General features: G+C 36.3%; 35 protein-coding genes, 1 pseudogene and 1 riboswitch (1 of these 37 cut by a window edge). Of the genes and pseudogenes, 13 read left to right on the top strand and 23 right to left on the bottom strand.

What is annotated here, in order from left to right; all coding sequences use genetic code 11:
* Positions 1 to 101: 101 nt before the first annotated feature.
* Together JOD14_RS02225 and JOD14_RS02220 are read right to left on the bottom strand one after the other, a co-directional pair.
* Positions 102 to 467 carry a PTS sugar transporter subunit IIA gene (locus tag JOD14_RS02225; protein WP_204653059.1) on the bottom strand — a complete coding sequence of 122 codons (366 nt, stop codon included), beginning with the start codon at positions 465 to 467 and terminating at the stop codon, positions 102 to 104.
* Between the two features lie 258 nt (positions 468 to 725).
* A pseudogene (locus JOD14_RS02220) lies at positions 726 to 1,127 on the bottom strand (MFS transporter); the annotation flags it as partial.
* A 42-nt stretch (positions 1,128 to 1,169) separates the two neighbouring features.
* Between JOD14_RS02220 and JOD14_RS02215 the strand changes: the two are divergent.
* Positions 1,170 to 1,757 carry a DeoR/GlpR family DNA-binding transcription regulator gene (locus JOD14_RS02215; RefSeq protein ID WP_204653065.1) on the top strand — a complete coding sequence of 196 codons (588 nt, stop codon included), beginning with the start codon at positions 1,170 to 1,172 and terminating at the stop codon, positions 1,755 to 1,757.
* A 67-nt stretch (positions 1,758 to 1,824) separates the two neighbouring features.
* Here the strand turns inward: JOD14_RS02215 and JOD14_RS02210 are convergent, their stop codons facing one another.
* Positions 1,825 to 2,403 carry a uracil-DNA glycosylase family protein gene (locus JOD14_RS02210; protein WP_204653058.1) on the bottom strand — a complete coding sequence of 193 codons (579 nt, stop codon included), beginning with the start codon at positions 2,401 to 2,403 and terminating at the stop codon, positions 1,825 to 1,827.
* A 101-nt stretch (positions 2,404 to 2,504) separates the two neighbouring features.
* Complete coding sequence (locus JOD14_RS02205; RefSeq protein WP_204653057.1) at positions 2,505 to 4,457, bottom strand: sucrose-specific PTS transporter subunit IIBC; 1,953 nt, start codon at positions 4,455 to 4,457, stop codon at positions 2,505 to 2,507.
* Between the two features lie 249 nt (positions 4,458 to 4,706).
* Here JOD14_RS02205 and JOD14_RS02200 point away from each other — a divergent pair, with 249 nt between their 5' ends.
* Positions 4,707 to 6,185 carry a sucrose-6-phosphate hydrolase gene (locus JOD14_RS02200; RefSeq protein WP_204653056.1) on the top strand — a complete coding sequence of 493 codons (1,479 nt, stop codon included), beginning with the start codon at positions 4,707 to 4,709 and terminating at the stop codon, positions 6,183 to 6,185.
* Between the two features lie 13 nt (positions 6,186 to 6,198).
* Positions 6,199 to 7,182 carry a LacI family DNA-binding transcriptional regulator gene (locus JOD14_RS02195; RefSeq protein WP_204653055.1) on the top strand — a complete coding sequence of 328 codons (984 nt, stop codon included), beginning with the start codon at positions 6,199 to 6,201 and terminating at the stop codon, positions 7,180 to 7,182.
* Between the two features lie 78 nt (positions 7,183 to 7,260).
* Here the strand turns inward: JOD14_RS02195 and JOD14_RS02190 are convergent, their stop codons facing one another.
* The 4 genes from JOD14_RS02190 to JOD14_RS02175 form a co-directional block, all read right to left on the bottom strand.
* Positions 7,261 to 7,602: a P-II family nitrogen regulator gene (locus tag JOD14_RS02190; RefSeq protein WP_204653054.1), complete on the bottom strand. Its 342-nt coding sequence runs from the start codon at positions 7,600 to 7,602 to the stop codon at positions 7,261 to 7,263.
* A gap of 17 nt (positions 7,603 to 7,619) precedes the next feature.
* Positions 7,620 to 8,837 (bottom strand): ammonium transporter, encoded by a 1,218-nt coding sequence (locus JOD14_RS02185; protein ID WP_204653053.1) that lies wholly within the window; start codon positions 8,835 to 8,837, stop codon positions 7,620 to 7,622.
* A gap of 343 nt (positions 8,838 to 9,180) precedes the next feature.
* Entirely contained in the window at positions 9,181 to 10,278 is a 1,098-nt protein-coding gene (locus JOD14_RS02180; RefSeq protein ID WP_204653052.1) for a glycerol dehydrogenase, read from the bottom strand.
* Positions 10,279 to 10,383: 105 nt separating this feature from the next.
* A complete protein-coding gene (locus tag JOD14_RS02175; RefSeq protein WP_204653051.1) occupies positions 10,384 to 11,571 on the bottom strand; it encodes an MFS transporter in 1,188 nt (395 codons plus the stop codon).
* Between the two features lie 390 nt (positions 11,572 to 11,961).
* On the opposite strand from JOD14_RS02175, the gene JOD14_RS02170 reads away from it, so the two are divergent.
* From JOD14_RS02170 to yaaA, 5 genes are all read left to right on the top strand, one after another.
* Positions 11,962 to 12,447, top strand: coding sequence for a class Ib ribonucleoside-diphosphate reductase assembly flavoprotein NrdI (locus tag JOD14_RS02170; RefSeq protein WP_204653050.1), 486 nt, complete (start codon positions 11,962 to 11,964; stop codon positions 12,445 to 12,447).
* A 1-nt stretch (position 12,448) separates the two neighbouring features.
* Complete coding sequence (gene nrdE / locus JOD14_RS02165) at positions 12,449 to 14,605, top strand: class 1b ribonucleoside-diphosphate reductase subunit alpha (protein WP_204653049.1); 2,157 nt, start codon at positions 12,449 to 12,451, stop codon at positions 14,603 to 14,605.
* 24 nt (positions 14,606 to 14,629) lie between these two features.
* A complete protein-coding gene (locus JOD14_RS02160; RefSeq protein WP_204653048.1) occupies positions 14,630 to 15,565 on the top strand; it encodes a ribonucleotide-diphosphate reductase subunit beta in 936 nt (311 codons plus the stop codon).
* Between the two features lie 17 nt (positions 15,566 to 15,582).
* Complete coding sequence (gene nrdF, locus JOD14_RS02155) at positions 15,583 to 16,527, top strand: class 1b ribonucleoside-diphosphate reductase subunit beta (protein ID WP_204653047.1); 945 nt, start codon at positions 15,583 to 15,585, stop codon at positions 16,525 to 16,527.
* A gap of 81 nt (positions 16,528 to 16,608) precedes the next feature.
* Positions 16,609 to 17,355, top strand: coding sequence for a peroxide stress protein YaaA (gene yaaA, locus JOD14_RS02150; RefSeq protein ID WP_204653046.1), 747 nt, complete (start codon positions 16,609 to 16,611; stop codon positions 17,353 to 17,355).
* Positions 17,356 to 17,404: 49 nt separating this feature from the next.
* On the opposite strand, the gene JOD14_RS02145 is transcribed toward yaaA, so the two are convergent.
* Positions 17,405 to 18,781, bottom strand: a complete 1,377-nt coding sequence (locus JOD14_RS02145; protein WP_204653045.1) for an NCS2 family permease — start codon at positions 18,779 to 18,781, stop codon at positions 17,405 to 17,407.
* A gap of 46 nt (positions 18,782 to 18,827) precedes the next feature.
* A riboswitch (purine riboswitch) is annotated at positions 18,828 to 18,929 on the bottom strand.
* A gap of 381 nt (positions 18,930 to 19,310) precedes the next feature.
* Here JOD14_RS02145 and JOD14_RS02140 point away from each other — a divergent pair.
* Positions 19,311 to 19,703 carry a hypothetical protein gene (locus JOD14_RS02140; RefSeq protein ID WP_204653044.1) on the top strand — a complete coding sequence of 131 codons (393 nt, stop codon included), beginning with the start codon at positions 19,311 to 19,313 and terminating at the stop codon, positions 19,701 to 19,703.
* A 112-nt stretch (positions 19,704 to 19,815) separates the two neighbouring features.
* Complete coding sequence (locus JOD14_RS02135) at positions 19,816 to 20,568, top strand: AAC(3) family N-acetyltransferase (protein ID WP_204653043.1); 753 nt, start codon at positions 19,816 to 19,818, stop codon at positions 20,566 to 20,568.
* A 48-nt stretch (positions 20,569 to 20,616) separates the two neighbouring features.
* Here JOD14_RS02135 and JOD14_RS02130 read toward each other — a convergent pair whose 3' ends face one another.
* The 4 genes from JOD14_RS02130 to JOD14_RS02115 form a co-directional block, all read right to left on the bottom strand.
* On the bottom strand, positions 20,617 to 21,573 hold the full coding sequence (locus tag JOD14_RS02130; RefSeq protein WP_204653042.1) for a glutathione S-transferase family protein: 957 nt from the start codon (positions 21,571 to 21,573) through the stop codon (positions 20,617 to 20,619).
* 143 nt (positions 21,574 to 21,716) lie between these two features.
* Positions 21,717 to 22,553, bottom strand: a complete 837-nt coding sequence (locus tag JOD14_RS02125) for a carbohydrate ABC transporter permease (protein ID WP_338031662.1) — start codon at positions 22,551 to 22,553, stop codon at positions 21,717 to 21,719.
* 3 nt (positions 22,554 to 22,556) lie between these two features.
* Positions 22,557 to 23,507: a carbohydrate ABC transporter permease gene (locus JOD14_RS02120; RefSeq protein ID WP_204653041.1), complete on the bottom strand. Its 951-nt coding sequence runs from the start codon at positions 23,505 to 23,507 to the stop codon at positions 22,557 to 22,559.
* A complete protein-coding gene (locus JOD14_RS02115; RefSeq protein WP_204653040.1) occupies positions 23,491 to 24,810 on the bottom strand; it encodes an ABC transporter substrate-binding protein in 1,320 nt (439 codons plus the stop codon). The genes JOD14_RS02120 and JOD14_RS02115 overlap by 17 nt, the downstream gene beginning before the upstream one ends.
* A gap of 184 nt (positions 24,811 to 24,994) precedes the next feature.
* Here JOD14_RS02115 and JOD14_RS02110 point away from each other — a divergent pair, with 184 nt between their 5' ends.
* The 3 genes from JOD14_RS02110 to JOD14_RS02100 are packed head-to-tail and all read left to right on the top strand — an operon-like array spanning position 24,995 to position 28,795.
* Complete coding sequence (locus JOD14_RS02110; protein WP_204653039.1) at positions 24,995 to 25,609, top strand: DUF624 domain-containing protein; 615 nt, start codon at positions 24,995 to 24,997, stop codon at positions 25,607 to 25,609.
* Between the two features lie 7 nt (positions 25,610 to 25,616).
* The gene (locus JOD14_RS02105) at positions 25,617 to 27,350 is read left to right on the top strand and encodes a sensor histidine kinase (RefSeq protein WP_204653038.1); all 1,734 of its coding nucleotides are present in this window, start codon (positions 25,617 to 25,619) and stop codon (positions 27,348 to 27,350) included.
* A 2-nt stretch (positions 27,351 to 27,352) separates the two neighbouring features.
* Positions 27,353 to 28,795: a response regulator gene (locus JOD14_RS02100; RefSeq protein WP_204653037.1), complete on the top strand. Its 1,443-nt coding sequence runs from the start codon at positions 27,353 to 27,355 to the stop codon at positions 28,793 to 28,795.
* A gap of 71 nt (positions 28,796 to 28,866) precedes the next feature.
* Here the strand turns inward: JOD14_RS02100 and JOD14_RS02095 are convergent, their stop codons facing one another.
* From JOD14_RS02095 to JOD14_RS02050, 10 genes are all read right to left on the bottom strand, one after another.
* On the bottom strand, positions 28,867 to 30,153 hold the full coding sequence (locus JOD14_RS02095) for a Gfo/Idh/MocA family oxidoreductase (protein WP_204653036.1): 1,287 nt from the start codon (positions 30,151 to 30,153) through the stop codon (positions 28,867 to 28,869).
* An 18-nt stretch (positions 30,154 to 30,171) separates the two neighbouring features.
* On the bottom strand, positions 30,172 to 30,996 hold the full coding sequence (locus JOD14_RS02090; protein WP_204653035.1) for a polysaccharide deacetylase family protein: 825 nt from the start codon (positions 30,994 to 30,996) through the stop codon (positions 30,172 to 30,174).
* Between the two features lie 14 nt (positions 30,997 to 31,010).
* Positions 31,011 to 33,320 carry a glycosyl hydrolase gene (locus JOD14_RS02085; RefSeq protein WP_204653034.1) on the bottom strand — a complete coding sequence of 770 codons (2,310 nt, stop codon included), beginning with the start codon at positions 33,318 to 33,320 and terminating at the stop codon, positions 31,011 to 31,013.
* On the bottom strand, positions 33,307 to 35,415 hold the full coding sequence (locus JOD14_RS02080; RefSeq protein ID WP_204653033.1) for a glycoside hydrolase family 88 protein: 2,109 nt from the start codon (positions 35,413 to 35,415) through the stop codon (positions 33,307 to 33,309). Before JOD14_RS02080 ends, JOD14_RS02085 begins: the two co-directional genes overlap by 14 nt.
* A gap of 113 nt (positions 35,416 to 35,528) precedes the next feature.
* Positions 35,529 to 36,407 carry a carbohydrate ABC transporter permease gene (locus JOD14_RS02075; RefSeq protein ID WP_204653032.1) on the bottom strand — a complete coding sequence of 293 codons (879 nt, stop codon included), beginning with the start codon at positions 36,405 to 36,407 and terminating at the stop codon, positions 35,529 to 35,531.
* Between the two features lie 17 nt (positions 36,408 to 36,424).
* On the bottom strand, positions 36,425 to 37,405 hold the full coding sequence (locus JOD14_RS02070; RefSeq protein WP_239576044.1) for an ABC transporter permease: 981 nt from the start codon (positions 37,403 to 37,405) through the stop codon (positions 36,425 to 36,427).
* A gap of 58 nt (positions 37,406 to 37,463) precedes the next feature.
* Positions 37,464 to 38,993: an extracellular solute-binding protein gene (locus JOD14_RS02065; protein ID WP_204653031.1), complete on the bottom strand. Its 1,530-nt coding sequence runs from the start codon at positions 38,991 to 38,993 to the stop codon at positions 37,464 to 37,466.
* Complete coding sequence (locus JOD14_RS02060) at positions 38,990 to 41,524, bottom strand: exo-rhamnogalacturonan lyase family protein (RefSeq protein WP_204653030.1); 2,535 nt, start codon at positions 41,522 to 41,524, stop codon at positions 38,990 to 38,992. Before JOD14_RS02060 ends, JOD14_RS02065 begins: the two co-directional genes overlap by 4 nt.
* Positions 41,481 to 42,152, bottom strand: a complete 672-nt coding sequence (locus JOD14_RS02055; RefSeq protein ID WP_204653029.1) for a DUF624 domain-containing protein — start codon at positions 42,150 to 42,152, stop codon at positions 41,481 to 41,483. The genes JOD14_RS02060 and JOD14_RS02055 overlap by 44 nt, the downstream gene beginning before the upstream one ends.
* A gap of 1 nt (position 42,153) precedes the next feature.
* On the bottom strand, positions 42,154 to 42,267 hold the end of the coding sequence (locus JOD14_RS02050; RefSeq protein ID WP_204653028.1) for a DUF1961 family protein. It continues 564 nt past the right edge of the window; the window shows 114 of its 678 coding nt (coding positions 565-678); the start codon falls outside the window, past its right edge; it ends in the stop codon at positions 42,154 to 42,156.

Genomic DNA, 42,267 nt, shown 5'->3' with positions numbered 1-42,267 from the left:
AATTTTCTGGAAAAAGGTCATCCTCTGCGCGAGCACTCTTCGTTTTTAACATTTTTTTGAAAAGTAAATTATCTGAATATTCTTATTTTATTTACGCACCATTAGTGAATTAAGATAACATCATTTTCATAACCACTCTCTTTTATTTTTTGGTGCGCCATCTGAACTAAAGGCTCGCCCATTTTCACTTTTTGTCCTTGAGTCACCACGCAGTTAAAGTGTTGCCCTTCTAATTCTACTGTATCAACACCCAAATGAAGCAACAACTCGATGCCTTCTTCTGTTTTCAAACCAAGTGCATGACCGGTTGGAAAAACCGCCATGACTTCACCATCAACTGGAGACACAATCCATTCTTCTTCTGGTACAATCGCGATGCCGTCTCCCATCATTTTTTGTGAAAAGACCTCATCGTTTACTTCTTCAATTTTTTTGGTCATGCCTGCCGCTGGACTATAAATCTTCATTTTATTTCATTTCTCCTTTTATTTTAATTTAAAAAACAAAAAATGACCAATTCACACAAAGCCCCCTTGGGTTTTGGTAAATTGGTCATGCTTAGCCGAACTAATCACATTCCTTAATTACAGCTTTAGATTAGCAGGGTTTCGTTTTTTTGTAAACCCTTTCTCTAAAAAAGTTATTTCTTTTTAGACGATTACGTAATTCTGATATCAATTAAACAATCTTTTTTCAGTGACTAAAATCGATTTAGAGTTTTATTTTTATTGTTGATGGTTATCTTCACTATGATCACGAATCAATTTTTTCATTTCAATAATGTCTGCACGATGTTTTTCAACGGGATTGAATCGCAAAGCAATTAATAACACAATTCCGGTTAAAGCTGGAGCACCAAAACGCAAGAAATTGATTGCTAGCATCGTACTTTCAGGTTGATTACCAATGTCACCTGCTCGGTATCCCGCCCAAGCAAGTACCGCTAAAATACCAGCATTTGTGACTGTATTTCCGCATTTTTGAGCAAAACCTTTAATGGATGAAATGACAGCATTTGCGGCAACTCCGTCTTTAAATTGAACGTAATCAATCGCGTCATTTACTAAAACATTCACTAGCGCATTTGACATTGAGGCAAACGAAGTAGCAATAAACGTAATAATAAATAATAAACTTAAACTTTTATTACCTGAGTTTCTTTTGGTAAAATTGAATTACCTGAAACGGAGATTTCTAACTTCGATGCGACAGATACGTTAGAAAACATCAAATACCTTCTTGCTCAAAAAGCAGCGCAATATATTTCCAGTCGTGAAACGATTTTTATCAACACGAGTAGTACCGCTTTAAAAACTCTTGCATTCCTAAAAGATATACCTATTAACGTAATGACTAACAATACAAAAATTATCAACATGGAGCACCATCCACAATCAACAATTATTTTAACTGGTGGTGAAATTCGGTATCCAAAAGGAACATTGTCTGGTGACATCGCAATTGAATCTTTTAGTCACGCTCGATCGGATGTGACCATTATTGGTTGTAGTGGGATTGATATTGAAACAGGCATCTCCACTTCTCTTATCCATGAAGCTAGGATCAACCGGAAAATGATTGAAAATTCAGGGAAGTTAATTGTTGTCGCAGATTATCGAAAGATTGGAAATTCTTCAAATTTTACAATTGGTGAAATCTCGAATATTGATATTTTAATTACAGATTCATATGCCGATGAAAAGGTGCTCGATGAGATCGAAAAACAAGGAGTCCAAGTAGTGCAAGTGACTTGTTAATTCATGAATATACAAAAAAAAGCAAACGATTCGTCAGATCGTTTGCTTTTTTTAAGTAGCAACTTGCTTATTCTAAAGCTGCTTTCACTATCGCCTGCAACTCTGGCACCATCTCTGCTTCAAAATAAGGGTTATTTTTAAACCAACGGATATTTAACGGGGATGGGTGCGGCAACGGAAAATATTCTGGTAAATATTCTTTGTAAGCTTGAACGGTGGCGGTTAACGTTTTTTTCGCCCGTTCTTGCAAGTAGAATTTTTGCGCATACAGACCAATTAAAATAGTTAATTTGACTTGTGGCATTTGCTCTAGCAGTAATGGGTGCCATTTCTCTGCAAAATCCAAGCGTGGCGGTAAGTCCCCCGTTTTTGCTTTACCGGGAAAATAAAAATCAAGCGGTAAAACGGAAATTTTCTTTGAGTCATAAAAGGTTTCTTCGCTAACATTCAGCCATTGACGTAATTTCTTGCCACTTTGATCACGAAAAACATCTTCTTTTAATTGGGTTTTGATTCCTGGTGCCTGTCCGATTAATAATATTTTTGTTTCAGGGTAAGCAGTGAAAATCGGTTGCCAGCCTTGAGCCGTCATCGCTTGGTTCGCAGGATCTTGCATGATGGCTTGTTTAATTTCTGCAATGGTCATTTTCCTGGACTCCTCTCACATTCATCGTAAGTCAAGCGTACCGAATTTCTTCAAATAATTCAAAAAAAACGACTACCTTTCGCTAAAAAGGTAGTCGTTTTTTATTTTGTTACTTTTAATAATTGATCGGTGTGTCCGACTTGCCCTTGGGCCACGGTTTCTACACCCAAGTTATCAGTCGCAGAGTTCGTAATCACCATCATCGTTACTGGTGCATAGTCGGCTGCTTTGATTGTCTCAATTTCAAAGGTACCTAAAATCTCCCCTTTTTTCACTTGGTCACCGACTTTTTTGGTACTTGAAAAACCTTTTCCTTCCATTTGAACCGTATCAATTCCTACATGGATTAAAATTTCAGCGCCATCGGTTGTTTTCAAACCATACGCATGATTGGTTGGGAAGACAACCGTTAATTCACCATCTGCTGGCGCATATACAATGCCTTCAGTCGGTTCAATGGCAATTCCTTTCCCCATCATTTCAGAAGAGAAAACTGGATCTGGCACTTCATTTAAAGCAACGACTTGCCCTTTGATTGGTGAAAATAGCATTTCCGTTTTTTCTGTTGTTGGTGCGCTTGGTTCGACTACCTCGCTTGCAACCACAACGGTTTCTTCTGCTGCTTCTTCACCTAAAATCAAGCCGATATTCTTTTTACCGTAAATATAAGTCAATGTAAAACCTAAAACTAAACTAATCGCGATACCGATCATGAAGTACGTAATTGATTTTGGCGCAATTGAAATGAAACCAATCACACTCGCTGGTCCCATCGCTACCGATACAACATGGAAAAAGCCAATAAAAGCACTTGAAATCCCCGCTGCAATCATTCCACAAATGAACGGGAATTTTAGTTTTAAGTTCACCCCAAAAATCGCGGGTTCCGTAATTCCTAATAGCGCAGACACACTGGCAGAAGTTGCTAAACTCTTTTGTTTTTCATTTTTTGTTAAGAATAAAATAGCTAAAGTTGCCGCTCCTTGCGCCACGTTGGCCATGGATGCAACTGGGAAAATAAATGACCCACCCGTTTTAGCAATGTCTGCGAGTAAAGTGGTCTCAATTGCTGGGAAGCTTTGGTGTAAACCAGTAATGACGATTGGTGAATAGAATAAACCAAACACACCTAAACCAAAGGCGCCCGTTGTACTATATAACCAAACAAGACCGTTCGTAATGCCATCTGCGACCCCACGCATCACTGGACCCACTACCGTAAAGGTTAGAAAACCAGTAATGATAATCGCTAACATTGGGGTAAAAGTATAATCAAAAGCACTTGGAATTCTTTTATGGAAGAATTTTTCTAAATTCGCTAAAATCCATGCAACGACTAAAACAGGTAAAACCGAACCTTGGTAACCCGCTTGGGCAATTTCTAACCCAAAGACGTTCCAATAAGGCATTGTTCCTTCTGCAATGGCATTGGCTACACCATAACCGTTCACCAAATCGGGCATGACCATGACCATTCCCATAGCTGCTCCTAAATAAGGATTTCCGCCAAAGCGACGTGTTGCCGAGAAACCAATTAAAATAGGTAAGAAAGCAAATGGTGCGGCAGCTAATAAATTAATAATGGCAGCTAAATCCGTTAATTTCGGGAACATTTCAACAACAGACAATGGACCAAATAAATCTTGAGCGGTTAAGAGGTTGTTAATCGCCATTAACAAACCACCGGCAACTAAGGCTGGCACGATTGGCACAAAAATGTCTGAAAGGACTTTAATTAGGTCCATTACTGGATTTGATTTTTTACCTTCTGCAGCCACTTTTTTCAAATCGTCCGTCGATGCTTCTTTGACACCAGTTAATTGAACGAGTTCTGCATAAACTTTATTGACGTCCCCTGCACCAATAATGATTTGGTATTGGCCGTTTACTTCAAACGTCCCCTTAACTCCCTCATTATTATCGAGTGCTTTTTGATCAATTTTACTTGTATCCTTTAGCACTAGTCGTAGCCTCGTCGCACAGTGTGCTGCTGCTTGAATGTTGCCCTCACCGAGTGCTTTGACAATTTCCTTTGCCACTTTTTTATGATCCATGATAACTCCTCCTTGGATAGTTTCTTTTTTTAACGTTGCGAAAAATGTAATCGCTTTACAATTTCAGATTATGCCACAGGTTTTTTAAATTGTCAAACGTTTAACAATTATTTTTTTAATATTTATTTTGACTATAAAGATAATCAGTTTGTTTCATTGTTATATTTATGTTATAAATGATAAACGTTTGACAATTTAGCGAATTTGCTTTATGCTTGGCTTAAGAATACGCTTACGAGGAGATTGAACATGGAATTAAAAAAAGATTGGACCACACAAGACCTCTATCGTCCCTATCAAGATTGGGCGCCAGACTACTTGGAAAACTTAACAAAGACGGTCAAAAATTCCCCTTGGCGCTTTGGTTACCACATTCAGCCACCTACCGGCTTACTAAATGATCCGAACGGTTTTGCTTATTATAATGGGAAATGGCAATTGTTTTATCAAGCTTATCCGATGGGGCCGGTTCACGGCGTAAAATCTTGGGCCCACGTCACTTCTGACAACTTAGTCGATTGGCAAGAAGAAGGATTAAAACTACTACCTGATTCGTCTTATGATAGCCACGGTGTTTACTCTGGGACAGCCATGCCGATGGGCGACCAATTATTTTTAGCTTACACTGGGAATGTTCGGGATGAAAATTGGGAACGTTACACTTATCAAATGGGTGCTTTTATGAATCCATCTGGCGAAATCACTAAAATCCCTACCCCTTTAATTGCCGAACCACCAAAAGGATATACCACGCATTTTCGTGATCCACAAGTTTTTCCTTTTGAAGATGGTTATTTAATGGTCATTGGTGCACAAAATGAACAAGAAGAAGGCGAAGTGTTAACTTACTTTAGTCACGACTGTCTCAATTGGGAACAGTTAGGAAAACTCAATTTTACGAATGAGCAAATGGGGTTTATGGCGGAATGCCCGAATTTACTATTAACCGACGAGCACGCCCTATTAATCTTTTGTCCCCAAGGGCTAGATCCAGCGATTTGTGCGTATCAAAATATTTATCCCAATATGTATGTGACTGCTGCCAGCTATGACAAAGAAAAAAATGCACTGATCAGCCCTAGCGCTTTAAAAAACCTTGACGAAGGCTTTGATGTTTATGCCACGCAAGCTTTTAAAGCACCTGATGGCCGTTTACTATCAGTCAGTTGGGTTGGTTTACCTGAAATTGCTTATCCAACTGACAAATACGGTTGGGCCCACGGTTTAAGTATCGTAAAAGAATTGAGCTTTAAAGAAGACGTGCTTTATCAAACGCCCGTGAAAGAAATGCGCGAACTACGCCAAGAAAATGCAACGACTTATACAGATGAAAAATTAGTAACCTTTGATGCCAAGTCCAACCAATACGAACTACAAATTGATTTTGAAACTTTGGCAAGTGGCACTTTTACACTACTAGCCGATGAAGAACAAAATCATGGGATGACGATTACTTTTGATGCGTCTCATGGTAAAATGAAAATTGATCGTAGCCAGGCCGGCGAAGTTTTTGGAGAAGATTTTGGAACAAGTCGTGCATTCGAGATTGCCAATGAACCGCTGTCTTTACAAATTTTTGTGGACCAATCCATCATTGAAATCTTTATTAATGGCGGAAAAGAAGTCGCAACCTTACGTGCTTTCCCAACAGAAAAGCAAACACAGGTTCATTTACAAGCAGATGCGCCATTTACGACGCACTTCTGGCCCCTACGAAAAATGAAATAAAGGGTGAAAAATCTTGACGATTAAATTGACCGATGTCGCAAAAAGAGCCGGTGTTTCTCCAACGACCGTTTCACGTGTCATTAATAATTATGGTTCTTTAAGTCAAAAAACAATTGATAAAGTTCACCAAGCAATGGAAGAACTCAATTACCAACCCAATTCGCTTGCTCGTTCACTCCAAGGGAAAAATACGCAATTAATCGGCCTCATTTTTCCAACCGTTGCAATTCCTTTTTTCGGTGAACTCGTTGAACGTTTAGAAAGCAAACTTTTTGAATTAGGTTATCGTTCAATTTTGTGCGATAGTGCCAATAATAAAGAAAAAGAACGTGATTACCTTAAAATGTTAACCGCCAATAAAGTCGATGGCATTATTGCAGGGGCACATAATTTAGGAATCGATGAATACGAAAATATCAAGCTACCAATCATTTCCTTTGACCGTTTCTTAGCAGAAGGTATTCCGATTGTCGGCAGTGATAACTTTCAAGGTGGTTACTTAGCTACCGAAAATCTCTACTTACGTGGGGCAAGAAACATTGCTATCTTAACCGGGACGCAAAGCTCAAATTCACCAACGAATCAGCGCTACCACGGCTATCTTGCTTTTTTAAAAGAACATAATTTAGAACCAAAAGTTTTTAATATTCACTCGATTTCACGTTCGACTACTCTAAAAAATATTGATATTCGGCGTATTTTAGAAAACGAAACGCTTGATGGTGTTTTTTGTACCGATGATTTAACGGCTATTTTAGTCTATAATCAGTGCCAAGAATTAGGTATTTCGGTACCTGAAACACTAAAAATTATCGGTTATGACGGCACAGACTTTGTGCAAAACTATTTTCCACAACTGTCGACCATTGTCCAACCGATGAATGATTATGCTGAAATCATTGTTGATTTACTACTCCAACGGATTAAAAACAAAGAAAAACAATTGGATAGTCAGTACCTACTGCCGGTGAAAGTGCACCAAGGGAAGACGAGTTAAGACTTAAAGAAAAGGGCTAAAATCGCATTCAAATTTGCGATTTTAGCCCTTTTTCATTTAGCTAAAATGATTTAATTTTTAAATCGCTTGCTCCCCTTTTTCACCAGTCCGAATCCGAATGACTTCTTCAACATCCATTACAAAAATTTTACCATCCCCAACCTCACCAGTACGACACACTTCGATAATTAATTTTACCAAATTATCGACTATTTCTTCTTTAACAATCCACATTACCTGAATCTTTGGCAAAAGACTTGTTACGATTTCTTGTCCCCTAACAAATTCCGTCACCCCTTTTTGATTACCAAAACCAAGTACTTGAGTTACCGTCATTCCCGTTGCGTACCCCGTAAAGGACAGAGCTTCTTTTAAATCTTCTAATTTTTCTAAACGAATAATTGCCTCGACCTTTTTCATTGCCTTCCCTCCTCGTATTACGAATCTAAACCTAAAAAGGTTGGATAAGCTGTTTCATCATGTTCAACTTTGTCCATTCCAAAAGCTTCTTCTTTTTCAGTTACCCGAATTGGCATAAATAAGCGAATTAGATAAATAATGATAAAACTCGCGATACCAGAAAATACAATCGTAAAAAGGATACTCAATACTTGTGCGACAAACAAATCAGTCCCACCATAAATCAAACCCACACGACCATTTACTGAAGGATCTGCAAAAATCCCAGTCAATAAACCACCGAAAATCCCACCGACACCATGACATCCAAATGCATCTAAGGCATCATCAATTTTAATTTTACGTTTAATAACCGAAATGAAATAATAACACAACGGGCTTATAAGGGCTCCAATGACAAATGACGACCAAAGCGAAACAAATCCTGCCCCTGGAGTAATTGCTACTAAACCAACAACTGCTCCGGTACAAGCGCCAATAATCGTTGGCTTTCCTAACTTGATTTTTTCAATCAATAACCAAGAAAGCATTGCAGAAGCTGCTGCCGTATTCGTTGTTAGTAAAGAATGAATCGCTAAACCATCTGCTGCTAAAGCTGAACCAGCGTTAAACCCAAACCAGCCAAACCATAGCAATCCCGAGCCTAATACAACAAAAGGAATATTATGCGGACGATACTCCATTTGGAAAAACTCGCGGCGTTTGCCTAAAACATAAGCTAAAACTAAACCCGAAATTCCGGAACTAATATGAACGACATTCCCCCCAGCAAAATCAATCGAACCCATTTGATCAAGAAAACCTTTACCCCAAACCATATGCGCCATCGGGTAATAAACAATCATTAACCAAGCTAGCATAAATATAAAAATCGCGGAAAAGCGCATTCGCCCTGCTACTGAACCCGTAATAATCGCCACTGAAATCAGCGAAAACATCATCTGGAAAGCAACAAATAAGCCTTCTGGAATAGAGTCTCCTGCAGTCATTGAAACGTTTTGTAAAAATAATTTATCAAAACTTCCAATAAACGCATTTCCCTCACCAAAAGACAAACTATAACCTATTATTATCCATAAAACTGAAGCCAATCCCATCGAACAAATAACCATCATCATTGTATTCAAGATGTTTTTCCGGCGCGATAGCCCACCATAAAAAAATGCAAGTGCTGGTGTCATTAGAAAAACTAAACCTGAACAAATAATTAAAAAAGCAACATTACCATTAACCATAAAATCAACCTCCTTTTATGTGATAAATAATAACATTCTTTTTTTCGTTTTTCGCTGTTTTTTTAGAAAAAACAGCGAAAAATTTCGAAATACGCTATTTTGATGTCATATTTTATTACATTAAATACGAACTTGTATTTCAAAAAGGGCTCAGCAATCGAAACTCGAAAGCTCCCCTTTCTTTCCCCCTTCTATGCACTCATCTAAATATTCCTTTCTTGTTAAACATTTTTTAAGAATCTATTCTTATTAACTTAGGTTATATTACGTATTCCAAAAAAGTGTTGATGAAAAATCCATCAACACGAAATCATATCTCATTAGCGAGCAAATAGCCACTCTTTCATTCAAACTCCCGCCGCACATAGGCATCGACCGCAAACAACGCCTCCGTTACTTTCTTTGCATCCACCGCAAAATCGACGCGCTGGCTTGTTTCATTTTCTTTTGTCGCAAGTTCTCCTACTTTTAACAAGTTCGCGTACGTCACGTCTGTTAAATTCAAATCTTCTAGCGTGGTTGGTAGTCCGATTTTGCGATACAAAGTCACATAGCGATTCAATTCTTCTATCGGCGCTCCTTCTAACATCAGTTGAACTAAGGTCCCATAAGCGACTTTTTCACCATGAGACAGGGCATGAATTGGACCGGGTATTGCCGTAAAACCATTGTGAATCGCATGGGCAAGCGCTAAGCCACCACTTTCAAATCCTAGACCGCTTAACAATGTATTGGCTTCAACCACCGCTTCTAAAGCAGGGGTGACCTGATTCTTTTCACAGTCTAGCATGGCTTGTTCAGCATTTGCAAATAGGACTTCTTCGCACTTTTGGGCAATGGCTTGCGCAGCCAAAGTTGGTCGTCCACCTGCTAACGTTTCACTGTTATTTTTAACAATGGCACGCACTTCAACCCATGTTGCTAGCGCATCGCCAATTCCAGCCGCTAGTAAACGAGCAGGTGCTTTGGCAATTATCCCAGTATCGACTAACACAAGCACCGGGTTTCGCTTATAGAACACATAACGATCAAATAAGCCGGCCTCTGTATAAATCACTGAAATGGCTGAAGTTGGCGCATCCGTTGACGCGACGGTTGGTAAAATGGCGACTGGTAAATCAAGTGTGTCGCCAATCGCTTTTGCGGCATCAATCGTTTTGCCACCACCTAAGCCGATAATGACTGCCACTTGGTTTTGGCGTGCGATTTCACTGACACGTTTGATTTCATTCATTGATGTTTCGCCGTTAAAAGCAACAGGTGTAACTTGTCGCCCTTTTTTAGTTAAATCTGCTTGTAATTTTTCACCGACGAGTTCATAAACAAAAGTATCACAAAGCAATAAAAAATGATTCCCTAATTTTTCTAGATGGCGTAACTCATTTGTTAGGACACCCTCGCCTTGAACATATTTTAGCGGACTAATAAAAACCTTTTGCATGATTTTACCCCTTCTTTCATTTTGCTATTTTTATTATAATCCAAGTATTCTATACTTGTTTATTTTTTAACAATTTAAAATAAAAAAACGACTGAAATTAAAAAATCAGTCTTTCTTTCTAATTTTTTCTTGGTCAATCTTTTTCACTAAACGTTCAGAAGCTAGCCACATCATCAACGCATAAAACAGTAAGAAAAGAGGCAAACTACGCATCCCGACAATTGGGACTAAAAAGCCAAACAAGGGTGGCAAAACAACAGAGCCCGTATACGAAAACGCCATTTGCACGCCCATAATTTCTTGAGCAATCTTTTGTCCAAAACGCTGCGGGGTTTCATGAAGCATGGCCGGATAAATTGGCGCACAACCAAAACCAATTAAGCTTATACCAAACAGTAAAAAGGCATAACTTGCAGACAACCAAACAAACACGCTTCCTAATAAAATCAACAGTTGACCAACTTGGATTAATTGGCGATTACTCAACATCATCGACATAAAACCTGAAAGTAAACGACCAAACATAATAAAACCAAAAAATATCGAAACACCAATTGCTGCTTTGTCACTCGCGATGCCTTTGACACTAATCAAATAACTACTTGTCCACAATCCCATTGTTGCTTCCACTCCAATATATAGAAAAAAAGCATACAAAGCTAGCCGAACCTTTTTTAATTGAAGCAACTGAACGAGCTTCATATCTGGTTCGGTTGTTTTTGGGGTTACTTTTAATGGGCGCATTTCCCGACTGCGCCACATTGGTAACGTGAGAAATAAAATTGCCACTAACAAAAATTGAATGATAGCAACAATTAAATAACCCACACGCCAAGAGGAACCATGCGCTAGTACTTGTCCCATAATGAGTGGACTTGTGAGTGCACCCACGCCCCAAAAGCTATGTAGCCAGTTCATGTGGTGCGCTTGGTAGTGACGTGCCACGTAATCATTTAAGCCCGCATCGACAGCCCCCGCACCTAATCCTAATGGAATGGCTGCAAGCATTACCCAAAGAAAACTTGGCGCAAAGTAAAAACCGAGTAAGGCAACGGCAGTACTCAACACGCTAATTGCCGTTAATTTCCCTGTCCCAAAACGGCGAATAAACTTACCGCTAAAAAAACTTGAGGCAATCGTTCCTAGGGAAATCGTAATCGATACCACCCCTGCAAAACTTTGCGGCACGTGTAACTCAGAATACATTTCAGGCCACCCAACTCCTAATAAAGCATCTGGTAAACCTAAACTAATAAATGTTAAATAAATAATCATTAAAAATAAAGTTGCCAATTTCTTCCTTACCATCCATTTCTTTTTTTCGACATTTCCATTATACCACTTCTTTTTTTTGTTTCACTGCTTGATTACTCCTCAAACCTTCACAAAATGCATCTCCTCAACTTTTCTCCTTAATAAATAATTTATTCACAAACCTTTATATATTTTTTTATATAAAACGGCGGATTATTTTTTATTAAAACGAAGAAATGATTTCTCTTAAGCCATTTGTGCTAAAAAAAATTTTTTGAATTTTTTTTGATTCTTCTGCTTGTTGTTTTCACAAGTATGAATAGATTAAGCTTTCATTTTATTTCACAAAAACACTACATATTGTGTTATTTTAATTCAATGGTACAATATATTGTGTTCCATCAAAATAAACCAAAGGAGTGACTTTTCATGCAACCGCTGAAGATTCATATTTTATATATTAGTTTAACCGGCAATACGACTTATTTTATGGCCCAATTAGAACAATATTACGCAGAAAAAGGCGTGCAACTTAACGCAAAGAATGTGAAAGAAATCCTTTATAAAAAAGAAGCTTTTCAAAAATTAGAACAACCTTTCGCAACTTTTTTACCGGCTTTTTTAGAAGGCGGCAACGGAAAAGACAATGGAGACCAAGAGATACTAACGACGCCTTTAAAAGATTATTTGCGTTATCAGGAGAATTATCAGCGTTGTTACGGAATTGTCGGGAGTGGCAATCGTAATTTTAATAAACAATTTGCTCTGACGGCCCATCAATATGCCGATTACTTTCATTTTCCTTATCTTGATGAATTTGAATTACGTGGAAGCCAATTGGACATTGTGCGGATTGGTGAGCTTTTAATCAAAGAACAAACACGGGCCAATGAACGACAAAAAGAAGGAGTCTGACATGCTTAAAGAAAAACAAACTTATTTTTATTTAAATAATTTAGTGAATATCCCTATCGATGGAAAGATTCCCACTCATTACGACCAAGAAGCTTTAACCGCTTTTTTCAAAGAAACGGTTGTACCTAAAACGATGACTTTTCCCTCACTTAAAGAGCGGTTTACTTTTTTAATTACGGAAGATTATATTGATGAAAAACTTGTCCAATTGTATTCTTTTCACTTTATCGAACAACTCCACGATAAACTTCGGACGCATCCTTTTGCTTTTCGCAGTTTCATGGGCGCTTATAAATTTTATAACCAATACGCCATGCAAACCGATGACAAACAAGCTTATTTGGAAGATTTTGTTGACCGGGTATTATTAAACGCGTTGTATTTAGGCAATGGTGATGAAAAACTCGCAACGGCTTTGGCTGAAGAATTAATTACCCAACGCTTTCAACCGGCGACCCCGACTTTTTTAAATGCTGGCAAAAAACGGCGTGGGGAAATGGTTTCTTGCTTCTTACTAGATTTAAACGATTCGATGCTTTCAATTGGGCGGGGGTTAAATTCGGCCTTACAATTGTCAAAGATTGGTGGTGGCGTCGGCTTGAATCTCTCTAACTTACGGGCTGCCGGTGATCCGATCAAAAAAATTACCAACGCTTCTTCTGGTGTCATTCCGGTCATGAAATTATTGGAAGATGCCTTTAGTTACTCCAATCAACTTGGGCAAAGAAATGGTGCTGGTGTTGTTTATCTAAATGTCTTTCACCCCGATATTCTTTCTTTTTTAGCGACCAAAAAAGAAAATGCCGATGAAAAAATTCGCGTCAAGACCCTTTCTTTAGGCTTAACGGTGCCTGATAAATATTACGAACTACTAAAAACCAATCAACCGATGGCGTTGTTTAGCCCTTATGATGTTGAAAAAGTCTACAAAAAACCTTTTAGCTATGTCGATCTGACCAAAGAATACGATGCTATGGTTGCACATCCTGACATCAAAAAAAACTACATTCAAGCGCGTGAACTTGAACAAGAGATTTCGCGTTTACAACAGGAATCAGGCTATCCTTATATTTTAAATATCGATACCGCCAATCGCACCAACCCCGTCAATGGGAAAATTATCATGAGTAACTTGTGCAGTGAGATTTTACAACCACAAGAACCGTCTGAGTTAAATGATGATTTGTCTTACCAAACAATCGGTACGGATATTTCTTGTAATTTAGGTTCGGTGAATTTGATGAATTTAATCAAAAGTCCCGACTTCGCACAATCCGTTGAACGTGCGATTCGTGCCTTAACAACCGTCAGTGAGTTGACCGCCATTCACGAAGTCCCAAGTATTAAAAAAGGCAACGATTTGTATCATACAATCGGTCTTGGGGCGATGGGGCTACACACGGTTTTAGCTACTAATCAAATCCACTACGGTTCCCCTGAAGCACTTGAATTTACCGAAGCTTGTTTTTATGCGCTCAACTATTATTCTTTAGTTGCTAGTCATAAAATTGCCCAAGAAAAAGGGCAAACATTCCATGATTTTAACGCCTCTGCTTATGCGGACGGTTCTTATTTTGAAACTTACCTTGCCGAACCTTTTACCTTAACTTTTGAAAAAAACAAACAATTATTTGCCAATATCCCCTTGCCAACCTTGAAAGATTGGCAAATGTTAAAAAAAGCCGTGCAAAAACACGGACTCTATCACCGCAACCGGCTAGCCGTTGCACCGAATGGATCAATTTCTTACGTCAATGAAACAAGTGCCTCCCTTCATCCGATTACCCAACTCGTTGAACAACGACAAGAAAACAAAGTCGGTTCGGTTTTTTATCCGGCCCCTTTCTTAAGCAATGACACGTTGCCTTACTACACAAGTGCTTATGATATCGATCAACGAAAAATTATTGATACATATGCCATCGCGCAAAAACACATTGACCAAGGGATGAGTTTGACACTCTTTATGCGTTCGGTTTTACCAGCAGGACTTTACGAATGGAAAAACGACGACCAGTTACTCATGACCACTCGCGATTTGAATCGTCTGCGAAACTACGCCTGGACCAAAGGAATCAAGTCCATTTACTATGTCCGAACGTTCACCCCTGACGATGAATTTACTAGCGCCAATCAATGTGAAGCTTGCATGATCTAATCACACTTAAAGGAGTTTTGAATAATGAATTTTTTATATTACAAAGCGGTCAACTGGAATGAGACTTTTGACAACCTAGACACTTACACTTGGGAAAAATTAACCAACCACTTTTGGTTAGATACCCGCTTACCGATGCGAGAAGATTTTGATGCTTGGAAAAATTTACCGCAAAAAACACAACAAATATTGATACAATTCTTAGCAAGCGCTTCGTTAAATGCGGCACTTCACGCTGAAATCGGGGCACCGAGTTTGCGACCAGCTATTCAAACGCAACAAGAAGAAGCGGTCTTAAATATCTTAACTTTTTTAGAATCGGTGCATACAAAAGCGTATACGAGTATTTTTCGCGGTTTAGTTTCGGACGAAAAAACACAAATTGGCTATGATTTTGCCGATCACCACCCCCTTTTACAACAACAAATCGGCTTATTAGAAAATGTTTTTGAACAAGGGGAGGCGCTACAAAAAAAGGCCGCTTTTTTCTTAGCTAATACGGTCTTAACATTTGGCAAACTCGCCCCCCTTTTGCAACAAACAGCCTTAAACCAAACCAAACAAATGTTACGGCAAATTTTACAAGGGACCGGGATTTTTAGTGCTTATCTCGGGTATAAATTTCAAAAAACGTATTGGCTTTTAGATGAGATGGAAAAAAGTAAATTTAAAACTTGGTTTGAAGACTTTAGCCAAGAGCTCATCCAACTCGAACAAGCTTTTTTAGCAGAACTTTTAACCGATGATGATTTTAAGACAAGCCTCGACGCTTTGCAATTTGGTCTAGTTTATACTTACCAAACACTTGGTTTTCACAAGCCAAATGAGGAAACACCAAGCCCCGTGATTAAACAAATGTTCCAACCATATTTAATGACGACGAAACAAATGACGCAACAAGCACAAGTCATCTTTAGTCAACAAGATGAAGCGATGCAAGTCAGTGATTATCAATTTTAAGAAAGCGAGAAACAAAAATGAAAACTTTAAATTGGAATATCGAAGAAGATGTTTTTGATGAATACGTTTGGGACAAAGCCACTGCGCAATTTTGGTTAGATACTCGTGTGCCAGTGTCCAACGATTTAAGCGATTGGCGAACCTTATCTGAAACAGAAAAAAATATTATTAATCAAGTGGTCGGCGGCTTAGCCTTGCTTGACACCTTGCAGTCTGAAGAAGGCGTCAATAAAATACGCGCCGATGCACGGACTCGAAAAGAAGCAGCCGTGATCAATAACTTTTTAATGATGGAATCCATCCATGCTAAAAGTTACGGCACAATTTTGACTTCACTCAATGAAAACGCGGTAATCGACCAAGTCTATCACTGGATGAACAATGATCCTCAAATGCAATACAAAGTCAGACGTATCAATGAGATTTACCAAACTGGAGATCCTTTACAGAAAAAAGTCGCAAGTGTTTTTTTAGAAGGGATTTTATATTATGATAACTTCTTTTTGCCGTTATGGTATCGCGGTCAAAATAAATTAGCCAATCTTTCGGAAATCATTAAATTAATTATTCGCGATGAATCGGTGCACGGCACTTACTTAGGTTATAAGTTTCAATTAGGTTTTGCGGAATTAAATGCGGAAGAACAAGTCGCTTTTAAAATTTGGATGGACGACCTTCTCGATGACCTTTTAGAAAATGAGTTTATTTTTACTGAAAAACTTTATGCCCCACTTGATTTAGTTGATGACGTCAAGCAATTTATTCGCTATAACGCCAATAAATCCCTACAAAATATGGGCTTTGACGCTCGTTTCGAACAAGCAACGATTGAAGAGATTCACCCACTCGTCAAAAATGGTATTTCAACTGAAACAGCCAATCACGATTTTTTCTCTCAAGTAGGCGCCGGTTACTTACTCGGCAACGTTGAAGCGATGACTGCGGATGATTATGATTTTTAATAGACACAAAAAAATACTGAAGCCTTGTTTTGATTCATGTTATGATAAATCTAATCACATCTTAGACAAGGAGTCTTTTCTATGCAAATCATTCTCTCCCCGACAAAAAAAATGCTCGTTTCAATCGATAGTTTTTTACCCGAACAATCCCCATTATTCATCGATGAAACGACGGAAATTTTGGCTGAATTAAAAAAACTTTCTTATGAAGAAGCTAAAACCTTGTGGCAATGTAGTGACAAACTCGCCCAAGAAAACTACGCACACTTACAAGCGCTAAATTTAACCAACCAAACAAGTCCAGCTGTCATGACTTATAAAGGGATTCAATACCAATACATGGCGCCAGATTTGTTAACCGATGATGGATTGACTTATCTGCAGCAACATTTACGCATTTTATCAGGATTTTATGGGATTTTGCGCCCTTTTGACGGCGTCGTTCCTTACCGCCTAGAAATGCAAGCAAACTTAGCCGTTGGCGATACCAAAAATCTTTACGAATTTTGGGGTAAAAAGCTTTATGATACTTTAACGACTGAAGCCGGCCCCATCATCAATCTCGCTTCAAAAGAATATAGTAAGGCAATTACGCCCTATTTAAAACCGACCGATCTTTTTATTGAACCGGTCTTTGCTAGCCTTGTGGATGGGAAACTCAAAGTAAAAGCCACTTTAGCCAAAATGGCCCGTGGTGAAATGGTCCGCTTTATGGCTGAAAATCAAATTACAACGCTTGAAGGAATGAAGCAATTCGACCATCCGGATTATGCTTATGCTTCTGAATTTTCGGACGAACAAAAAATGGTATTTATAAAAAACAATTAAAAAAATCCCGACTGCTCTTTGTAAAATCGAGTAGTCGGGCGTTTTTTGATTAAAGTGTAAATAAGTAAGCTAAAGAAATGAGTGAAATCAAGTGCATCACTGGTGGTAATTCATCAAAGCGTTTGGCAAAAATCATACAAATTTCATAAGATAAGAAGCCTAATACCAAACCTAAAGCAATTGAGCCGGTTAATGGCATCATCACAATCGTTAAGAAAGCGGGAATAATTTCTTCAAATCCGCCATCCCACTTGATGCTTGTAATGTTTTGCATCATGAAAATACCGATAACGACCATCGCGGGCGTTGTCACAGCTGGCGTTACTAATGAAAGCACTGGGTAAAAGAAAGTGGATAATAAGAATAAAATCGCAACGATGACACTCATTAAGCCTGTACGTGCTCCCGCAATAATACCTGAAACAGATTCGATATAAGTTGATAAGCTTGATGTTCCAAAAATTGAACCAACAAATGAACCAATTGCATCGGCACTATAAATGCGTTTATTGTCTTCAAAGCTTTCACGTTTGATGTCTGAGACTTGTGTTGCGGCTGCTGACAAGGTTGTGGCTGTCCCAAAGAAATCTAAGAACAAGAAAGTTAAAATAACAATAATTGAATCGGCCGATAACATCTTAGGTAAGGTTGTAACGGCAACTAAGAAAGTCTCATCCAACATACTTTGCATTGGTTGCGTTGGTAAAACAACCGGTGAGCCGCTTGGCAATTGTGGTAAGCCAGCAACGACACTTTCGCTTAAATGGAACCAATCCATACTTGCACCAAAACGGATAAACAAACCACAAATCGCCGCACCAATCATACCTAAAAAGACAGCATATTGGTTTTTACGAATTAAGAAATACGCCGCTGTTGTTAAACCAAAAAAGGCAATAATCACGTTTGGATCGTGGAAACCACCAAACGTAATAAACATTCCTTCGTCAGGGACAATAATTCCTGAGTTTTTAAAACTAACAAAAGCAATAAAAATCCCTAGACCAACTGTTCCTGCTTGCTTCACTGAAACGGGTATTGCTTTAATAATGGTTGAACGTAAACCTGAAATTGCTAATAAAATAAATAAGATCGAAGAAACTAAAACGGTCGAGAGAGCTTCTTGCCAAGTTTTACCCATTTGTAAAACAACGGAATAAGCAAAAAAAGCATTCATTGACATACATGGTGCCAGACCTAAAGGAAATCGTGCCCATAAGCCCATTACTAACATGGCAATGGCTGATGACAAAATCGTGGACATGAAAACCGCATCTTGAGGCATCCCTGCTTGCCCTAAAATAATTGGATTGACAAAGATAACGTACGACATTGCTAAAAATGCAGTTACCCCACCGGTTAACTCACGTTTAAAGGTCGAGCCTGATTTGGTAATGCCGAAATACTGATCAATTTTTTCTTTCATGATGATCCTCCTTTTATTTGAAAAAAGCCCATCACGGCAAAAGGAGCATCAAATGAACCTTTGCCATAGTAAATTCCTTTACGGGGAATTTGTAGAAACTTCTGGCCCCTATCGCCAGAACTATATGGTTTTTCTTCCTTGGTTATAATAACAAGATTAAGAAGAATAATCAATCCAAAACACGAACGAATTTACTAAGATTTTGATTAAAAGTTAGTGTATTGCTTCAATTCGGCTTTTTTGTAGAACTTAATCCTTTCTTTCAACCATTTCTAAAAAAAAAAAAGCCTTTTTTTGCGAACTTATTCAAAAACAAAGATACGAGAATAATATGAAAACACCAAAGGAATGGACCGATTTAATCGCAAAAAAAACAAGTAACCGAAGCCATGATTGGACAAGTGCTCTTTTCAATCAATAAGCGTGCCAAAAATTATCGTGACCAACAAAAAAAATATCAAACCAGTCGGGCTACTTACGCCACTAGCTATTTTGTCAATTACGAAGAAAAAAAGCCATCCTTTATCAAATGAAAAAAGAAATACTTGCAATCTTTTCACCAACAGCAATCCATACAACGATTTACACCCATGATTTTATCAAAAAAATTTATCAAGACGAAATCACTTATCAAGCAATTCAGCCAAAAGACGTTCTGTACACTGATTTTTCACAAACAACAGGATTGCCATTTAAAGCAATTTTAATCACACGCTCAACGGAAGTTTTTTTCTTGTTTTATGAAATAGCTGGTTATTCTTTTCATCAACCCATCGAAAAAGAGCAGATTGCCGCTTTCTCTTTTTTAGAACAACACGCGTTAGAAGATAATTTCCAAGTCCAAGCGACCTTACTCAGTTTACAATTTTGTCGTAAAGTCCACCAATTAATGATTCGTGGTGATTTCACGATTATTTCATAAACTCTTTTAGCGCACACGTTAACATTCTCTGTTGTTTCAAGTGTTTTTACCTTGCCCCTTTTTTTAAAACTGTTAGAATAGACTTAACTACTTATTAAAAAGGAGCGTTTTCATGTTAGATGCAAAACAAATCATTACTGATTTACGAAACTTGGGCGTGCAATCAGACGATATTTTAATTGTTCATTCTTCTTATAATGCTTTACGAGGCGACGATCAAATTACTGGTGGCCCTGAAGCCGTGATTGCGGCACTTAAAGAAACCGTAAAAGATGGCACGTTGTTACTTCCTGGTTTGAGTTATTTAAATGTTCACACTGAACACCGTTTTTTTGATGTCGAAGAAACACCGACTTGTATTGGAATTTTACCAGAAACGATGCGCCTTTCTGAAGGTGTTATTCGTAGTATTCACCCGACACACAGTGTACTTGCTTGGGGGAAAGATGCGGCTGCCATGACGGCTAATCATCAAAAAGACCATACACCAGTTGGCCCGAATTCACCTTTTCGCGAAGTCTATCGCCGCAACGGTAAAATCGTGATGCTTGGAGCTCCTTTGGCTCGAAACACAAGCCTTCACGGTGTTGAAGAAATGATGTTACCAGATTACTTATTTACTACTAACTATGATTATGAAATTACATTAGCCAACAAAGAAAAAATGACGATGAATGTTTTACGTCACGATTTTTCAAAACACGCGCAACGCTACGACCGCGTCTTAGACATTTTAGCGCCAGAAGATTACCAATGTGGCAAAGTTTTAAATGGTGATTGCTGCGTGATGAATGCCAAAGCGGTTTGGGAAAAGGCCTTAAAGAAATACAAAGAAGAGATGTATTACTTTGTTGATTTGAAATAAAAAGCTAAAAAACTGCAATTCTCTAATTGAATCGCAGTTTTTTATCGGTTAGATTTCCCAATCTAAAATCGGACCAAGTGGCACAATACGATTAGGATTAATTGTTGGGTGACTTTCATAGTAATGATGTTTAATATGATAAAAGTTCACGGTCTCTTTGATGCCTGGATATTGATAAAGCTTTCTAGTATACAGCCACAAATTTGGATACTCGCGTAGTTCGCGTAAATTACATTTAAAATGCCCATAATAAGCCGAATCAAACCGGACTAAGGTTACAAATAAACGCCAATCGGCTTCCGTTAATTGATTCCCAACTAAATACTCCTGTTGCGCAAAATGGGTTTCTAATTCATCCAACGTCGCAAATAACTTTTGCACTTCTTCTTCATAAACACTTTGCTCGGTCGCAAAACCAACTTTGTACACGCCATTGTTAATTTGATGGTAGACTTTTTCATTCATGGCATCAATTTCTTCACGTAAATGCGCCGGATAATAATCCCCTGGCAAAGCACCAACCTCATCAAAAGCTGAATTTAACATGCGCATCACTTCAGAAGACTCGTTGTTCACAATTTTCCCAGTCTTTTTATCAAATAATACCGGAACCGTCACGCGACCAGTATAATGTGGATCTGCTTGTGTATAAATCTGATAAAGGTACTCTGCCTGAAATAACGGATCACCAATGACGTCTGGACCAGGTGCAAAAGTCCAACCATTTTCGCCCATGTACGGATGAACAACCGATATTGAAATCATTTCTTCTAAACCTTTTAACTTACGCATAATCAATGTACGGCTCGCCCAAGGACAAGCATAAGAAATATAGAGATGATAACGATTTGCTTCGGCTTTAAAGCCACCTTCTCCGGTTGGCCCTGCGCTACCATCTGGTGTTATCCAATTCCGAAATTGCGAGTCTTTTCGAACAAACCGACCACCTGTACTCTTGGTATCATACCACTGATCTTGCCATTGACCATCCACTAATAAACCCATCTGATCACCCTTCTCTCATTGTATTGAATACTTCCATCGTAACGGATTTTGGCGAAAACCGCTAGTGAAAAGGGTTAAAGCCATTCTTGCACAAAAAAACAACTTGTTCTTCATTAAAAATGAAACACAAGTCGTTTTTACATTTATTTAAGTCCTGTCGTGCTAATCCCTTCCACGATATATTTTTGAAACATAAAGAAAATGATTAAAACCGGAATTAAAGAAACAACAGACATGGCAAACATCGCTCCCCAGTTTGAACTACTACTAGAGTCTAAAAACTGTTTTAAGGCCAATGAGACGGTATAAGTTTCAGGCTTATTTAAATAAAGCATTGGTCCAATTAATTCTTCCCATTTCCAATAAAAAGAAAAGATAGCTGAGGTAGCAAGTGCTGGTTTAACTAGTGGCAAAATAACTCGGAAAAAAATCCCTACGCGACCACTACCATCAATTTTTGCAGCTTCATCTAACTCCGTTGGGATACCTTTAATAAATTGAACCATTAAAAAAATAAAGAAAGCTTGGCCAAAATAAGATGGAATAGTCATCGGGCGAATTGTATTAATCCAATTTAGTTTACCAAACCATAAATATTGCGGAACCATAATGATTTCTTGAGGAACCATCATCGTTACTAACACACAAGAAAACCAAAATCCTTTCCCTTTAAATGGTACTCGAGCAAAACCATATGATATTACTGCTGATGAACATACTGCACCTACTGTAGCAATTAATGCAATTCGCGTTGAATTAAAAATATAACGAATAAAAGGGGTACCAGCAATTCCTTGAAATCCTTTGGCGTAGTTAGCGGTTGTCCATTGACGAGGCCAAAGTTCCGTTGCCGTTTTAAAAATATCCGTATTTGGCTTAAACGAGCTAAAAATTAACCAAAATATTGGATATAACATTAACAAAGCGAATAAGAGAATGACAATATCAATTAGAAAATTTCCTTTTTTTACTTGTTTCACTATTTATACCTCCTCTGACTCTGAGAATACCCAGAATTTTGACGTTAGGAACAATAGCATCGTAACAGTCCCAATAATAACAATCAAAATCCAGGCTAGCGCAGAAGCATATCCCATTTTGAAATCACTAAACGCTTTTTGATAAATATAAAGAGAATAGACTAACGTCCCATTGCGAGGGGCACCAGATCCATTTGAGATAATGTACGCAGGGGTAAATGTTAAGAAAGATTGAATTGTTTGCATAACTAAATTAAAGAATAAAATCGGAGTTAAACATGGTAAGGTAATGCTAAAAAACTGTCTTACTTTCCCAGCTCCATCAATCATTGCTGCTTCATAATAATCAATTGGAATATTTTTCAAACCTGATAAAAAAATTAACATTGAAGAACCAAATTGCCAGCCAGCTAATAAAACTAGTGTTAATAAAGCCGTTGTTGGATTCTTAAAAAAGTAAACAGGATCTAAGCCTATCGATGTTAAAACCCCATTAATCAAACCAGTATCACCAAAAATATTACGCCACATGATTGATACCGCGACACTTCCTCCTATTACCGAAGGAATATAAAACAAAACTCGATAAGCACCTGTTAACTTAGACGGTCGATTAATTAACATAGCCACTGCTAGTGCTATCGTTAGCCTTAACGGAACGGCCATTGCAACATATTTGAAAGTAACCATTAAAGATTGTTTAAACTTAGGATCGTTTGTAAAAATACGTTTAAAATTAGCGAAACCTATATAAGTTGCCTCGGTTAGCATATCATAGTTATGAAATGCCATATACAAGGATATCCCCATTGGTACAACAATGAAACTTAAAAAACCAATAATAAAAGGAGAGATAAATAAGTATCCCGAAATAGTATCTTGTTGATTTGAAGAAAAGCGACGAAACAACGTCGCTTTTTCTTTCATTTTCACTTCGTTAGTTATAGTTTTCATCAAAAATTTCCTCGGCTTTCTCTACAAAACTCGTATATGCCTCTTCTGGTGTCATTGTTCCATACGTTACTTCAGCGTAAACTTCTTTGAAATGATTATTGATTTCAGAGTATCCTACTGGTGGTACAGGCGAAGCGTCACCTACTAAATCTTCAATAGCATCTAAATAATCTGCAGTTGCTTTTTCTGTTTCGGACATATCTGGATAAATTGCTTCTTTTACATTTACGTTCGCTGGAATCCCACGTTCAGTACCAAATATTTTTCCAGCCTCAACGTTATTAACAATAAAATCAATAAACTTAGCTGATGCTTCTTTATTTTTAGATGTTTCTGCTACAGAATAGTAAAACGTTGGTCGGTAATAAAGAGCCTTCGTGCCTTTTGTATCGTACGGTAGTTCCATCGAAATTTTTACTTCTTCTCCAGCTGATTCTTGATAAGTTACGTATTGATTTGTCCAAGTTTGTAAAAAGCCAGCTTCTCCTAGTGCAAAGGGGTTTTCATCAAAACTCTTTAAATTATTGACTACTTCTGCAGTTGGCAATGCCTCACTCGCTGCTAAACTTGCAATTGCTTCCATAAAAGTTAAGAAATTCCCTTTACTAAAACCAATTTCTGGCGTTCCGTTTGCATTGTATTTATAAATATCTTCATCTTTTGTACGTAAAAAATATTGTAGCAAGACACTGTTATCAGATACATCAATCCAGCCATATTGTCCAGTTGCTTTCTTTACTTCTTCAACCGTTTTTACAAAATCACTAAATGTATAAGTTGAATAATCTAATGTTGAACTTGCTAAAGAAACCTTTTCCTCATTTATTAACATTGACATCGCATTAACTGCGGGTGTCATGGCTAAAATTCTGTCTTGAATCAGAGCTGTATTCAAAATCGCTTCATTGATGCCTTCCTTAGAAATTTCTTCACCAATATAACTAGATAAATCAGCCAATTGGTTTTTCTCACCATACTGCGCTAAATACTGAGCATCCATTTGCATAATGTCAGGCAATTCACCTGCCGCAGACTTGGTTGCGAGTTTTTTCCAATAATCATCCCAAGCTGAATATTCATATTCAACATCAATATCTGGATTTTCCGATTCAAATAGTTCGATCGCCTTGATATATCTTTCGTGGCGAACTTCCGATCCCCACCAGTTAAATGTTATCTTTGTTTTACCCTCTTCGGTTTTACCACCTGCTTCATTACTACCATCATTGTTTGATGAGCCACAAGCCGATAAACTCAACAACGCAAGAACCATCCCTGATAAGACAAACATTTTTTTCTTCATAAATTAACGCTCCTTTTTAGTTTTGTTATCGCTTACAAATTAATATTAACGGAAATGATTATTGAAAAACAGAGGAAAAACAGTGAATAAATGTTAAAAATCAGTGCTTTGATTTTTTTAGTTTCTTTTTGTGTTATACTCCTTGTAAATCGCTTACAATTTAAAAAATCAGGAGGATTCTGTAATGAAGCATATCCAAAATAGTCTCATGAACTTTTTTAATTACATTGCTTATTTATGTTTTCTAAATATGTTATGGATTTTTAGCACCTTGGCTGGTGGAATCCTATTTGGCATTGGTCCAGCAACTTATGCATTAATTTATTCAGTCCATCAATTTAGAAGCAAACAAAATTACACTTCTATCCGAATATTTTTTGAACGATATAAGGAACATTTTTGGTTAAGCAATTTGTACTTTGGCTTAGGTGGGATTTTTTTTATTACTAGTTTGTTCAACCTTAGAATAAGTGTTGTTTTTTTTAATAGTTATCCTTTTCTTCAAGCTATTTATCTACTTTTAATTTTTATTGTTGCAACTACGGCTTTATTATTTTTTCACAACTATACGATGAATCCTTCAATATCCATTATGCAAAACTTAAGAGTTACGCTTTTTTTACTATTTCGCTACCCTTTAAATACTTTAGCTTTTATTTTTACATTTATTACTCTTTTCTTTTTATTTACAAATAAAACAAGTCTACTTATTTTATTTGGTGCAGCGTTATTAATTTTATTTTTTGATTACTATCATTCATCTTTAGTGATTAAATTTCATCAAATAAATAGAAACTGAGGTCCAAATGATTAATAAATTTAAACGATCTTTTCAAGCAAAATCTTTTAATACTAAATTTCAAATTCTCGTTTTGGTTATCGCTTCCTTTTTTTTAGTGACAGTTTTTTCTATCAGTTGTATCTGGAGAAAAGCACTGGTCAATCAACTTTATACGAATGCTTATCGAGAAGTTTCTACTATTTCCAGTAATTTATCTGATAAGTTGTCTGATATTCAATATTTGACCTATCGAATAATCGATAATGATGCCATACAAAAATTATTAATTGAAGACAATGCAGGAAATGCTAATCAACAAGCAACTCGAAATGGCTTACGCTATCAAATTAACAGCATTACTCGAGATACTGGAAGCGTTCAAACGGCCTATTTAATCAATACAGATAATATCAACTTGATCAACTTTATTAATAACACGGATAATATTTTACCTGAACTATCTATTGAAGAGATTGTCGCTAACTTGCCAAATAACCCAAGTATTGGACAATGGCATTTTAGTGAGAACCTGACTCGAGCGGTCTATGCTCGAAAAATTTTTAGTACGAATACTTCTTCACTCGATTACTTGGGAACGATTATTCTGACAGTTGATACCACCTTTATTATGAGAGAAATCAAAAAAATTTCACCTTATAGCGAAGATACTTTGTTTTTTCTACGTTATAACAATGAGACTTTCACTCCAAAATTGAATCAGAAAAATGAAATTCAAGCGCGACAAAAAATTAATTCACTTGATTTAAAGCAATCTTATAGTCGTTTACTACTAGAAAACGATATTTATTACGTCGGTCAGCGAACCATTGATCCTTTTTCTTTTGTCTATTTTGTCCCAAATAAAAATCTATTAAAACAAATTACGAATCTACAAATACTGCTATTTAGTATTTTTTCTCTATTATTCATTTTATTTTTCTTAGCCATTAACCGAATAACCAAACAACTCACTGCACCAATTTCTCATTTAGCTCATAAGATGAGAAAGCTAACTGATATGAATGATTTAGAACACTTCACTCCATTACCATCACCTTACGAAGAGCAAAATGAGGTTACTATTTTATACAATAGCTATGACGCAATGATTCATGAAATTAAAAAATTAATTAAAGACAATTATGAAATGAAAATACTTTCACAAGAGATTGAATTAAAAGCACTGCAAGCACAGCTGGATCCACATTTCTTATACAATACTCTTGACTCCATTCATTGGTTAGCACTAGAAAATGATCAAATTGAAATTAGTGATATGGTTACTTCTCTCGCTTATCTATTTAGAAAAAAGATTGATAACGCTTCTAGCTTTATGAGTTTATCTGATGAAATTGAAATTGTGAATGCCTATATTACAATCCAAAAATTTCGATTCCAATCACGTTTACAATATCATCTAACATTAAACGTAGTCGACGATTCAATAGAAATACCTAAGTTTATTATTCAACCTATTGTTGAAAACATCTTCAAATATGCCGTTGACAAGCAAGACACCCCTGTCTCCATTACAATTGATATAAAACAACATAAAGAATGTTTACAAATAAAGATTTCTGACAATGGACCAGGGTTTCCAAAAGACTTTATAGTAGAAGAAAGCACAGGAATTGGATTAAAGAATATAAAAAAACGTTTAAAACTCTATTATGGAAACAAAGGACAATTGAGTATCTATTCTGTTCCGTTTGAACAAACCATAATTAAAATTGAAATACCTTTAAATTTGAGGAGGTAACTATGAGCAAAATAGTCATTGTTGATGATGAACCACTTATTGCCAACGGATTGAAAAAACTAATTAATCAATCCAATTATCCACTTGAAGTCGTCTCTGTCTTTTATTCTAGTAAAAAAGCCTTAGAATATTGTTCTACTCATACTGTAGATGTTATTTTAACAGACATTAATATGCCCGAATTAAACGGGTTAGAATTAATTCGATTATTGAAAGAAAAAAATCCTACTCTAGAAGCTATTATTCTAACAGGATTCGGCTCATATAGTTATGCTAAAGAGGCAATTACTTTGGGAGTACATCATTTCCTAGAAAAACCAATTAGAAAATTTGAATTAGAAGAAACTCTAAGAAAAGTCTTAATTAAAACTGAAAAAAATAAAATAGAGCAGCAACTATTTATCAAAGAACAAATTGAGCGCTTTTTAAGCAATTCAGATTGTTGCTCCTGGCCTTCTGAATTAGATTTCCCTATGCACTTGTATACCTATGATTCCACTTATTATCCAACAATTTATAATGCGTTGGAACCCATAATCGATACTTATTCGATTATTAGCGGGCATATAAAAAAAACGGGTTACTTTTTATTTAGCGATACTTTTGTTGATACCAATCAAGTTTTATCTTTATTCAAAGAACTGATTGATAAAAATATTTTTATTCTCTATTCTTACAATTTGAATTCAGAATCTTTAAAAAATAATATCAACCAAGCTCGAAATTATTTTGATCGACAATTTTATTTTGATGAAGTTACTATTTACTCTCAAAATGATATTTTTAAACAATGGAATCCAGAGCTTTATACTCAATTTCAGCTTAATTTTTTCAAAGCTCTAGATAAGCGAGAACTCCATCTTGCTTTAACTTTAATTGATCAACTTTTTATAGAATACAAAAAATCACTTTATCCAGTGCAACTCGTCCGCTTACAAATTATTGATTTATTAGAAACTTTTTTCAAAAGGTTCCCAATGAATAAAGACCCACTATTTATTGATTACGCACCTAAAATAATGCTTTTAAACAATTGGAAAGACGTCCACTATTTAGTTACCCACGCTATTCATTTATTAGAGACCGCGTTAGAAGTCGAAAATGAATCTAGTATTGTAAAAAAAGTGAATCTGATTATTGAAAAATATTATGATCAAGAGCAACTATCAATGAAATGGTTAGCAAATACACTTTTATTTTTAAACCCTGATTATGTTGGCAAAGTTTATCAGCAACAAACCGGGCAAAGGTTCACAACTCGATTAACGAACTATCGAATTGAAAAAGCGAAAGAATTATTAAATGATAACTATAAAGTATATGAAGTTTCATCTATGGTAGGTTTTGGGAATTCTCCAGAATATTTTGTGCAATTATTTAAAAAACATGTTGGAAAGACTCCTAAACAATATACGATAAAGCAAAAGAGTAAACAAACCCTTTAATCAAAAAAAAAACGTGCGCAGATTTTACTGTCTGTCGTACGTTTTTTTTGATTATTTAAATACTCATTACTCTAAAACTCAACCAAATCGGCTACTTGAATCGCCTGGCCAGAAGCAATCGATTGATTCCCAGCAATTCCTGTTAAAATAGAAAGTGCTCCATCCACGTGGCTTGCTGCGCGATTAAACTCATCTTCCACAGGTACACCAAATAAATCATTTAATAAAATTGGGTCGCCACCACCATGGCCACCGGCTTGCTCATCAATGGTCACTTCATAAGGTGCACCAAACATTGGATAAACCATTAATGTTTGTCCAACAACTGCACCCTCGTTTTCTTTTTCGCCACCCGCATTAATATACGATTGTTCCACAATTTTCATTTCGATTCGGCCTTTACTGCCATTAATGGCCACATTAAAACCTTCCCAAGGCATATACGCATTTAAAGAATAAGTTAAAATGGCACCGCTACGATATTTGACAGTCACTCCCATCGTATCTTCAATCGATATATCATCAGAAAAAACATTGCGATCACGAATATACCCGCTATCAGATTCGGCCTTAAGATATAATTCTCTTAATTCTTCTGAGCTTTCTAAATCAATTGCAAAGGGATCATCTTTTGCATGGGGATCGCCATGGTAACGATAGCTAAAATGTTCGAGCCCTCTTTTTTCCGCATTTTTCATTCCGTAAAAGTTCAAATCACCAAAAGCAAAGACGGTTTGCGGTTGACTTTGAATCCAAAAATTAACTAAATCAAAATGATGCGTTGATTTATGAACCAATAAGCCACCACTATTTAATTTGTTACGGTGCCATCTTCTAAAGTAGTCGGCTCCATGTTTGGTATTTAAAAGCCACTCAAAATGAACAGAAAAGACGTCGCCAATCACACCGTCGCGAATTAATTCACGTACTTTTGTGTTGTGAGGAGCATAACGGTAATTAAACGTCACCCGTAAAGATCGCCCGGTTCTTTTTTGACAATCAATAATTTCTTGGGTCTTTTTTGCATCGATGGTCATCGGTTTTTCACTAATCACGTCGTACCCTTTTTCCATGGAACGAATAATATAATCATGGTGATTACGATCCACGGTAGTGACTATGACAAAATCTGGCTTAGTTTCATCTAACATGCGTTCGAAATCTTGATACGCATAGGTTGGGACTTGCGCATGTCCATGTGATTGCGAAATAACTTTATTCGCATAATCCATTCTTGTCTGTGATAAATCACAAAAACCAACGAGTTCACTTGTTTCTTTGTACGTGCTCGCAATTGCCTCATAGAAAAAGCGCGCGCGTCCACCTGTACCAACTTGTACATACCTTTTTTTAACCATTCTTTGAATCTCCTTTTTTTATTTGTTGCTAAAATCAAGATAATTTGTGCCTGGTTTTAAAGAAAATATTTTTCCATTAATCCGATACCAAATTACTTCAGCACTGGGGTTTAGTGCGATTGAACCATCTACTGAAAATACAACTCTTTTGGCGTTTGCCATGTAACGCGTAAATTCAATATTCGTGCAATACCAAATATCTTCTCTTTTTCCAATATATTCACAAAATTCCTCAATTAAACACCAATTTTGATCGTTATCAAACTCATAGCTGTGCCCCCAAACATAAAACAAATAAAGATACTGTGTTTTTGCAAGCGATACGAACTCTTTTGCATGTTCCATCAGTCTTTGATTATGGTGACACGTTGCTTGCCACTCATACCAGTCGTTAGGTAGCCCATAGTGGTGGCTACTTCCAACGACCCTAGCATATTCAATCCCTAAAGCCGGTAGAATTTCTTTGATTTCTTTAGAAAAAGAACCATTTGGATACGACAATCCTTGTACTGGATAGTTCACTAACTGTTCAAGTTGTTGACGATCTCTCATAATTTCGTCTACTACTACTGGTAACGGGCAACGTTCGATTGTTGGATGAGTATAAGTATGTGTAGCGACCTCGTGGTTAAAGTACAACTCTTTAACTTCGGTACTTGGGATTCGTTCTTGATCCGCTTGTTCGTTTATATCCGGGAAAAGTCCACCATTCAAATGAAACGTTCCCTTTATTTGATACTGATTAAAAAGTTCGATTAACCTTTTATCCATTATTTTACCGTCATCATAACTAAGTGTTAGCGCTTTATGTTTTCCTTCTGGGTAGCAAATATAGTATTGCATCCACATAATCTCCTTTAATAGTTTATCTCGATTGGACCTAGTAAGCCTGACTCGAGTGGTACTCGATCCATTTCATTTGCTAAAGTATTTGTAACTTCAAAAGAAATCTGCTTATTAAACAAACTGTCTTTTGAGAGAGTAAATTGATATGGTGACCAAAAAAGTGTTTCTTTTTCTTCCCCATCAACGAATATTGTCACTATATTTTCGACTCTTCCTAAATCTAATTGAACCAATTTAGGTAAAGAATCATACTCTTCTTTTGAAATAAAGAATTCAAAATCATAAGTAATTGTCCCCGAATAAAACCGTGTCTTTTTTTCTTTCGTCCAAGATTCTAAATTTTTTAAGGGAATTGGTGATGTTTTAAATGTGTAATCCAATTGTTTGTTGCGTTTATTTCTTGTCTTTTCTCTTGATTGAACAGTTTCTTCAAACGTTAAAAAAATAAATTCTCTTCTATTTAATACTAAGCTTACGCTACCTTTATTGATAGATTGAGGGGTAATTTTTCCCTTCCAAGGATTCCAAATTTGCACCGTCTGATACTTAGGAGAACAGAAGATATCAAAGGATAATGTTTCATCGCCTTCATTTGATAGTCCAATTATTTGTTGCTCTTCTTTAATGAATTCTGTATATCGGAGCGCTCTTGTTTCACCTTTCATTTCAACTAAGCGATTCGTTTGTAATTTTAAGTCTTCTAAGTAGCTCTCAAAACTATTTTTTTCATTTATAATGAAGACCTGTCCGCCAACTTCTTGAAATTTTTGTAACTTCAATAAAATGAATTCTAAATCAGGGTGTCGGTCTTCAATGAACAAAACGTTATACTTTTGTTTAGCAATACAAAGGAATTCATCTTTTAGGTTAAATTGATTTGCCAATAAATAATCAACTTCCAAATAGTTAAACTCCATTTGATTTTGATAAAGCACTTCAATTCCTTCATATGGCAGGTGTGTTTTCTCGCAAATTACCGCGATGTTGGTCAAATTGTATTGCTGGCTCATCATATAAGACATTCGTTTTATATAATCAGTAAAATAGTGATAGTGTGGCCACCATAAGTTGTTTCTCCCTACATCAGGTGCACGATCTTCTTTTCTTTTACCTTCTAGTGAATAAAAAAAAGCGTGAGGAATAATGAAATTACATCCCCGAACAAATAACCAATCTAAATACCACTTCATCTCATCTGCAGAAAAAGACCACTGGTTGCCATCGCTTCCACAACAACCAAAACATTCATTCGCATTTCTTTCACGTTGGGCGTGTCGAGCTGCATCAGAAGCTGATTTACCTGTAACTGACTCCCGTCCTTTGATTCCTAGTTCATCTTCTGGACCAATCCAACGCCAAACAACATCTTGACCCGGCAAATGAAAATATTTCAACAGACCAATATCGTGGGCATCGTGCGGGTGTCCTGTTAAGTAAATTTGATGATTTGTACACCAATTAGAAATCGGCTGATAGTAGCTTTCTTCTAATTGATCCGTAACACAACTTTGATACTTTTCGGTTATTTTTTGACGCTCTGGATTATCTAAAAAAAGCTTCGGCAAGTCTTTCATCCCAATGCCAATCTTCTTTAATTTTTCTGCTAAATATTCATTATAGGGGCGCATCTTTGAGTGATGGTTGCGTCCGAGAATCGCTGGTTCATCCGTAAAAAAACCTTGAATCGTATTACCAAAATAGGGCGACAGATGTTTAAAATATTCTTCATGTGTATAATCAATAAATAAACGACAAGCTTTAGGATTTAATAAATCAGCGGATGGTGGCGCAGACACTTCACCATCGTCTTCTCCAAAATGGATTCCACGAATTGTCCCACCGCTATCTTCATGTACTAGAACATGTGTTGCCTGTTCGATTGTAGCAACTTCAAAAACAGTTTGATTAATCCATTTAAAAAAGAATAACACCTTACGAAACCCTTTACAATCTTTCTTGTAATCTTCAACCCTAGTAACATAAATTCCTTTGGATGCATATTCTGGATGCGTTCGGACTACGTGCCCATTCGCTGAACCAGAAGGGTACATCCCTTCATCATATAAAATAACTTTCATGTTTAACTCCGTTGCCTGTTCAACAGCTGTTTTCACAAAAGAAAAAAATTGTTCCGAAAGATAAGGAATTTCTTTTGGTATACCCATTCTTGGATGAATAACGAAACCATGTATCCCTTTAGCAAAGAAATCATGAATTTGTTTTTTGATTTCTGTATGAGACAATTCTCCATTCCAAAACCAAAATGGATAAGGCGTATAATCCTCATCAGGAGTAATGAATGCCTCTCTAAGTGTTTTCATTCGGCTCTCCTCTTCTTTGTTTCAGTACTTCACAGCCTGCCATTAGTACTATTCCTATTCCGTGCGTATCATTTACTTTCGTACCTAACTCAAATTTATAGTAATCGCGACTAAAAGAGTAACCCGACCCTTTGCAGACGCCATGCAAATTCCCATCTTCATCAATCATTTTACTAGATAAGGATTCCCACGAATTAGATAATATTGATAAAAGTTCTTTATTTGGATTTTCTAACCAATTTTCTCTCAAGGCAATGCCTAAGTTAAATAAGATAATTGCCGAACAGGAAGTTTCTTCATAAGAGTCCGTATCATCCAATAACTGATGCCACATCGCGTTAGGTCCAATCAATTCTAATATTTCTTGAATAAAAGATTGGTATACTTGTTTTAGCATGTCATATTCTTCAGCTTTTTCACTTGTGTGTAACAAGGTTTCAGTCAATGATAATAGTACCCAACCATTCCCTCTTCCCCAGGGGATATCATTACTTGTTTGCCATTCAAAATTATAAACATGACCAAAAAGTCGCTTGTCTGGTTGCCAAAGGTACTGAATAGACCATAGTAGTTGTTGCTGTGCTTCTTTTAGATACTTTGGTGCTTTTTTATATTGACTATACGCAACTAAAAAGGGGACACTCATATAAGTATCATCTGCCCATGCAGTATTTTCCATTAATGACATGTGCGCATTTACTCGATACAACATCCCATTTGGCTGGCGTCCTTGTTTTTCCATGATATAGGTAGCGATATCTGCTAATACTCGCTCACTTTCTGCCACATCGTCATATTTAAGCACTTCTAAAATAGCTCGTCCAAATGAACCACAGTCATCTAAACTATCAATTAAAACAATATTTTTATTAATTTCTGGTGCCCCAAAATGTTTTGTATCCCATAGCGCATATTCATAATGTGTCGTACAAAGTTCAATATGTTCTTTTACATACCGCGCAACATCTTCTCGATGAAATTGTTTCGCATAAGTATACAAACCTCTCAACGTCACACCTAAAGGATAATTCCACTGACCAAACAATGAGCTTGTTAAGAAAATGCGCATGGTCTGTGCTGGTGCATCTAATTTCCAAAACCGATTCTGAACGACATTTCTTTTACTAATAACTTCAGGAAGCGAGTGTTCCAAAGAGGAGAAAGGCCCCAAATAAGAAATTACTGGGAACGAATCTGAGAAAGCTGACTTTAAAGTAATTGTTTCATTGTTATGGGCAATGTGAACTAGCAATTGATTTAAATAGTTACCTTCATCTTTAAAAATAACAACGACATCATAACTTCCTTGTTTCACAAATAAATTCGTCTTATTTTCTATTTTTTTTCCATCCAAATAAAAATGAGCTTTCGGATAATTGCAGGAGAAAAAATATTCTTTTGATTCCAGAAAAGTTGCAGAAAAAATACCATAGAAATATTGATCCGGTTCACCTCCTAATCTTTTTATCAAAGGTAATTTCTTTTCTTCATCTGTCCAATTAAGCCGTGGCTGAAGAAAATATTTTTCTTCAGGATCATCTAATTGATAAGGATAGTTCATCCAACTTTCTTGAGGGGATGTATGTACAAAGCCTTCAATTTCTTTACGTTCTTTCGTTGGACCAGTTACATAGATTGGATTTGACTTTATTCGAGCACTACCAAACTCACAGCCCCAACCAATTTTTGTTTTTTGTGAAATAATTTGAATTGATAATTCGGTTTCATTTTTTGCAGTATAGCGAAAATATTCTGCTTCATTTCTTCTGTTTTCAGCTATCAGCCCACTTTTATAAACAATTTGCTGATTTATTTTGATAATTGTTGGACTATGAGGATTTATATAAAAATCAAATATTTGATTTGGTTCACATTTTAACCTTCCCCAATTACAGACCCAACTGCCAATTTTGGATTCCGGATATTTTTTTTCAAAGAATAGCTCATAACGAAATTTATGATTTCTATGAAAATTATTCTCTAGGGAAATCCGATAAACAGGGGCAACAATTGGGTTTTCTTCTATATAACGATTCGTTAGCTTAGTTAATTTGGTATAAATTTTTGTTATTCGTTCATCATTTATACTTGTCATTTTTTATAGTCCCTCTCAAATAAAAATACTCGAGTCAACATTGAAAGTGTCTCGAGCATTATTTTTTATGAATGAATTCAAATGATTAAGTTTATACTCGAAATTTTTTAATCTTATCCTTTTACAGAACCTACCATCATCCCTTTTGCAAAATGCTTTTGCAAAAAAGGATAAAAAATTAAAATAGGTAACGTTGCTACGACGATAACTGCAAATTTTATACCTTGCTCTGGCGGAATGTAATTGGGATCTAGAAGTGCTTCGTTATTTAAAGCGCTTGAAGATAAAGTTATTTGGCGTAATAATAATTGTATTGGCCATTTTGCACTATCGTTAATATACAAAAGCCCACTCATAAAATCATTCCAAATACCGACTGCATAAAAAAGAGTAAAAGTTGCAATCACTGGTTTTGACAAAGGTAACATAATCTTAGAAAAAATGGTGAGTTCACTAGCGCCGTCCATACGAGCGGACTCTTCTAGTTCCATTGGTATTTCTTGAAAAAAGTTCTTGATAATCATTAAGTTAAACGGACTAATCGCTGCTGGTAAAATCAAAGCCCAATAAGTATCTAGAAGACCTAATCCTTTTACAACTAAAAAGGTTGGAATCATTCCTCCTGAAAATAACATTGCAACAATAACCATATTTAATAACACTTTTCGTCCTTTTAAATATGATCGAGATAGTGGATATGCAAAAGAAAAAGTAAAGAACAATTGAACGAGTGTCCCGACAATCGTTACTCCAATTGTTATGATTAAACTTCGGATAAAAGCCGGTGTTGATAAAATATAGCGATACGATTCCAATGATATTTCTTTTGGCCATAAGAAGAAGGAGCGTGTCACAATTTCTGACTCTGTTGAAAATGACGCTGCAATCACATAGATAAATGGCAGTATCATAATAATCGCTAAAGAAAATAAGAAAATGATATTAAAAACATCAAATACTTTTCCTGCTTTTGTATTATGTAATTTATTCATTGTGCATCCTCCCTTTATTAATAGAAACCACTTTCGCCAAATGCTTTTGCTAGTTTATTCGTTGATAACACTAGAATTATGCCAACAACAGATTTAAATAATCCAACTGCCGTACTATAACTATAAGCTCCTTGAGTAATCCCCATCATATAGACATAAGTATCAAATACATCTGCGACAGAGCGATTTAGTGCGTTCGTCATTAAGTAGATTTGATCAAATCCTGAAGTTAAAATGGAACCTACTTTTAAAATTAACATAATTACAATCGTACTTCTAATTGCTGGTAAGGTAATGTGCCAAACTCTTCTAAACCGACCTGCGCCGTCCATAATAGCTGCTTCATATTGCTCTTGGTCAACGCCCGCTAAAGCAGCTAAGAAAATGATGGTCCCCCACCCAATTTCTTTCCAAATCCCTTGTAAAATAATCATTGGTCGAAACCAATTCGGATCGGATAAGAAATTAATCTCTCTACCAGTCAACATCCTAACAATTTCTGTAATAATTCCACCATTTACTGAAAACAAAATAGCAGTAATACTCACAACAATTGCCCATGATAGAAAATGTGGCACATATACCATCGTTTGAATGACTCGTTTGTAAATAGCTTTAGAAAGTTCATTTAATAAAATTGCTAGGATAATAGGTGCTGGGAATGAAATGACAATACTTAAAAAAGATAGAATTAACGTATTCCCCATAATTCTCATGAAATCTGGATTAATAAAAAAATCGTGAAAATTTTGAAGCCCTACCCATTTACTTCCGTGGATTCCTAGAAATGGAACGTAATCTTTAAAAGCGATAATTACACCATACATCGGTGCATATTTAAAAATCAAAAAATATAACAACCCCGGTAACGTCATAATATAAAGCCATTTATTATTAATAATATGAATTTTCGTATTCTCCCATTTTGAACGGCTTGACGACGAAGTTGATTGTTTTATTTTTTTATTCATAATTAACTTTCCTCTTGCTTGATTCATTTGCTACCTCCTTTACAAATATTGCTTGTCGCTAGTCAAAGACTAGCGACAATTCAATTTACTTGTTATTTTTATGTAATTCATTTGTTTCTTTAATTAATTCATCGCCACCACTTTTTGCCCAAAGATTCAACGCATCTTGCCAACCTTTTTCATCAATTTGACCTGCAATGAATTGAATTTTCGCGTCTGTAATAATTTGGTCTAATTGAGCACCTTTTGTCGTATAAGTATTGGTAATATAAGCTGCTGCTGGATTAAAGATAGCAAATTCTTTGTCTCTTGTTTCTAATTCTGTTCTTAAATCAGTAAAGTCTTGGTCCATTTCGGTCGTTGGAGCTGCTTTAGGTACAGCAAAGCCTGCTACACCCATTCCCATTTGAGAGTATGATTTTAAAGCCGTATTCACTACGGTAGCTTCTGCATTGTCAATCGCTTTTGTAAATTTCTTCTCTGCATCAGCAAATTCAAAGTTTACACTTTCAATTCCAATATTTAGTAATTGATTCATTTCTTCACTGTTCATCTTATCTAATACGGTTAAAACTTCTTTTAAATCTTCTTCTGTCTTCACTGATGTTTTAGGAATCGCTAAAAATCCAGAATAACCATCTGTCGGTAATGCATTTGTTTTACCGTTTGGTCCCTCTAAGTTTCCAACAATTGACACCAATTCTACGGTATTGTCAGGATCTTGTTGTTTAAATAGATTTCGGATAGTTGCTGCTCGAGAATAGGTATCTAGAATAATCCCCGCTTGCCCATTAACAAATGGGTCATTCCATTTGTCAGATGCCAACGTAGCAAAGTCTTTATTAATCAAACCTTCACTTACCATTTTGCGGGCTTCCTCGATTGCTTGATAGTATTCATCTGTTTGAAACGAAGGGATCAGTTCGCCGCCTTTTTCAGTCCACTGATTCCCTGATCCATACCAGGTTGTTAATAAATCAAAAGCCTGTGGGAAGTTCGGAATGACGATCCCTGTTGTATCCGCCTTACCGTTTCCATCTGGATCTTGTTCGGTAAATGCTTTTGCAACATTGTATAAATCTTCTACCGTTTTTGGCTCTTCTAACCCTAAGTTATCCAGCCAGTCTTTACGAATTATTGCTGTTGAACGAATGAGATCCCGACTACGATATATCCCATAAACTTTTCCATTTAAACTGGATGCTTGCAGGACTTCTTCATTCACTTTTGATAAATTTGGATACTCTCCTAAATACTCGGATAATTCCCAGAAAGCGCCATTTTCAGCGGATTTAACAAATCCCGCATCTTTTCCTTGAATCACCATAACTTGTGGAATATCATCCGAAGCTAATGTCACGTTCATTTTATCTGCATATAAAGTATTTGGTACCCATGTAATTTTAAGTTTTTTGCCAATTGCTTCTTCTAATCTTTCTTGTACAATATTATCGTTTGATGGTGGATCCGTCTCAATAAAAGGAACCATCATGGTTAGTTCTTTTGATTCTTCTTTCTTTGCTCCTTCTTTCGGTTCGCTTGATCCGCACGCAGCTAACAATACTACCGATGCAAGACTAACCCCACACATCATTAATTTTCGATTTAACTTCATTTTTCTTCCTCCATTTTATCAATTGTTTTTGGCAAATATTCACGAATAAATTCTAAACACAAAATAACATTTAAACACCACTGAGAAGCGACATTTGTTGAAATCCAAGGTAATTCTGTCACTTTTTTCCAAGTGATTGCCTCTTGTTCTGTCTTCTCCATTGGCAATGGCACACCAGATTTTTCTTCTTTTAATAATATTTCCCAAGCAAGTTCAGCTAGCGTTTCATCTTGATAAAAATTAGCAGCATAACCCATTAACCCCGTGGCAAACATCGGCCATGCAAAATGTTGGTCGTATAGTAGGTTCTTTGTTTGTTCTCTTTTTTCTAAATCAGGAAGACAATAGAATCGACCAAATTCAGCTAGCATCTCACGCCATTCTGGATTATTAATATTTTGAGCAATCTCCAACCAATATTGAGGTGCACCAAATGAAATAATCATATGGTAACCACCAACATTACCTGTACCAAAGTAACTTAGTTCTTTCGTTTCTTTATCAAAAAGATACGTAGGTCCGGATAATAAACGATGTGGTGTTTCTTTAATCCCTTTAATACCAGTTCTAATCCGTTCTAAATAACTTTTATCTCCGGTTCGCTCCCATTGGGTAAACCAATTTGAAGTTAAAGCTGCCCAATCTGGCCCCACTCGAATTGGGTATTTCCCATCCATTTTTTCAGGATAAAACTCTCTTAATGGTGCCAATTCATCAAAAATCGATAATTCATTATCTTTGACTTCAGACATTAAGTCGCCGGTTCGTTCATCACCAGTTAAATAGTAGTAATAGCGATGTAAACCAGCAGCAGATATACGCGCTTCTTTACATTGACACCCCCAGTGAAGAACATTGTGCCGTGATCCAAGCCCACAGTATTCTCCTAAATGATATTGATCTACTTCTGAAGTATGTTTTGTCATCGCTTCTGCTAAATAAAATGCTTCGTAATCACCAGTTCTTAAAAAGTCTTGCCATAGCCATAAGTTAGGAACTAACTCTGTATTTTGCCAAGCATAGCCGCCTAAATCGTAGCGCCATGTATGACGAGCTTGATCATAGGTATGCATCACGTCCCCATAGTTCCAAAATCCATACCAGTCTCTTTGCTCGATTTCTTTCACATAAAAGTCCCTTAAATAACGCATTTGTCGTTCTAAAAAAGCTTCTACTGGGTTGGTATAGTTTGGTAAGGACCACGTTCCAAATACTTTCGTATCATAATAATCTTTCGGCTCAAAAACAATTTTAGCCGGTGCTACTATTTCTCTGGAGAATGCCCAGAGTTCTTCTTTTGTTTTGGGTTTTGAAAACACTTGAAATTTCAATGTATTCGTATTTCCGACCCCTATTGCTGTTGATCGTATTTCTTCCATTCCTTCATACGCGCTCAGCATATGGTCTCTTTCTGAGTAATGGGAAAATAACATTTTTTGTGACTTAGGACTCCATAACCAAGCAGTTAATTGTGTATCTTTTTCGGTCAAGCCACAAACTTCAATTTCTCTAGGTGCTTTTTCCCAAAACTTCTCAATCCCAACTGCTACACCACCTGTTTCTCCGCTAATTGAAACGACACCAGGTGCTCTATTACCATACCCAATTTCAATCGGTGTATAGTCAGGTCTAGTTTGTTTTATTAGTTTGTACGAACGATGATTTTCTTGAATGATATTAAAATTATTCCACAATGCATTTTCTTTTGCATGTCGTAACATTTCTTGGTTTTCTTCTGAGAGGATAACTGTTTGGCCTAATAACTGCTTATCGTACAGTATATTTCCCTGCCAATGCCTTCTTGAAATAAATGACTGTGCTGCTTCGGTATATACTCCTTCTTCCCCAGCAATCGAGAAATGACGGTTCCACTGCTCTCCTTTTAATGGAACGTCTGCCGTTAGGTAAACGCCTTCAATTGGCACATCCTGATTAATAATCAACGTATGGACGACATCAAATGTTTCTAATTGTTGATAAAAACGTAAACGAATAATAAATTCTTGTAAATTTTGCTTATTGACTTTAAATTTTCCAGTTACTTTTACAACTGCTTTTAATGGTCCATTTTCTTCTAACTCTATGGAATCAACGGACATCGTCGTTTTTGTTCCTTCTACTTGAGTCCCCAGTCTTAAGTGATGTAACTTCACTTCATTTTCTATTTTTATCCAATCAATTATATTTTCTCCATTGCCATGTTTAGGTAAATATGCTTGAAAAAGACCGTTATCGACGTAAATACCGTTATATTTTTCTACGGCAATTGACTGTTTTTCTTTGGAATCTGTTTCCCAAGATAACTGCGTATCCTCGAATGTTTCCTCTTCTTTCATGTAGATTCCTGTGTGTGAGGTCCATTTAATTGATCCGTCCGGCCAATAGGCTAAAACTTTGGATTGTAACTTTTTTTCCCCTAGATATGCCATTTGCCTAAACTGACTGTTTGGTAATTCCCCTTTCGACCAAGGTTTTCCATATGTAACGCTAATTTTGGTAGTCGGGGCTTGCTTTAACCACTTCACAACCATATTCTTTTTCTTCTCCTCCTTGAATTAGTTTTACTTCATTTAATTCAAATAATCGTAAATGAATTCCCATTGTTACAATGCTCCATAACCCAAAAGTAAAAAATAAAAATAGACCTGGTAAAAATAGCGATCCATAAAAGCACATTGCCGTCCACAATATTGTTAAAAGGCTCCCGATAATGTTGTAGATTGAAAATTGAAGGCTTTTCAGCAAACACTCGATTGGATTAAGTTCGTAAAATTGATCCAAACTACACGCAAAAAATAACATTAACATCAATAAAATTTGAATGATACTTAAGAACACTAAAGAAACCGTTGTCATTTCATCTAAAAACAAAGAAATATTCCATAAAATAAAGAAAAATGAAATGAATATAGGTAAAACAATTTGATTTCCTCTTATAAATGTTTTCTTATAATTTTTCCAATATTCGCTAAAAGGATGGTTCAATTCTTTTTTATGATACTTTTTTGATAAATGAAAAATCGTTAACAAGCTAGGACCAAAACCAAATATTCCAAAACCAAGTATCGTTCCTAATAAAAATAAAAAATTAAAAATAGCACATGTATACAATACGTTTAACCCAGTATATATTTTATAGATAAAAGAGCCTTCATTCACTTCATTCCCCTCCATCCATTAATTCTGAAATAACTAGGTTTCGGTATTTTGCTTTCATTGGCGCCATTTGTCTAAACCCTATAAAACCTTCTTCTAAAACTGGACCAAAAGCTTC

This window comes from Enterococcus lemanii, assembly GCF_016909125.1.
Lineage (GTDB): Bacteria > Bacillota > Bacilli > Lactobacillales > Enterococcaceae > Enterococcus_I > Enterococcus_I lemanii.
The sequence above is the reverse complement of the archived record's forward strand: the minus strand, read 5'-3'. Positions and strand labels throughout refer to the sequence as shown.

Coding starts and splice junctions, on each gene's coding strand:
- JOD14_RS02065 (WP_204653031.1), bottom strand. CDS start 38,993: ATGAAGTTAAATCGAAAATTAATGATGTGTGGGGTTAGTCTTGCATCG.
- JOD14_RS02085 (WP_204653034.1), bottom strand. CDS start 33,320: ATGAAAACACTTAGAGAGGCATTCATTACTCCTGATGAGGATTATACG.
- JOD14_RS02080 (WP_204653033.1), bottom strand. CDS start 35,415: ATGACAAGTATAAATGATGAACGAATAACAAAAATTTATACCAAATTA.
- JOD14_RS02205 (WP_204653057.1), bottom strand. CDS start 4,457: ATGGATCATAAAAAAGTGGCAAAGGAAATTGTCAAAGCACTCGGTGAG.
- JOD14_RS02200 (WP_204653056.1), top strand. CDS start 4,707: ATGGAATTAAAAAAAGATTGGACCACACAAGACCTCTATCGTCCCTAT.
- nrdE (WP_204653049.1), top strand. CDS start 12,449: ATGCTTAAAGAAAAACAAACTTATTTTTATTTAAATAATTTAGTGAAT.
- JOD14_RS02060 (WP_204653030.1), bottom strand. CDS start 41,524: ATGGTTGTGAAGTGGTTAAAGCAAGCCCCGACTACCAAAATTAGCGTT.
- JOD14_RS02120 (WP_204653041.1), bottom strand. CDS start 23,507: ATGAAAACTATAACTAACGAAGTGAAAATGAAAGAAAAAGCGACGTTG.
- JOD14_RS02210 (WP_204653058.1), bottom strand. CDS start 2,403: ATGACCATTGCAGAAATTAAACAAGCCATCATGCAAGATCCTGCGAAC.
- JOD14_RS02070 (WP_239576044.1), bottom strand. CDS start 37,405: ATGAATCAAGCAAGAGGAAAGTTAATTATGAATAAAAAAATAAAACAA.
- JOD14_RS02225 (WP_204653059.1), bottom strand. CDS start 467: ATGAAGATTTATAGTCCAGCGGCAGGCATGACCAAAAAAATTGAAGAA.
- JOD14_RS02105 (WP_204653038.1), top strand. CDS start 25,617: ATGATTAATAAATTTAAACGATCTTTTCAAGCAAAATCTTTTAATACT.
- JOD14_RS02135 (WP_204653043.1), top strand. CDS start 19,816: ATGTTAGATGCAAAACAAATCATTACTGATTTACGAAACTTGGGCGTG.
- yaaA (WP_204653046.1), top strand. CDS start 16,609: ATGCAAATCATTCTCTCCCCGACAAAAAAAATGCTCGTTTCAATCGAT.
- JOD14_RS02170 (WP_204653050.1), top strand. CDS start 11,962: ATGCAACCGCTGAAGATTCATATTTTATATATTAGTTTAACCGGCAAT.
- JOD14_RS02100 (WP_204653037.1), top strand. CDS start 27,353: ATGAGCAAAATAGTCATTGTTGATGATGAACCACTTATTGCCAACGGA.
- JOD14_RS02185 (WP_204653053.1), bottom strand. CDS start 8,837: ATGGTTAATGGTAATGTTGCTTTTTTAATTATTTGTTCAGGTTTAGTT.
- JOD14_RS02090 (WP_204653035.1), bottom strand. CDS start 30,996: ATGCAATACTATATTTGCTACCCAGAAGGAAAACATAAAGCGCTAACA.
- JOD14_RS02095 (WP_204653036.1), bottom strand. CDS start 30,153: ATGGTTAAAAAAAGGTATGTACAAGTTGGTACAGGTGGACGCGCGCGC.
- JOD14_RS02180 (WP_204653052.1), bottom strand. CDS start 10,278: ATGCAAAAGGTTTTTATTAGTCCGCTAAAATATGTTCAAGGCGAGGGT.
- JOD14_RS02160 (WP_204653048.1), top strand. CDS start 14,630: ATGAATTTTTTATATTACAAAGCGGTCAACTGGAATGAGACTTTTGAC.
- JOD14_RS02140 (WP_204653044.1), top strand. CDS start 19,311: ATGAAAAAAGAAATACTTGCAATCTTTTCACCAACAGCAATCCATACA.
- JOD14_RS02190 (WP_204653054.1), bottom strand. CDS start 7,602: ATGAAAAAGGTCGAGGCAATTATTCGTTTAGAAAAATTAGAAGATTTA.
- JOD14_RS02075 (WP_204653032.1), bottom strand. CDS start 36,407: ATGAATAAATTACATAATACAAAAGCAGGAAAAGTATTTGATGTTTTT.
- JOD14_RS02145 (WP_204653045.1), bottom strand. CDS start 18,781: ATGAAAGAAAAAATTGATCAGTATTTCGGCATTACCAAATCAGGCTCG.
- JOD14_RS02115 (WP_204653040.1), bottom strand. CDS start 24,810: ATGAAGAAAAAAATGTTTGTCTTATCAGGGATGGTTCTTGCGTTGTTG.
- nrdF (WP_204653047.1), top strand. CDS start 15,583: ATGAAAACTTTAAATTGGAATATCGAAGAAGATGTTTTTGATGAATAC.
- JOD14_RS02130 (WP_204653042.1), bottom strand. CDS start 21,573: ATGGGTTTATTAGTGGATGGTCAATGGCAAGATCAGTGGTATGATACC.
- JOD14_RS02110 (WP_204653039.1), top strand. CDS start 24,995: ATGAAGCATATCCAAAATAGTCTCATGAACTTTTTTAATTACATTGCT.